40 protein-coding genes (1 of these 40 running past the window's edge) are annotated in these 57,671 nt (G+C 70.1%); 19 read left to right on the top strand and 21 right to left on the bottom strand.

All coding sequences use genetic code 11. The annotated features are described in order from the left end of the window. The 6 genes from DES41_RS15770 to DES41_RS15745 form a co-directional block, all read right to left on the bottom strand. Positions 1–14,160, bottom strand: the 5' portion of a protein-coding gene (locus DES41_RS15770; RefSeq protein ID WP_114468620.1) for a CARDB domain-containing protein. Its footprint begins 7,272 nt before the window's first position; the window shows 14,160 of its 21,432 coding nt (coding positions 1–14,160); its start codon is at positions 14,158–14,160; its stop codon lies off the left edge, out of view. A 56-nt stretch (positions 14,161–14,216) separates the two neighbouring features. Further along, positions 14,217–15,086, bottom strand: coding sequence for an efflux RND transporter periplasmic adaptor subunit (locus DES41_RS15765; protein WP_170168192.1), 870 nt, complete (start codon positions 15,084–15,086; stop codon positions 14,217–14,219). Positions 15,087–15,097: 11 nt separating this feature from the next. Continuing rightward, positions 15,098–17,095 (bottom strand): preprotein translocase subunit SecA, encoded by a 1,998-nt coding sequence (locus DES41_RS15760; RefSeq protein WP_114468618.1) that lies wholly within the window; start codon positions 17,093–17,095, stop codon positions 15,098–15,100. A 17-nt stretch (positions 17,096–17,112) separates the two neighbouring features. Further along, positions 17,113–19,287 carry a peptidase M50 gene (locus tag DES41_RS15755; RefSeq protein WP_114468617.1) on the bottom strand — a complete coding sequence of 725 codons (2,175 nt, stop codon included), beginning with the start codon at positions 19,285–19,287 and terminating at the stop codon, positions 17,113–17,115. A gap of 16 nt (positions 19,288–19,303) precedes the next feature. After that, entirely contained in the window at positions 19,304–21,211 is a 1,908-nt protein-coding gene (locus DES41_RS15750) for an HlyD family efflux transporter periplasmic adaptor subunit (protein WP_147282864.1), read from the bottom strand. A 90-nt stretch (positions 21,212–21,301) separates the two neighbouring features. Beyond that, entirely contained in the window at positions 21,302–21,934 is a 633-nt protein-coding gene (locus tag DES41_RS15745) for a PEP-CTERM sorting domain-containing protein (RefSeq protein ID WP_114468615.1), read from the bottom strand. 219 nt (positions 21,935–22,153) lie between these two features. Here DES41_RS15745 and DES41_RS15740 point away from each other — a divergent pair, with 219 nt between their 5' ends. Then, positions 22,154–23,350 carry a M20 aminoacylase family protein gene (locus tag DES41_RS15740; protein WP_114468614.1) on the top strand — a complete coding sequence of 399 codons (1,197 nt, stop codon included), beginning with the start codon at positions 22,154–22,156 and terminating at the stop codon, positions 23,348–23,350. 128 nt (positions 23,351–23,478) lie between these two features. Further along, complete coding sequence (locus tag DES41_RS15735; protein ID WP_170168191.1) at positions 23,479–24,432, top strand: LysR family transcriptional regulator; 954 nt, start codon at positions 23,479–23,481, stop codon at positions 24,430–24,432. Here the strand turns inward: DES41_RS15735 and DES41_RS15730 are convergent, their stop codons facing one another. The 5 genes from DES41_RS15730 to DES41_RS39560 all read right to left on the bottom strand — a co-directional run bounded on the left by DES41_RS15730 (position 24,433) and on the right by DES41_RS39560 (position 30,417). Continuing rightward, positions 24,433–25,200 (bottom strand): type III pantothenate kinase, encoded by a 768-nt coding sequence (locus DES41_RS15730; RefSeq protein ID WP_114468612.1) that lies wholly within the window; start codon positions 25,198–25,200, stop codon positions 24,433–24,435. A gap of 60 nt (positions 25,201–25,260) precedes the next feature. After that, a complete protein-coding gene (locus DES41_RS15725; protein ID WP_114468611.1) occupies positions 25,261–26,688 on the bottom strand; it encodes an amidase in 1,428 nt (475 codons plus the stop codon). A gap of 28 nt (positions 26,689–26,716) precedes the next feature. After that, positions 26,717–27,691, bottom strand: a complete 975-nt coding sequence (locus tag DES41_RS15720) for an AEC family transporter (protein ID WP_114468610.1) — start codon at positions 27,689–27,691, stop codon at positions 26,717–26,719. 31 nt (positions 27,692–27,722) lie between these two features. After that, positions 27,723–28,718: a Bug family tripartite tricarboxylate transporter substrate binding protein gene (locus tag DES41_RS15715; protein WP_114468609.1), complete on the bottom strand. Its 996-nt coding sequence runs from the start codon at positions 28,716–28,718 to the stop codon at positions 27,723–27,725. Between the two features lie 127 nt (positions 28,719–28,845). Continuing rightward, complete coding sequence (locus DES41_RS39560) at positions 28,846–30,417, bottom strand: methyl-accepting chemotaxis protein (protein WP_114468608.1); 1,572 nt, start codon at positions 30,415–30,417, stop codon at positions 28,846–28,848. A 188-nt stretch (positions 30,418–30,605) separates the two neighbouring features. Between DES41_RS39560 and DES41_RS15705 the strand changes: the two genes are divergently transcribed. From DES41_RS15705 to DES41_RS15695, 3 genes are read left to right on the top strand one after another with little or no spacing between them, the layout of a single operon-like run. Next, a complete protein-coding gene (locus DES41_RS15705; protein ID WP_114468607.1) occupies positions 30,606–32,675 on the top strand; it encodes an ATP-dependent helicase in 2,070 nt (689 codons plus the stop codon). Beyond that, positions 32,672–33,100 carry a hypothetical protein gene (locus tag DES41_RS15700; RefSeq protein ID WP_114468606.1) on the top strand — a complete coding sequence of 143 codons (429 nt, stop codon included), beginning with the start codon at positions 32,672–32,674 and terminating at the stop codon, positions 33,098–33,100. Before DES41_RS15705 ends, DES41_RS15700 begins: the two co-directional genes overlap by 4 nt. 38 nt (positions 33,101–33,138) lie before the next feature. Beyond that, positions 33,139–34,344, top strand: a complete 1,206-nt coding sequence (locus DES41_RS15695) for a phospholipase A (RefSeq protein ID WP_114468605.1) — start codon at positions 33,139–33,141, stop codon at positions 34,342–34,344. A gap of 136 nt (positions 34,345–34,480) precedes the next feature. Here the strand turns inward: DES41_RS15695 and DES41_RS15690 are convergent, their stop codons facing one another. From DES41_RS15690 to DES41_RS15680, 3 genes are all read right to left on the bottom strand, one after another. Then, on the bottom strand, positions 34,481–35,803 hold the full coding sequence (locus DES41_RS15690; protein ID WP_114468604.1) for a hemolysin family protein: 1,323 nt from the start codon (positions 35,801–35,803) through the stop codon (positions 34,481–34,483). A gap of 98 nt (positions 35,804–35,901) precedes the next feature. Next, positions 35,902–36,228 (bottom strand): hypothetical protein, encoded by a 327-nt coding sequence (locus DES41_RS15685; RefSeq protein WP_147282863.1) that lies wholly within the window; start codon positions 36,226–36,228, stop codon positions 35,902–35,904. 51 nt (positions 36,229–36,279) lie between these two features. Beyond that, a complete protein-coding gene (locus DES41_RS15680; RefSeq protein WP_114468602.1) occupies positions 36,280–36,654 on the bottom strand; it encodes a hypothetical protein in 375 nt (124 codons plus the stop codon). A gap of 139 nt (positions 36,655–36,793) precedes the next feature. Between DES41_RS15680 and dbpA the strand changes: the two genes are divergently transcribed. From dbpA to DES41_RS15635, 9 genes are all read left to right on the top strand, one after another. Beyond that, on the top strand, positions 36,794–38,191 hold the full coding sequence (dbpA, locus tag DES41_RS15675; protein ID WP_114469001.1) for an ATP-dependent RNA helicase DbpA: 1,398 nt from the start codon (positions 36,794–36,796) through the stop codon (positions 38,189–38,191). A 25-nt stretch (positions 38,192–38,216) separates the two neighbouring features. Then, the gene (locus DES41_RS15670) at positions 38,217–38,906 is read left to right on the top strand and encodes a TetR/AcrR family transcriptional regulator (RefSeq protein ID WP_114468601.1); all 690 of its coding nucleotides are present in this window, start codon (positions 38,217–38,219) and stop codon (positions 38,904–38,906) included. Between the two features lie 96 nt (positions 38,907–39,002). Continuing rightward, positions 39,003–39,518 (top strand): TRAP transporter small permease, encoded by a 516-nt coding sequence (locus DES41_RS15665; RefSeq protein ID WP_211332990.1) that lies wholly within the window; start codon positions 39,003–39,005, stop codon positions 39,516–39,518. Next, positions 39,515–40,795 carry a TRAP transporter large permease subunit gene (locus DES41_RS15660; RefSeq protein ID WP_114468600.1) on the top strand — a complete coding sequence of 427 codons (1,281 nt, stop codon included), beginning with the start codon at positions 39,515–39,517 and terminating at the stop codon, positions 40,793–40,795. Before DES41_RS15665 ends, DES41_RS15660 begins: the two co-directional genes overlap by 4 nt. 36 nt (positions 40,796–40,831) lie before the next feature. Beyond that, the gene (locus DES41_RS15655; protein ID WP_114468599.1) at positions 40,832–41,839 is read left to right on the top strand and encodes a TRAP transporter substrate-binding protein; all 1,008 of its coding nucleotides are present in this window, start codon (positions 40,832–40,834) and stop codon (positions 41,837–41,839) included. 55 nt (positions 41,840–41,894) lie between these two features. Next, positions 41,895–42,341 (top strand): type II 3-dehydroquinate dehydratase, encoded by a 447-nt coding sequence (gene aroQ, locus DES41_RS15650; protein ID WP_114468598.1) that lies wholly within the window; start codon positions 41,895–41,897, stop codon positions 42,339–42,341. 144 nt (positions 42,342–42,485) lie between these two features. Beyond that, positions 42,486–43,379 carry a DUF4394 domain-containing protein gene (locus tag DES41_RS15645; protein ID WP_114468998.1) on the top strand — a complete coding sequence of 298 codons (894 nt, stop codon included), beginning with the start codon at positions 42,486–42,488 and terminating at the stop codon, positions 43,377–43,379. Between the two features lie 31 nt (positions 43,380–43,410). Next, positions 43,411–44,019 (top strand): methylamine utilization protein, encoded by a 609-nt coding sequence (locus DES41_RS15640; protein ID WP_114468999.1) that lies wholly within the window; start codon positions 43,411–43,413, stop codon positions 44,017–44,019. After that, positions 44,016–46,403, top strand: coding sequence for a putative bifunctional diguanylate cyclase/phosphodiesterase (locus DES41_RS15635; RefSeq protein ID WP_114468597.1), 2,388 nt, complete (start codon positions 44,016–44,018; stop codon positions 46,401–46,403). Before DES41_RS15640 ends, DES41_RS15635 begins: the two co-directional genes overlap by 4 nt. Positions 46,404–46,460: 57 nt before the next feature. Here DES41_RS15635 and DES41_RS15630 read toward each other — a convergent pair whose 3' ends face one another. From DES41_RS15630 to DES41_RS15610, 5 genes are all read right to left on the bottom strand, one after another. Next, positions 46,461–47,006 carry a DUF2867 domain-containing protein gene (locus DES41_RS15630; RefSeq protein ID WP_114468596.1) on the bottom strand — a complete coding sequence of 182 codons (546 nt, stop codon included), beginning with the start codon at positions 47,004–47,006 and terminating at the stop codon, positions 46,461–46,463. A gap of 48 nt (positions 47,007–47,054) precedes the next feature. Then, positions 47,055–47,264, bottom strand: coding sequence for a DUF4287 domain-containing protein (locus tag DES41_RS15625; protein WP_114468595.1), 210 nt, complete (start codon positions 47,262–47,264; stop codon positions 47,055–47,057). Between the two features lie 131 nt (positions 47,265–47,395). Next, complete coding sequence (locus DES41_RS15620; protein ID WP_114468997.1) at positions 47,396–48,301, bottom strand: sugar phosphate isomerase/epimerase family protein; 906 nt, start codon at positions 48,299–48,301, stop codon at positions 47,396–47,398. A gap of 5 nt (positions 48,302–48,306) precedes the next feature. Then, complete coding sequence (locus DES41_RS15615) at positions 48,307–49,215, bottom strand: VOC family protein (RefSeq protein ID WP_114468594.1); 909 nt, start codon at positions 49,213–49,215, stop codon at positions 48,307–48,309. 35 nt (positions 49,216–49,250) lie between these two features. Further along, positions 49,251–50,021 (bottom strand): SDR family oxidoreductase, encoded by a 771-nt coding sequence (locus tag DES41_RS15610; protein ID WP_114468593.1) that lies wholly within the window; start codon positions 50,019–50,021, stop codon positions 49,251–49,253. Between the two features lie 95 nt (positions 50,022–50,116). Between DES41_RS15610 and DES41_RS15605 the strand changes: the two genes are divergently transcribed. Next, positions 50,117–51,190, top strand: coding sequence for an adenylate/guanylate cyclase domain-containing protein (locus DES41_RS15605; protein WP_114468592.1), 1,074 nt, complete (start codon positions 50,117–50,119; stop codon positions 51,188–51,190). A gap of 3 nt (positions 51,191–51,193) precedes the next feature. Here DES41_RS15605 and DES41_RS15600 read toward each other — a convergent pair whose 3' ends face one another. Next, positions 51,194–51,997, bottom strand: coding sequence for an IclR family transcriptional regulator (locus DES41_RS15600; protein WP_114468591.1), 804 nt, complete (start codon positions 51,995–51,997; stop codon positions 51,194–51,196). 277 nt (positions 51,998–52,274) lie between these two features. Here DES41_RS15600 and DES41_RS15595 point away from each other — a divergent pair, with 277 nt between their 5' ends. Next, positions 52,275–54,290: an outer membrane protein assembly factor BamB family protein gene (locus DES41_RS15595; protein ID WP_245965729.1), complete on the top strand. Its 2,016-nt coding sequence runs from the start codon at positions 52,275–52,277 to the stop codon at positions 54,288–54,290. A 70-nt stretch (positions 54,291–54,360) separates the two neighbouring features. Further along, positions 54,361–55,125, top strand: a complete 765-nt coding sequence (locus DES41_RS15590) for a PEP-CTERM sorting domain-containing protein (RefSeq protein WP_114468589.1) — start codon at positions 54,361–54,363, stop codon at positions 55,123–55,125. 77 nt (positions 55,126–55,202) lie between these two features. Here the strand turns inward: DES41_RS15590 and DES41_RS15585 are convergent, their stop codons facing one another. Then, on the bottom strand, positions 55,203–55,730 hold the full coding sequence (locus DES41_RS15585; protein ID WP_245965728.1) for a PEP-CTERM sorting domain-containing protein: 528 nt from the start codon (positions 55,728–55,730) through the stop codon (positions 55,203–55,205). Positions 55,731–56,067: 337 nt separating this feature from the next. Here DES41_RS15585 and DES41_RS15580 point away from each other — a divergent pair, with 337 nt between their 5' ends. Both DES41_RS15580 and DES41_RS15575 read left to right on the top strand, forming a co-directional pair. Beyond that, positions 56,068–57,045 carry a ThuA domain-containing protein gene (locus tag DES41_RS15580; RefSeq protein WP_245965727.1) on the top strand — a complete coding sequence of 326 codons (978 nt, stop codon included), beginning with the start codon at positions 56,068–56,070 and terminating at the stop codon, positions 57,043–57,045. A 44-nt stretch (positions 57,046–57,089) separates the two neighbouring features. Beyond that, the coding region (locus tag DES41_RS15575) for a ThuA domain-containing protein (RefSeq protein WP_147282879.1) at positions 57,090–57,671 on the top strand (582 nt) is incomplete at its 3' end.

Below are 57,671 nucleotides of genomic sequence, written 5' to 3'. Positions count from 1 at the left end.
GTAGGTCCAACCCGAGCCGCTGGCGTAGCCGCCGCCCGGGTACCACCAGCCCCAGCCGCCACCGCCGGACGGGCCGCCCGTCACCGTGCCGCTGCCGCCGCCGATCGGCCCGAGGATCTGGCACAGGCAGGCCAGCAGGTCGTCTAATGCGCCGGCCGCACCGGCCGCCGCGCCCCAGGGGCCGGCCGTGACACCGCCGACGATGGCGCCGCAGGCCGCGTTGATGAAGAACGACAGGCAGTCGTCCGCGTCCAGGCAGGACAGCAGCAGGTCGAGCGCGTCGCAGCCCAGGTCCAGCAGGTTGAAGTCGTCGCCGATGTAGCTCAGCAACTGGCCGGCGGCGGCCTCGTTGAAGTCCATCGCGCACAGCACCGGCTTGATGTCGGTCTTCTCGCTGTACCAGCGACCGTCGGGCCCGCAGCGCAACTTGTAGGCGGTGTCGATGCCCAGGCACTTGACAATGGCCGAACCCCAGCCCTCCGGGCCAATGCCGCCGTTGGACAGTGAAGCCGCGGCCAGCATCTCCGGCGTGACGCCGTCCTTCACGCGGATCGTGATGGGGATCTCCACCGAGCTCTTGGCCGGCAGGATGTCGATCACGCTGGTCAGCGCCACGATCTCGAACAGGTCGTCGTTGGGCACGTTGATGCGCACGTCCTCGGCCTGGATCAGGCCGTGGTTGGAGACCTTGATCGTGATCGTCGAGGTCACGCCCGGCAGCACCACCGGCATCTTGAGTGCGTCCACCGTGATCACGGGCACCGGCACCTCGGTCTCGAAGGTCGATTCGAGCTTGATCTGGTAGCGGTCCTGGATCTCCACGGGCACCACGTTCCACGAGTAGCTGACCAGCTGGCGGTCCAGGAAGATGGTCTGCTCGCTGGTGGTGCCGGCCGTGATCATCTTGGTCGCGCGGTAGCTGCTGTGCTTGTCGGCGTTGACCGTGAGGATGTAGTTGCCCTCGGGCACGCCGGTCAGCAGCACGGTGCCGCTGGCGTCCGTGGTGGCGGTGGCGATCACGTCGAAGGTGTAGGGGTCGGTCAGCGTGACGGTGGCGCCGGCCACGTTCGGCGCGCCCTCGGCGTAGTAGGTCAGCTGGTCTTCGACCGTGACGCGCATCTCGCCCTTGGCCTCGCTCACGGCGCGGAACTGGAAGGGCATGGCCAGCCCGCCCAGGCGCGCGTTCAGCGCGATGTTGCCGTCGTAGCGGATCAGGTCGGCGTTGTCCTCGGTGGGCGTCAGCGCCACCGTCACCGTGGCCTTGCCGCCGGCCGCGATGTTGTCGATCACCGCTGCGCTGACGAGCTTGAGCCACGGGAAATCGGGCAACTGCACGGTGACGGGGCCGGTGTCGGCCGCGCCCTGGTTCGTCACCTCGAACGAGACCAGCGTCTGCCGGCCCATCAGCATGCCCTGGGCCAGGTAGCCGGGCGTGGCGACGAGCTTGGGCGTCTGCGGGATGCAGGCCAGGTCGAGCACCAGGCGCTCGGTCGCGCCTTCGGCCGTGGTCAGCACCAGCATGCCCTTGCTGGCCACGAGCTGGTCGGTCACGCCATGGCCGGTGAAGCGCCAGCTGACCGTGACCGAGCCGTCGCCGGCCAGGTTGGGCGCCAGGTTCACCACCTCGAACTGGAAGTTGCCGGCCAGGCCTTCGATGCTGGCCGACAGGCCCGTGAGCGGCACGTTGCCCATGTTCTCGAGCACGAAGCTGCCCTCCAGCGGCGTCTCGTTCGTGCCCAGCGCGCGGATGTAGGGCACGCTGGCCTCGATGGCGAGCAGCTTGAAGCTGTCCTGCACCGTGAAGTCCTTGTCGCCCGTGAAGCCGGCGCCGATCTCGAAGATGCCGGCCTCGCCGGGCAGCGGCACGAAGTCGACGCTGAACTTGCCGCTCGCGTCGGTGGTGGCGTCCAGCAGCCGCTCGACCGTGCCGACCCGCACCATCACCTTGACGGCGGTGTTGGCCGCGGCCTGGCCGGTGCGCACGTCGGTGGCGGTGCCTGTCATGGGCACCACCGTCTGGCCGGCCTCGCCGCTGACGGCCAGCTGCGTGACGGCGGTCTGCACCGTGGCGGTGATGGGCGCGCGCACATCGAGCGGCAGCGAGGACACGCCCACGTTGTTGCGCTCCGAGCCTTCGTTCACGCTGGAGAGCGCGTCGGTGACCACGATCACGCGGTAGGTGCCGGTCTCCTCGGGCAGCAGGATGGAGGCGGTCTGCGTGTAGCCCTGGCCCTGCGGCACCGGGCTGGTGTGGATCACGGCGGCGACCAGGCGGTCGGCCGAGCTCAGCACATCGTCGCGCGAGAGGTAGACGCGGTCTCGGAAGCCGCCGTTGGCGGTGGCCAGGCCTTGGTTGGTCACGGTCCAGCTCAGGTCGATGCGGGTCTGGGCGTAGCCGCTGGCGGGCTGGCCGATCTCGGTGACGACGAGGTCGGGCAGGTCGCCCTCGGTCACGTTGAAGCCGGCGGCGCCGCTGCTGAAGCCCGTTGCGCTGGCGCGGATGGTCACGGCCTGCGTGCCGTCCACGGTGTTGTCGGCCTGCGGTGCGATGCTGAAGGTGGCGGAGTCCTGGCCCGCCAGGATCGTGACCGTGGCCGGCACGCGGGCCTCGGTGGTGTCGCTGCTCGACAGCGTGACCACCAGGTCGCCCGTGGTGGCCGTGTTGCGCCTGACCGTGCCGGTGATGGCGCCGCGCAGCTCGCTGGCGCTGTCGGCCGAGAGCGTGACGGACAGCGTGGGCCCATCGTCGTCGGTCACGAGGATGGCGTTGGAGGTGGCGTTCTGGCGCAGCTCCACGCCGGCCGGGTTGAGCATGGTGGCGAACACGTTCACGTTGCGGCTGCCGTCGCCCGACAGGGTGTTGTCCACCGGGCTGGCGTTGAAGTGCACCTCGGTCTCGCCCGCCGGGATCACCACACGCGTGGGCACCGTCAGTGCATCGCGGTTGTCGCTGAGCACGTTGAACACCAGGTCGTAGGTGCCGGGGCGGTCGCGCCGCAGCGTCACGCCCACGGCGTTGGCGCCGGCGCCCTCGGCTACCTGGTTGCTGCTGAACGTCATCGTGAGCTCGGGCAGCTCGTCGTCGGCGATGGCGACGTTGACCGAATGGGCCGTGTAGCCGTCGGCGGCGGCGTTCACGCGCACCTCGCGCGTGCCCCAGACCTCCTGGTCGTCCATGATCTGGGCCGCAAAGCTCACGCTGGTGGCGCCGGCCGGGATGGTCACGATGCCGGGCACGCGCAGCGCTGCGGTGTTGGCGCTGTTCAGGCGCACCTGCAGCGCGCCGGCACCGGCGTCGGTGTTGCGGCTCACGGTCATCGTGAGCGTGCCCTGGTTCTCCTGCACCGCCAGCACCGCGCTCAGCGTCAGCGCGGCGCTGTTGCTGTCGGTCACGTTCAGGTTGCGGTTGTCGCCCAGCACGCCGTTGGCCGTCGCAGCGATGTTGACCAACTGCGTGCCGTCGACGATGCCGTCGGCCGGCAGGCTGACCGTGAAGTTGACGAGCGCCTGGCCGGCCGGGATGGTGACCGTGGCCGGCACCGTGGCCTCGCTGGTGTCGCTGGACACCAGGGCCACGGTCAGCGCGCTGCCGAGGTCGCCGTTGCGCTGCAGGCTGGCCGTGAAGCTGCCCGCGGCCTCGGCCACGCTGCCGACCAGGTTCAGCTGCAGCGCGGCGGGCACATTGCTCGCGTTGGCGGCGATGGCGGCGTTGTCCAGTTCGTCGCGCTCGAGCACGCGGTTGGCGCTGTCGGTGCGCACCACGAAGCGCCAGGCGCCGGGCGACAGCGTGGTGGGAAGCAGGACCTCGGCCGAGCGGGCCACCTGGCCATTGGCCGCCAGGCCGCCCGTGAAGCTGGCCGTGCCGACCAGGATGTCGCCGCCGATGGCGTTGTCCGACGACAGGTAGATCTGCGCCGACCAGTCGCCCGTGGCGGGCTCGGCAAGCGTATTGCGCTCGGTCCAGGTCACGGTGGCGGCCTGGCCGGCGCGGATGCTGGCCGGGCCCGCCACGTTGCTCACCGTGAGGTTGGGCAGCGGCGCCTCGGCCACGGCGAAGGCGGCCGAGACCGCCAGGTTGTTGTTCTCGCCGGCCGTCAGCTCGCGCAGTGCCTCGCCCGCATCGCTCTGCACGATGATGCGCCAGCTGCCCGCGGCCAGGTTGGCCGGCAGCTGCGCCTGCACGCTACGCAGCAGCACGCCGTTGGCATCGATGGCGCTGCCCACCGTGGTGGTGGCCAGCAGGATGTCGTTGCCGTCCAGCACGTCGTTGGACGAGAGGAACACGCGCTCCAGCCAGTCGGGCGGCGCGGCGGCGCTGCCGTCGTTGCGGGCGGTCCAGCCGATGGTGCTGGCGCGGCCCGCGGCTGCGCCGGCAGAGACCGTGATGCCGGTGGCGCCCACGTCGGGGTGGGTCACAGCCGTGGTGGCCGCGGCCTGGCCGCTGTTGCCGGTCTCGGCATCGGCCGCGCCGCTCTCGTAGACCTGGTTGTTGACGTCGGTGACCACGATCACGCGCCAGTTGCCGTCGGCCACGTTGGGCATCCAGAACTGGGTGTTGGCCTGGGTGGTGGCGTTGCCGGCCAGCGGGCTCTGGTGCGTGAAGCTGGTCAGGTAGATGGCGCCGGTCAGGCTGCCGTTGGACGAAAGGTAGAGGTGGTCGGTCCAGGGCGCGGCAGCGGCGCCGGCGCCGGCGTTGCGGATCTCCCAGCTCACGGCCTGCTGCTGGCCTGGGCGGGCCGTGGCCGGGCCGGCCACGTTCTGCACGCGCAGGTCCACCGACGGCGCCTCGCTGAGCACGATGCTGGTGGCGGAGACAGCGCTGTTGTTGCCGTTGAAGCGGCTCTCGGCCACCCAGTTGTAGATGTCGGACTCCACCACGAGCTTGAAGCTGCCGCTCACGCCGTTGGGCAGCGTGACCTGCTGCTGCTCGACGCGGCTGGCGCCCGCGGCCAGCGCGCCGGCGCTGCGCGCGAAGTCGCCGAGCTGGATGGCGCCGGAGCCGTCGCCGATGGCGCCCGTGGGCGACAGCCAGAGCCGGTCGTACCACCAGGTGTTGCCGGTGGCGGCGTCGCCCTGGTTGGTGGTGCGCCAGCTGACGGTGACGCTCTGGCCGCCGTTGCCGTTGGCTGGCAGGCTCAGTTCGCTGACCGTGAGGTCGGCGTGGTAGGGCGTCAGCAGCGCGGCGCGCAGCGCGCTCAGGTTGTCGTTCTCGGCGTCGGGCTCGACCACGGTGTTGAACACGTCGGTCACCAGCGCGAAGCGGTAGTTGCCGTCGTAGCCGGCCGGCACGGTGGCCGACCATTCGACGGTGTAGCTGGCACCCGCGGCCAGCGCGCCGTTGCGCGCCACGGTGGCCACGGTCACGTCGTCGGCGTTGCCGATGACGGCGTCGGCCGACAGCACGATGCGGTCGTGCCAGGCCGTGCCCGGCGTGGCGGCGTTGCCGCTGTTGCGCACGGTCCAGGCGAAGGCGGCGGCGTCGCCGCTGCGCTGCGTGGCGGGCGCGGTGAAGTCGGTCACCACGAGGTTGGCGGCCTGACTCAGCACGGCCGCGCGGGTCACCTGGGCCTGGTTGTTGCCTTCGTTGGTCTCGGTCAGGCCGGAGGCGTTGCTGGCGTTCTGGTCGGCCACCACGGTGAAGCGGATGTTGCCCACCGAGGCCTGGCCCTCCGGCAGCCGCAGCTGAAAGTTGCGCGTGGCCGAAGCGCCCACGGCCAGCGCGGTGGTCGGCGTGTAGAACACATCCAGGTTCAGCAGCGTGGCGCCGGTGTCCACGTTGGTTACGACGATGTGGTCGAACCAGCCCGTGGGCGTGGGCGCGTTGCCCTGGTTGCGCACCGTCCATTGCAGGTCGACCAGGCCGCCGGAGACCGGCGTGGTGGTCAGCACCGCGAGGCCGTCGATCGTGAGGTCGGGCGCCGAGGTGAACGAGGTGCTGGCCGCGTTGTTCGCCTCGGCCGTGTCGGTGGCGTTGTACTCGGCCACGGCGCCGTCGGCGTCGGCCGTGACGGTGACCTCGAAGTTGCCGATGCCGTTCACGCCGGCCGGCCAGGTGAACACATACTGCCGCGCCAGCGAACCGCCCGCGGCAATGGCCGCGCTGCCGGCCGGCACGGTGACGCGCTGGTCGAGCACGACGGCGCCGGTGCTGGTGTTGCGCACCACCACGCGGTCGACCCAGCCGTTGGCGGGTGCGGCGTCGCCGCGGTTCTCGTCGCGCCAGCTGACCGTGACCTGGTCGCCTGCCTTCAGGCCAGTGGACGGAGCGATGCCCAGCTGCGCCACGCCCAGGTCGGGGTAGACCAGCAGCGTGGAATTGACCGTGGCCTGCAGCGTGTTGTCGGACTCGCCGGCCGCGCCCTTCTCGAGCACAGCGTTGGTGGTGTCGGTGATGACGGTGATGGTCAGCAGGCCCGCGCCGGCCGCGCCGGGCGGCAGCAGCACCTGGGTGCTGCGCGCCTTGGCCTGGCCGATGCCGATCGCACCAAGCACGGCCGGGTCGTAGGGCAGCAGCACGTTGACCACGGTCTGGCCCTGGGCGTTGGTGACAATCACGCGCTCCTGGAAGGCGGTGTCGAGCGCGCGGTCGCCGCTGTTGGTGGTCTGCCAGGCGATGTTGAGCGTGCCGCCGGAGTGCACGCTGCCGTCCGCGCCGCTGACCTGCAGGTTCTGCACCTGCAGGTTGGGCGCGGGCTGCAGGCCGATGCTGAGCGCCACTGGCGCCTGCGGCAGCACCGGCACGATGTTGAAGCTGTAGCTGGTGTTGAGCGTGTTGGCTTCGTAGCCTTCGATGACCACCGTGTAGCGGCCGGTGTAGGCCAGCTGCGTGACGTCCACGTCCTGCAGGTCGGTGCCGCCCCAGATGCGCTGGCCGTACGGGTCGTACAGGCGCCAGTACATGGTCTGGTTGGTCGTGCGCGAGACCATGTCGAAGAAGAAGCTGTCGCCGGCCTGGGCGTCGAAGGCGTAGAAATCGACCTCGGTGCCGGGCGTCAGCGTTCCGTTCTGCGCGGTGCCGGGCGTCACCAACGTGGCCGTGCCCATGTCCATGAGGCGGAAGCTGTAGGCCCCGGCCGCGGCGACGCTGCCGTCGACCTGCAGCGTGTAGCTGCCCGCCGCCAGCAGGAAGGGGTCGTAGTGGTTGGTGTAGTCGTGGAAATCGCGGTTGCCGAACACCGCCACGCCGTCGCTGTCCAGGACGCGCCAGACGATGTCCGAGCGCTGGCTGAACGAGTCGAACCACAGGCGCTTGGCAGCGCCCAGCGTGAAGCTGTAGTTGGCCACGTCGCCGGGCTGGGCCAGGTTGCCGTTGACGGTGCTGCCCAGCGTCAGGGCCTGCGTGGAGTTGGTGCCCTCGTACAGCGTGAAGCCGTAGCTGGCCTGGCCGGCAGTGTCGAAGTAGCCCTCCAGCGTGAGGATGTAGCTGCCGTCGCGCGGCACGGTGAGGCTGTCGCCCTGGTTGTTGAAGTAGCCCTGCGCCACCGTGCCCAGGGTCTGCGCGTCCAGCAGGCGCCAGTAGGCGTTGCCCGTGTTGGTGGTGGTGGTGGCGTTGAGGAAGTAGCGCGCGCCGGCCTCGCCGTCGAAGCGGAAGAAGGCGGCGCTGTTGGCCTGCGCCAGCGTGCCCGCCACGGCGGTGCCCGGCGTGAGCGTCTGCGCCACGGCGTCGATGTCGATGAGCTTGAAGGCGAACGGCGTGAGCGCCCAGTCGTAGGGCGTGCGCACCGAGAAGGCGTAGTCGCCGGCCGGCAGGTCGTAGTAGCTGCGCTGGTTGGGGCCGTCGGTGTCGTACGCCCAGTGCTCGGCCACCGTGCCGGCCGGGCTGCTCAGGTTCCAGATCTTGTAGTAGGCGTTGTTGGTCGATGGGGTGAGCGTGTCGACATAGATGCGGCGCGGCTGGGCCAGCGTGAAGGTGTAGACGGCCGGCGTGTCGATGGCGGTGCTGGTGCCGTTGACGGTGGCCACGCCGGCCGTGAAGGTCAGCGCGGTGCCGGTGGGCAGGGCCGGCGGCGCCACCGTGCCGGCCAGGTGCACCTGGAAGCTCGGCCGGGTGGTGCCACGCTGGTCGACCTGGCCTTCGATGGCCAGCACATAGGTGCCGGTGCGGGCCAGCGTGAGCGTGGGCGAATCGCTGGTGAAGTAGCTCTCGTGGATCTGGCTGCCGAACGGGTCGTACAACCGCCAGTAGGGCGCGTTGCCGCCGGGCCAGGCCAGCTCGTCGAGCACGATCTGCTGGCCGGCCACGCCGGAGAAGCTGAACAGCCGCGTGGCGTTGGCGGGCTCGGCCAGGTAGGCGATGGTCTGGTCGTAGGCGATGGCTTCGGCGTTGGCCAGATTCAGCAGGCGGAACGCGAAGTCGCCCGTGTTCTCGCCGTCGGCGTCGATCACCAGCGTGTAACTGCGGCCGGCGCGCAGCAGCGTCAGGCTATTGCTGGTGTGCGCGGCATCGGAGTCGCGCAGGCGCCGGTTCTGCAACGCCTCGCCATTGACCTTGGCGACCACGCCGCCGCCCTCGTCCAGCAGCGACCAGGTGAAGTTGCCGTTGGTGGTCAACGTGTCGAACAGCACGCGGGTGTCCTGCGCCACGCTGAGCTGGTAGAGCACGCGCTGGCCGGGCTGGGTGATGCGGCCCTCCACCACGGTGGCCGGCAGGGCGGCATTGACGCTCTGCACGCGCGCCGTGAGGCCGCCGGCCGCGCTGCCTTGCACACCCAGGTTGTTGCCGCTGCCCCCGCTGATCGGCAGCAGCAGCACCAGGCCGGCCTCGTTGCCCGCCAGCGCGGTGGTGCTCTGCGTGGCACCGATCTGGGCCGCCGTGCGCGCGGTGTTCCAGACCCGCACGTCGGCCACGGCGCCGTACAGCGGTGTGCGGTCGGTGAGCTCGGTCGCGCCGACGAACAGCTTGGCATTGGGCTGGCTGCTGGCGGGGCCGTCCTGGTAGTACTGCAGTTGGGCCGAGGCCACCAGGTTGCCATCGACATAGATCGCGGCGGCGCCCGTGCTGCGGTTCACGCTGGCACTGAGCCGGTGCCAGGCGTTCAGCGAGACGGCGCTGGCGGCCGAGCCGATGTTCCAGAACTGGTCGTAGGGGTAGTCCGGGTTGCTGCTGCCGAGCTGGTGGCTGTCCAGGTTGATCTGGCCCTGCGGACCGATCCACAGGCCGTAGGTCTGGTGGTTGTAGTCGCTGCCGCGCGAGACCACCGGCATCCAGCCGTTGCTGTAGCTGTCGAGCCGGACCATGGCTTCGATGGTGAAGTTGCCGGTCAGGTCCAGCGCCGCGCTGGCCGAGACTTCCAGCTCGCGGCCGTCGCCCAGCTGCACGGCGCTGCCGGCGGCCTCGGGGCCGGCCACCCATTGCGGCGCGCGGACCTGGCTGGTGCCCAGCACCAGCGGCACGGCCTGGTCCTGCACGGTGCGCACGGCGAAGCGCACATCGCGCTCGCTGGATGCGCTGCCTGCGGCGGTGTAGTCCTCCAGGATCAGCGTGTAGGTGCCGGTGCGGCTGGCCGCGAAGGTGTCCACGTCGGCGGCCCAGTTCACGCCGAAGACCTGCGCGCCCGTGGGATCGAGCAGGCGCCAGGCCGGCTGGCTGCCCGTATAGGCCAGCATGTCCAGGAACAGGCGCTGGCCGGCGCTGGCCTCGAAGGTGAACAGGCGCGCCATCGCGCCGGGCTCCAGCCGGGTCTGCACCTCGGCATTGAGCGACACCGGCTGCTGCGCGGCGGCCACGTCGACGAGGCGGAACGCGAACTCCCCCACGGCGGCGCCCGCGGCATCGACCGTGAAGGTGTAGGTGCCGGCGGGCAGCTGCAGCAGGTTGTAGCTGTTGCTGCTGTCGGCGCCGTACAGGCTGGTGCCGATGTTCACGGTGGGGCCGGTCAGGCGCCAGTTCAGGTCGCTGCGGTGCGTGAAGTTGTCCAGGTAGACCGCACGCGCGCTGCCCAGCGTGAAGGTGTAGGTGCGCGACTGGCCGGGCGCGTCGATGCGGCCGACCACCAGGCCGGGCAGCTCGTCGGCCAAGCGCACGAGGTGGCCGCCCGCGCCGGCGGCGCCCGTGGCGTCCACCACCGCGGTGCCGCTGGCCTCGTTGAAGCGGTACAGCGCGGCCAGGCCGGCCTCGTTGCCCTGCAGGTTGGCGGCCATGCCGGCCACGACCTGCGCGTTGCTGCGCGCCACGTTCCAGATGCGCAGTTCGTCCACGCTGACGCTGTAGCCTTCCTGCGTGGCAGGGCCTTCGGCAGTGCGGCCCAGGCGCAGCGCGTCGTCGAGCTGCAGCGCGGCCTGCGGCGACAGGTAGCCGCTGACCACCTCGACGCCGTTGAGCAGCAGCCGCTGCTGGCTGTTGGCGCGGTCCAGCACCAGCGCCACGTGCTGCCACTGGCCGTTGGCCACGTTGGGCACCAGGCCGTCCGCGCTGGTGATGCCGTAGCTGCTGTCGTTGAGGTCGGTGGCTTCGGCGTAGATCTGGCCGTTGGCGTTGATCCACACGCCGTACTGCCGCGAGCCGGCCTCGTTGGTCTTGGCGAAGAGCTCGGTCCAGGTGCCGGTGCTGGGCCGGTCGATGCGGAACCAGGCCTCGACCGTCATCTGGCCGGGGAGGTTGGTGGCCGCGCCCTCGATCTCCACGTACTGGGTGCTGCTGATGGCCACTGCGCCACCGCCGTTGCGGCCGGCGGTGCGCAGCGCCTGCTCGTCGAGCGATTGGCCCAGCACGATGGGCTGCGGCGCCGCGGGCGTGACCTTGCGCAGCGAGAAGCTGTAGCCGGACTGGCGGTCGCGCTCGTAGGCGTAGCCGTCGAGCACCAGGGTGTAAGTGCCGGCCAAGGCCAGCGTGGTGTTCTCGCGGTCGGACACGCCGGTCTGCGTGAACACGGCGCGGCCATAGGGGTCGATCAGGCGCCACTGCGCCGCGTTGGCGCCGTCTTGGGCCAGCACGTCGAAGAACACCACCTCGCCGGCCTGTGCGTCGAAGCGGTACAGCTGGGCCGCGTCGCCGGGACGCAATTCGCCCTGCACGGTGGTGTCGTAGGCGATGGTCGTGGCCTGGGCCGCGTCCAGCAGCCGGAACGCGAAGCTGCCGGTGTGCTGGCCCTGGCCGCGCACCGTGATGCGGTACTCGCCCGCTGGCAAGTCGAGCAGGTTGTTGCTGCTGTTGTCGACCCAGCCCAGGTCGGTGCTGTCGAGGCTGGTGTTGGGGCCGCTCAGCGTGACATTGAACTGGCCGGGCAGCGTCAGCGCGTCCAGGAACACGCGCCGCGCCTGTGCCAGGCTCAGCGTGTAGGTGATGCTCTGGCCGGGCACCTCGAGGTTGCCGGCCACCACGCCGGCGATGCCGGCGTAGACGCTGGAAACGGTGGCGTTGCGGCCGTCGCCCGAGGCATCGGCCAGCACCGTGGCGCCGGAGGTGCTGAAGGGCAGCCACAACACCAGGCTGGCGTCGCTGGCGCTGGGCGCCGTGGTCTGCAAGCTGCTGACGTTGGCGGCGGTCAGCGCGCGGCTCCAGACCCGCACCTCGCTGATGCTGCCCTCGAAGCCGGAGGCGCTGGCGTACCAGTTCTCCTGCGCGTTGCCGATGGTCAGCGGGGTGGCGTAGGTGTGGTTGGCCACCGTGGCCGGCGGCAGCGCGGCGGCCGATTCGACGGCCTGCACGCCGTCGATGTAGATGCGCAGCTTGCCGTTAACGCGGTCGACCACGCCGACCACGTCGTACCAGCGGTCGGCCTGGATGCTGGCATCGGCCGTGCGGACGGTGTACTCGCCCCAGTCGGTGCCGATGGACAGGTGCAGGTAGCCGGCGCTGTTGAGCCACATCGAGTAGTTGCGCTGGGCGCCGTCCTGGACCTGGTTGCCCTTGTAGAGCAGCGACTGCCAGGTGGGATCGAGGTTGTCGGCCTTGAAGCGCAACTGAAAGCTCACATCGCCGGAAATGCTCAGGGCCGGATCAGCCGCCACGGTGGCGACCTGGTTGCCGTCGAAGTGCAGCGCAGGGCTGGCGCCGTCCGTGCCCCACTGCACGCCGGGCAGCTGCCCCACGCCGATGTCGTAGGCGATGGTGCGGTCCACCGGCCGCTCCAGCACGAAGCTGTAGGGCTGGGGTGTAGCGATGCTGTTGTGGCCTTCCACCAGCAGCGTGTAGCGGCCAGCGTAGGGCAGCACCACTTCCAGGTTGTCGGTGCCGGGGGTGGCGGTGCCGCCCGTGACCAGCCGGCCCCAGGGGTCGATCAGGCGGCGTTCCAGGTTGGTGAAGCCGGCCGAGCGCCCGTCCAGGAAGATGCGCTCGCCCGCGGTCGCGTCGAAGCTGTAGACAGCCACGCCGCTGCCAGGGTTGAGCGCGCCCTGCGTCACGCTGCCCGACGACAGCGGCGCGGCCGCCGCGGCCAGGTCGAGCAGGCGGAACTGGTAGGCAGCCACGGCCGAGCTGGTGGAGCTGACGGTCAGCGCGTAGTCGCCCGCGGCCAGGTTCCACACCTGGGCGCCATCGGTGCCGTAGCTGTTGCTCCACCCGCCGAAGCGCGTGCTGGCGGCGGTCTCGGTGCCGCGCGGGCCCTGCAGCGCGATGAACATGTCCACCGGCATGCCGCCCGTCAGCGGGTCGAAGTAGACCGTGGTGGCCTGGGCCAGCGTGAAGCGCCAGACCTGGCTGCCGCCGGCGGCGGCGATGGACCCGCTGGTGGCCGCGGTGCCGAGGCCCACGGCGCTGCCGGCCGGCAGGCTGACCGGTGTGTTGCCCAGGCTGACCACCGTGAAGGCGTAGTCGGTGGCCGGCGTGCGGTCGTTGTCGCCGCGCACCACCAGCGTGTAGTCGCCGGACAGGCCCAGCGCGATGTTGTCGACGTCGTACCAGCTGGAGGCCTGGGTGACGCGCCGGCCGTACGGGTCGTACAGCGTCCAGCTCAGCACGCCGGTGTTGCCGACGCCGGCCACTGTGGCGGTGCCGGCATCCAGCCGGATGCTGTCGCCGGCGGTGGCGGCGATGCGGTACACATGGGCCGCACCGCCCGGATTCAGCTGGCCGGCGGTGGATTGGTTGCGCTGGGCCAGCGTGGGGCTGCTGGCATCGACCAGCCGCAGCGCGTAGGCGCCCACGGCGGCGCCGGAGCCGTCGATGCGCAGCGTGTAGTCGCCGGCAGGCAGGTCCAGCACGCCCCAGGACGAGGCGTAGCTGTCGAGGCTGCCCAGGCCCTGGTTGCTGAGAGGGTTGCCGTTGGTGGCGTCGGTCACCACGCCGGCCGGGCCGGTCAGCGTCATGAGCAGGCTGTTGCTGCTGCTGCGTGAGTCGATCAGGATGCGTCGCGATGCGTCCAGCGTGAAGCGCACCACCGCGCTGTCGCCTGGCTCGGCCACGGTGCCGCCGATGGCCGCGCCGGCGGCGGGCAGCGTTCCCAGATTGGTCACGGGCGACGCCAGCGTGCGCAGCTCGAACGCATAGGCCGCGTTCAGCGCAGTGCTGCTGTTGCCGTCCAGGATCAGCGTGTAGCGGCCGTTGTAGGGCAGCAGCGGCAGCTCGGCATCGCTGCTCCAGGTGCCGATGCGGTTGCCGAAGGGGTCGTGCAGGCGCAGGTTGCTGCCGCTGGGCAGCGTGGTGGTGTCCAGCCACAGCGCGTCGCCGGCCTGGGCGTCGAACTGGTAGGCGACCTGTTGCGCGCCGTCGGCGAAGGTCCCGTTGACGGGCTGGCCCAGCGCGAGGTCGTCGGCGCGCGAGAGGTCGAGCAGGCGGAAGCCGTAGTCGCCCGTGGTCTGGCCCACGCCGTCGATGGTGATCCGGTAGTCGCCGGCGGCCAGGCCGAGCGGTGCATAGGCCGCGGCATTGCTCTGGCTGTCCAGCCCCTGGGCGTTGACCACGGTGCCGCTGGGGCCGGTCAAGGTCCAGCGCATGTTGCCGTTGTCGGTCTGGCTGTCGAAGGAGACGGTGGTCGCGTTGTCCAGCGTGAAGGTGTAGACATCGGCCTCGCCCGGGCTGTCGAGCCGGGCACTGATGGCGGCCACGGCCAGCGGGTCGGCGTCCATGAGCACGCGCTGCTCCAGTGTCTCCACGAGCAGCTTGCGCTTGAACGGCGCGGCGGCACGGCCCTTGCGGCGTGGCAGCAGCCGCGCGAGGCGCGACAACGCGCCGGTGGCGGGGGCAGGAACTTCAACAGCGGTGCGGATCGGGTCGCGGTGCATGGTGTCTCTCCTGGTGCGCTTGGCGCGTGTCTCTGGTGTGTGTCCGGGGCGGGCTGTCAGCCCTTGCTGGGGTCGAATCGGCGCTGCTCGCGCCGGGCCGGCGAGGCGGGCACGTCGGGCAGGTCGACGCGGCAGGCGATGCCGGCGGGAATCTCGGTCTGCGGGTTGGGCAGCTCCAGGCGCACGCCGAAGGTGCCGGAGGCCGCGTCCAGCACCTTGTCGACCACGCGCACGGTGGCGGCGGCGTTCACCTTGACGGGCAACTCGGCGCGCACGGTGCCCTGCTGGCCCACGCGCACATGGGCGTAGGCCTCGGCCGGCAGCACGGCCTCCACGTAGAGGGTGGAGATCTCGGCGATGCGCAGCAGCGGCTTGCGCTGCTCGCCCGGGTCGGCCAGCTCGCCCACGTGCACATTGCGGTCGACCACCACGCCGGTGACGGGGCTGCGGATGGTGCGCAGGCGGATCTGCTCCTCGTTGCGGCGCACGTCGAGCTCGGCCAGGCGGCGGTTGTCGCGCGCGTCCTGCAGCTCGCTTTGCGCCAGCCGCATCTCGGTGCGCGATTCGTCGTGGTCCTGCTGCGAGACGTACTTCTGCGAGAGCAGTTCGTCGCGGCGCTGGAACTTCTGCGATGCGAAGGCCAGCCGGCTCTCGCCGGTCTTGACCGCGCCTTCCATGGTGGCGCGGTGGCGGGCGATGTCGAGCGCGGCGCGTTCCAGGCCCGAATCGAGCGACACCAGCACCTGGCCGGCGCGCACCAGCTGGCCGCGCTCGGCGTCGACGCGGTCGACCACGCCGGTGCTGGGGCTGCGCAGCTCGACCACCTTGCGGGGCTCGATCAGGCAGTTGAATTCGGCGGCCAGCACGCAGGGGTGTGCGGCCCAGGCGGCGGCGAGCAGGCCCATCAGATGCAGGTTCCGGGTCATGGCAGATCTCCTCATTCGGAGCGGCCGGCGAAGGCCAGCAGCCGGTCGTTGTCGCGCTCGTGGCTGAGCGTCTGGCGCCGCACGTCGGCGTGGTGGGCCTCGGCGCGCTGCTGGGCCCAGCGGCGCAGCGCCTGCGCGGCCCAGCCGGGCAGGCGGCCCCGCACATCGGGCCGGCAGCGCGCGCCCACCCAGGCCTGCAGCGCCGCGGCATGGGTGGTGAACAGTTCGTCGTCGAGTGCCACCAGGCTCTCGAAGCTGCCGGGGTCGCCCTGGCGGCCCGAGCGGCCGTAGAGCTGGCGGTCGATGCGCGTGGAGTCGTGGAACTCGGTCAGCACCACATGCAGGCCGCCCGCGCTGCGCACCGCGGCATCGAGGTGGATGTCGGTGCCGCGGCCGGCCATGTTGGTGGCCACCGTGATGCGGCCTGGCGCGCCGGCACCGGTGACGATAGTGGCCTCCTCGGCGTCCTGCTTGGCGTTGAGCACCTGGTGCGCCGCACCGGCGGCGGCCAGCAGCGCGCCGATGCGCTCGGACGCGGCGACCGAGCGCGTGCCCACCAACACGGCGCGGCCCCGGGCCGCCTGCGCCAGCGCGGACTGCACCACGGCCGCGTCGCGCTGCGCGCTGTGCGCGAACAGGCGGGTGCCCAGGTCGCGCCGCAGGATGGGCCGGTGCGTGCCGATGCGCAGCACGTCCAGGCCCAGCACCGACTTGAGCTCGCCCGCGGTCTCGGTGACGGTGCCGCTCATGCCGCCCACGCGCAGGTAGCGGCGGAACAGGCGCTGGTAGGTGATGCGCGCCGTGGTGTGCCGGCGCGCGGTGATCTCCAGCGCCTCCTTGCGCTCGACCATCTGGTGCAGGCCGCTCTCCCAGCTGCGGTCGGCCATCACGCGGCCGGTGTATTCGTCGACGATCTGCACCTTGCCGTCGGCCACGATGTAGTGGCGGTCGCGCGTGTAGCAGTGCAGGGCAGAGAGGGCCTGCTCCAGCAGGCGTGTGCGGTCCACATCGGCGCGCGGCAAGGCGTCGTCCTGCAGGGCCAGCACCCAGGCACGGCCGGCCTCGGTCAGCACCACGTGGCGCTCGCGTTCGCGCAGCAGGTAGTGCGCGCCGGCCTGTAGCCGCGCGGCCTGGGCCAGTGCCGCGTCGTATTCGGGGATGCCGGCGCCGCCGGGCCTGGTGGCCGAGATGATGAGTGGCGTGCGGGCCTCGTCGATGAACACGCTGTCGGCCTCGTCGACGATGGCAAACCACAGGCCGCGCATCACGGCGCGCGGGGCGGCGCGGCCGGCCACCAGCGTGGCCACGGCCGCGCGCGCGCCCAGCTGGCCGCGCAGCACCTCGATGCGGTCGCGCAGGTAGTCGAAGGTGAGGTCCTTGTTGACGCAGTAGGTCACGTCGGACAGGTAGGCCTCGCGCCGCTCGGGCGGCTCCTGGTCGGGCAGCACCTTGCCGACCGCCAGGCCGAAGAAGGCGTAGACGGGCGTCATCTCGTCGGCGTCGCGCGCGGCCAGGTACTCGTTGACGGTGACCACGTGCACGGGCACGCCGGCCAGCGCCATGGTCACGGCCGGTAGCAGGGCGGTGAGCGTCTTGCCCTCGCCGGTGGCCATCTCGGCGATCACGCCTTCGAGGATGGCGCGCCCGCCCATCAGCTGCACGGGGAAGTGGCGCTTGCCCAGCTGGCGGCCGCTGACCTCGCGCACGAGGGCGAAGGCGGCGACCACATGGGCCTCGGCCAGCCCATCGGCGCGCAGCGCGGCGCGCAGGGCCTGGGCGCGGGCCTGCAGCTGCTCCAGCGACTCGGCCTGCAGCCGCGTGTCGCTGGCCAGCACATGCCGCGCGAACGCCCGCACGCGCTGGCGCCGCAGCGGACTCACGGCGGCCAGCAGCTTGCCGGCGGCGTGGAGCAGGGCGCGGTCCATGCCGTTCTGGCGCGCCTCGGCGCGTTCGACCCAGGGCGAGGGGGCGAGGGAGGCAGCGGCGGGGGCCAGCGCGGCGCGGAGCATGGCGGGTCTCCTGCGTGCTAGAGCGTGAGCTTGGACAGCAGCAGCTGGCGCAGGCGGCGCCAGCCCTGCAGGCCCAGCGGTTCGTCGTCGAGCACGAAGCGCACATGGGCGCGTTCGCCGATGCGCGCGGCGCCCACGGTCTGCGGCAGCGCCAGATCGAACTGGAACACGCGGTTCAGCGCGCGCGGCTCCTCGCTCTGGCGCGGGTCCACCGCCACGGTGCCGCCATGCTCCAGCGCCAGGGCCATCGAGGGCAGGCTGTTGTCGCCGCCCGGCACCTCGCGCACGAGCTGCGCGGGCACGGTCTGACCCAGGTCGCCGGCCAGGCGCACCTGAATGCGCTCGGGGCCGGCGCGCACGCCGTCGATGTCGTCCTGGGTGACGACCACGCGCACGGTGGGCGCGTCGTCGGTGCGCAGGTGGCCCACGTTCTCGCCCTTGCGCAGCCAGCGGCCGGGCAGGTCGGCGGCCAGCGGCAGCGCCAGCACGCCGTCGCGCTGGGCCACCACGCGCAGGCCGGCCTGCTTGCGCAGCGCATGCTGGTGTTCGTCCTCGGCCTGGTGCAGCGCAGCCGTGGCCACGGCCAGTTCGACACGCGCACCGGCCGCGTCCACGCGCGTGCGGGTGGCGGCCAGCGCGGCCTGCCAGCGCGCGCGGGCCTGGTCCTCGCGTGCCTTGGCGGTTTCGAGGTCGCGTTCGAGCTGGTCGTTGGTCAGCGCCAACACCAGCGCGCCCTCGCCGACCGCCTGGCCCGGCGCGCCGCGCACGGCGGCGACGAAGCCCGATTCCCCGGCCCGCAGCTGCGCCGATTCGGCCGGCCAGACCACGCCCTGGGCATAGCTGCTGCGCGGCGCCGGGATGCCCAGCAGGCCCAGCGCGGCAAGGCCGACGAAGACGGTGGTGACCACCGCGGGCCGCAGCCGGCGGCCCACCAGGTCGGTGCCGGCCCAGAGCCAGCGCAGGCCCTTGAGCAGCGGCCAGACGAACTGCGTCAGCATGCCCCAGATGCCGATGGCCAGGCCCAGGTAGAGGTACTCCTGGCCCAGGAAGATCGCGATACCCAGCGTGATCGACAGCCGGTAAGCCAGCGACAGCGGCGCGTAGGCGGCCAGCCACTTGCCCTCGCCGGCCACCATCTCGGGCTGGCGGGACTGCTCCAGGCCAAAGGCGTGGCGCTTGATGAGCCAGATCCAGAAGGCGTTGCTGCGCTGCGCCAGGTTGGGCACCTCGATGGCGTCGCACAGCACGAAGTAGCCGTCGAAGCGCAGCAGCGGGTTGCCGTTGAACAGCAGCGTGGACAGCCCGCCCAGCACCATCGTGCTGAAGGCCAGCGAGCGCACCAGGCCGGGCTCCACGGCCAGCCAGACCCACAGCGCCAGCGCGGCCAGGAACAGCTCGGCCAGCATGCCGATGCCGGCCACCAGCGCGCGCTGGCTGCGCCGCGGGAAGGCGGCACTGCCCGAGGCATCGACATAAGGCACGGGCGCGAACACCAGGAACATGAGGCCCATGTCGTGCACTTCGGCGCCGTGGCGGCGCGCGGCGTAGGCGTGCGACATCTCATGGATGAACTTCACGCCGGGGTAGACCACGGCCATGGTCAGCAGGCTGGTGGCCGACAGCAGCGCGTCGGAGGCATTGCCGGCGATCTCGCCCCAGTTCTGCCAGGCCAGAACGCCAGCCGGCAGCACCACGGCCAGCCACAGGAGGGCGCCCACCGGGCCGAGCAGCCAGGCCACGGCGGGCAGGGTGCGCGTGAGGAAGCTGTCCGGGTCCCAGAGCCGAAAGCGCAGCGCCATCGGATTCTTGAGGTTGCGCAGCCACTGCTGGCGGCGCTGGCGGTCGCGCCGGCGCAGCTGGTCGTCCATGTCGGGCATGGCGTCGGAGGCCAGTGCATCGGCCTCGTGCAGCTGCGAGAGCAGCTGGATCAGCTCGTCTTGCGGCGGCGCCTTCTCGCCCAGCGCATCGACCGCGGCCTGCCACAGCTGCTCGACTGTGTGGCGCCCGTCCATGCGCGAGACCACGAACCAGGCCTCGGGCGTGAGCCGGTGGGTGCGCTGGTTGAGCGGGTCGAACAGCACGTACCAGGCGGTGCCGCGGATGGTCTGGCGCTGGGCCCGCAGCTCGGGCGCCAGGCGCGGCCGCACCGCGGACACGCGGTACCAATGTGCGGACTGGAATTCCTGGCCCATGGCTGCGCCTGTGCTTTCAGGGCAGGGAGCGCCACAGCGTGACGCGCGCCCAGTCCACCAGGCGCCGCGTGGCGATCCACAGCAGCGTGCGCTCGCCCGCCTCGATCTTGCCCACGCCCTCCATGCCGGGGCGCAGGCGCTCGGGCGTGCCGACCAGGTCGGCCTCGACGCGGAACAGGTTGGCGCCTTCCTCGGCCGTGGCCACCGAGATCTGGCGCACCACGAAGGGCAGGCGCTCGGCCGCCATGCCCGAGAGCACCAGCGCCCCGTGCTGGCCCGGGGCCACGTCGCGCACGTCGCGCTCGTCGACCTTGAGCACCACGCGGTAGCCCGTCAGCGGCGCCAGCGTGAACAGCATCTTGCCCTGCTCGATCGGGCTGCCGATGGCCTGCGACCAGTCGCCGGCCACGAGCACGCCATCGAAGGGCGCCTCCACCCGCGTGCGCTGCATGCGCTGGGTAACCTGTTCGAGCTTGGCCAGGGTCTCGCCGACCTGGGCCGAGACCACGGCGGATTCGGCGCGGTTGTGGGTGGCCATGGCCTCGGCGAGCTTTTGCTCCTGCTGCGCGAGTTCGGCGCGCAGCCGGGCCTGCTCGATGGCGAGGTCGCGGTCGTCAAGCCGGGCCAGCAGTTCGCCGCGCGTCACGCGCTGGCCGGCGCGCACCGGGGCCTCGGCCACGAAGCCTTCGAACGGCGCCGCCAGGACGCGCTGCACCTCGCCTTCGAGCACGGCGCGGGCCGGCACGCGGTAGGCCGTGGGCACCAAGGCCACGGCGGCCAGCGCGGCCAGCAACAGCGCGCCGCCGACCGCGAAGGCCGGGCGGCGCGGGTCGCGCAGCGCGGCCCAGCCCTGGCGCAGCTGCGCCGGCACCGCGCCCGAGAACCAGCGCGAGGCATCCTGCAGGCGCGCCAGCAGCGGGGCCAGCACCACGGCGATACCTTCGATCTGCGCCATGAAGGCCGGCGTGACCTGTGCCGCCGGCAGGTGCCAGACCACGGCGCCGACCGCGCGCGCACCGGCCACGATGGGCACGGTCAGCACGCCGCCGGGCGCGTCGTCCGGGCCAGGCATGGCGGACGCCACGTCGTGCTGGGCGCGGTCTACGCGCTGCGGGTCGCCGTGCACGGGCGGCCAGGACAGGCTGCAGCGCTGCTCCACGGCTTCGGCCATGGCGCGCTCGATGGCGGCGGCCTGCTGGCTCTTGCGGTCGAACCAGGCGGCGTGCGAGAGCGCCACCAGGCGCAGCCTGCCGCCCGGCGCCACCAGGCCGATGGCCACGCGCAGGCCGCCGACGGCGCGGGCGAGTTCGGCAGCGACGGCCAGGCAGGCGTCGTCCACCTGGTCGTACTGGGCGATCAGCGCCACCAGGTCGAGGCCGGCGCGGGCGCGTTGCAGCGCGGCCTGTTCGGCCTCGCGGCCACGGCTGCGCGCCAGTGCGTCAAGCCAGCCGGCGCCCCATTGCAGGTCGGTCACGGCGCGGGCCACCTCGGCTTCGCCACCACGGCGTGTCATGAACACCAGCGCGCCGATCAGGCGCTGGGCGCTGAACAGGGGCGAGGCCACGACCACCTGGTCGCGGGGCGGCTGCACCCGCTTGAGCGCGGCGGTGGCGGGCTCGGCGGGCGGCGCCAGCGGCAGCACCACGTCGCGCCGGCTGTCCACGCAGGCCTGGGCGGCCTGGGCGTAGGGGCTCACATCGGCGATCTGCTCGGGCCACATGGCACCGGGCACCAGAACGCCGGCCTCGTCCTCGACCAGCAGCAACGCGCCGTCGACCTGCGGCAGGCGCGCCACGGCCAGGGCCAGCCACTGGCGCAGGAAGGCGCGCGCATCCGAAGCGTCGCCCAGCATGCGGTGCGTGGCCTCGTTCGCCGCGCCCGATGCGGACGCGGCGGCGCTCGTCGAAGGCGCAGCAAGACCCATCGTGCTTCCCCCTGGCAGGAGCCGTACGTGCCGCTCCGCGCCCGGGGCACGCGGCCGCCAGCGGGAGCGACTAATTTGCTGGAAGAGAACTCAGGCGGCGGGTGCCGCGGAGCGTCGGCGGCGGGTCGTCCAGCCGCCGAGGCCCAGGCCCATGGCCATCAGCGCGAAGCTGGCGGGCTCAGGCACGGTGTTGGCCGCGGCCACGTCGAATGCGGGGGACGCAGCCCCGGCGAATTCGTAACTGGGCCCGCCGTCCAGCCGCAGGGCGAACGGCTCGACCGTGACGGCGCCCGTGCCGCCTGCGCCCGCCTGCACGGTAAAGCTCAGGCTCAGAATCTCGATGTCGGTCCAGCCGGCGGGGATCGCCGCGCTGGGGAATGCGAACAGCGAGATGTCGATGAAAGCCAGCGAGCCGCTTTCCATGGTGGTCGCGCCAATGAGGCTGAAGGTTTCGCCCGGACCGGCCCAACCGGGGAAGAGATCGCCGACCACGGGCTCCTGGATCAGCGCCGTATCGAACTTCACGCGCAGATCCGCAGCGCATATGCCCGCCACGCAGATCGCCGAGGACAGGTCGGTATCGAACAGCCGCACCACCAGTGTGGAACCCGCAGCAAATGGACCTGTTCCGTCGACCCTTACCTCCACCGGCGCAGCCTCGGAGAGGCCCGCGATGGACACCATGCCGGCAACCAGCCAGCGTTTCCAACTGTGCGCAACCATGTGATTCCTCCTCCTACCGCTACCCGCTCGTCGCGCTGCGGCGAACTTGCAAAAATTTGTTCTTGCGGCGCACTATGTCACACGGCGTCACAAAAACAATCCATCGATTTGCTGAAGTCGCGCTTGTTTTGTGTCGTCTGTTTCACCCGCCCGGGTTTCCCCAGGGAGAGGCATCGCCGCTAGACTGCAATGCCCGCCACCCGACATGACGTCAGTCACATGAAGCTCATCGATTCCATCGTTGGCCAGGCCGCCGGCATTGCCGCCATCCGCCGCGACATCCACGCCCATCCCGAGCTGTGTTTCGAGGAGGTCCGCACGGCCGATCTCGTGGCCGCCAGGCTCACGGAATGGGGCATCCCCATCCACCGCGGCATGGGCACGACCGGCGTGGTCGGCATCGTCAAGAGCGGCAGCTCGTCCCGCGCGATCGGCCTGCGCGCCGACATCGACGCACTGCCCATGCAGGAGTTCAACACCTTCGCCCATGCCAGCACCCACCAGGGAAAGATGCACGCCTGCGGCCACGATGGCCACACGGCCATGCTGCTGGCGGCGGCCCAGCACCTGGCGAAGAACCGCAACTTCGACGGCACCGTCTACCTGATCTTCCAGCCGGCCGAGGAGGGCGGCGGCGGAGCGCGCGAGATGATCAAGGACGGCTTGTTCGAACAGTTCCCGGTGGAGGCCGTGTTCGGCATGCACAACTGGCCGGGCCTGCCGGTGGGCAGCTTCGCGCTCAGCGCGGGGCCGGTGATGGCGTCGAGCAACGAATTCAAGATCACCATCCGCGGCAAGGGCAGCCATGCGGCGCTACCGCACATGGGCACCGACCCGGTGCCCATCGCGTGCCAGATGGTGCAGGCCTTCCAGACCATCATCAGCCGCAACAAGAAGCCGGTGGACGCGGGCGTGATCTCGGTCACCATGGTCCATGCCGGCGAGGCCACCAACGTGGTGCCCGACAGCTGCGAACTGCAGGGCACGGTGCGCACCTTCACGCTGGAGGTGCTGGACCTGATCGAGCAGCGCATGCAGGCCATCGCCGAGAACATCTGCGCGGCCTTCGACGCCCAGTGCGAGTTCGAGTTCGTGCGCAACTACCCGCCCACCGTGAACCATCCGGCCGAGACCGCGTTCGCGCGGGACGTCATGGCCGGCATCGTCGGCGCCGACAACGTGCGCCCGCAGGAGCCGACCATGGGCGCCGAAGACTTCGCCTACATGCTGCAAGCCCGGCCAGGCGCCTACTGCTTCATCGGCAACGGCGACGGCGCGCACCGCGAGATCGGCCACGGCGGCGGGCCCTGCACGATCCACAACCCCAGCTACGACTTCAACGACGAGCTGATTCCGCTGGGCGCGAGCTACTGGGTGCGGCTGGCCGAACAGTGGCTGGCGAGGACCGCCGCATGAGCGCCGGGACGAAACGTCAGCCAGGCGTGCCAGGCGATGTTCCAGGCTGTGGACGGGCTGACATGAAACGAAACAAACCGAAACCCGGCTGAGATTCCATGTCGGTTGCTGCAGCGCACCATGCGCCCATGGACCGACTCAAAGCCCTCGAAATCTTCGCCGCCGTCGCCGAGCGCAACAGCTTCACGCGGGCCGCCGCCTCGCTGGACCTGTCCACGCCCGTGGTCACGCGGGCCGTGCAGGAACTGGAGCAGAGCCTGGGCCTGCGTCTGCTGCAGCGCTCCACGCGGCGGGTGGCGCTGACGCGCGAGGGCGAGGCCGCGCTGGCGCGGGCGCGCGGCGTGATCGGCGCCTACGAGGCCCTCATGCAGAGCAGCCGCCAGCACGGTGCCGAGGTGGCGGGCGACATCCGCTTCTCGGCCCCGGCCTCGTTCGGTGCGGCCCGGCTGGCGCCGCTGCTGGCCGACTTCATGGCCCAGCATCCGCAGGTGCGCATCGACCTCGTGCTCGGCGATGCGCTGGAGTCGATGGAGGACGGCGCGGTCGACCTTGCGCTGCGCATCGCCCAGGTGCTGCCCGAGCACCTGGTGGCACGCCGCATCGGCGAGGTGCCGATGGGCATGTACGCCGCGCCGGCTTACCTGCGCGCACGCGGGCTGCCGCGCGAGCCGGGCGAACTGGCCGGCCACGACTGTGTGGTGCACAGCGGCCCCGGCGCCAGCCGCGCCTGGCAGTTCAGCCACCCGGTCACGCAGGAGCGCACCCAGCCGGTGCTGCGCCAAGCCTTGCGCGCCAACCATGTCGAGGCACTGATGGCCGCCGCGCTGCTGGGCCAGGGCCTGGCCATGCTGCCGCGCATGCTGGCCGACCCGGCCGTCGAGCGCGGCGAGCTACAACCCGTGCTGGCGGCCTGGGCCTGCCCGGCGCCGGGCATCTTCCTGGTCTACCGCGAACGCCAGCACCAGCCGCTGCGTGTGCGCAAGCTGATCGAGCACGTCGCCCAGGCGTTCGAAAGCGGCGGTGGATGGCCGCTGCGCCTGCGCGCACCGGAGCGCGTGCAGGCCACGGCGCTGCTGCACTGACTAGCGCCCGAAGCGGGCCTGCCCGAGTTCCAGCAGGCCGTCGAAGATGAGGTTGTCGACGAGCTCGAAGGGCCGCGCCATGTGCGGCGCCATCTTCCAGCCGGCACCGCCCGTCATGATGCAGGCCGGCTCCTCGCCGGCGTGCTGCTGCAGGTGCTGCACCATGCGCTCCACCGCACCGGCGATGGCGTAGGTGCCGCCGCTGGTCAGCGCGTCGCTGGTGTTGGTGGGGAAGTCGCGCACGTCGCCCGTGGGCACATGCAGGCCGGCCGTGCCGGACTCCAGCGCGCGCAGCATGATGCCGTGGCCGGGCAGGATCAGGCCGCCGAGGAAGGTGCCTTCGATGTCCACGGCCTCCACGGTCACGGCCGTGCCCACCATCACCACCACCATGGGGCGCGGCCCGTCGCGGCGCAGCACGCGGTGGCGCGCACCGACCATCGCCACCCAGCGGTCCGTGCCCAGGCGCGTGGGGTGGTCGTAGCCGTTGCGCAGGCCGGCCTCCTCGCTGTTGGAGACCACCCACTGCGGGGTGACGTCCCAGAGCTCCATCTGCTCCTCGGCGCGGCGCTTGAGTGCGTCGCCCGCGACCTGGCAGCCCAGCATGTGCTGCGGCTCGCTCAGCGCGGACCAGGGGCCGTCGCCGAGCTTGTCGATGTTCTCCAGGAATTCCGCGCCGTGCGCCAGAAGCCGGGCGCCCGGGGCCGGGGCGTCGTACTGCGCCCACTTGAGCCGGGTGTTGCCGATGTCGATCGCGAGAAATGTCATTGCCGTCCCCTCCCTTGCCGCGCGCCGTGCGCGTGCACGGGGCGCATTATCAGCGCGTGTCTACAGCAGCGGGTTGAGGTCTGGCCGCGGGATCGGTTGCATGCTCTCGTAGGCGCGTGCGGCGCGCAGCACCATGGCGTCGCCGAACATCGGGCCGACGATCTGCAAGCCGATCGGCAGGCCGTCGCTGGTCAGGCCGCAGGGGATGGAGCAGGCCGGCTGCTGCGTGAGGTTGAACGGGTAGCTGAACGGTGACCAACCCAGCATGCTCTGCGCGTCCATGGGCCGGTGACCGGCCGGCAGCGCGTCGAAGGCGGGGATGGAGACGGCCGGCGTCAGCAGCAGGTCGTAGCCGCCCATGAACTGGCGCATCAGCGCGCCCAGCGCGCCGCGCCGCATGTGCAGGTCCTGCACGTCGAGCACCGACAGGCGCGAACCGAGCTGCGCCTGGGCGGCGAAGTCCGGATCGGTCAGTGCCTGCTGCTCCGGCGTGAGGCCGTTCCAGACCTGCCAGGCACCCAGGAACCACAGGCCGGTGGAGATGTCCAGCGGGTCGGCGAAGCCGGGGTCGACCTGCTCGACCAGCGCGCCCATCTCGACGAAGGCCTCGGCCGCGCGCAGCGTGGCGGCGGCCACCTCGGGGTGCACGTCCTGGGCGAAGCCCAGCGTGGGCGACCAGGCCACGCGCAGGCCGCGCACGCCGTCGTTGAGGCCGACCAGGTAGTCGCGCGGGTCGTAGGGCAGGGAGGTCCAGTCGCGCGCGTCGGGCTGCTTGATCACGTTCATGACCATGGCGGCGTCGAGCACGCTCATGGTGTGCGGGCCCAGGTGCGCGACGGTGCCGAACGGCGACAGCGGCCAGGCCGGCACGCGGCCGAAGCTGGGCTTCAGGCCGAAGTTGCCGCACAGCGCGGCGGGGTTGCGGATCGAGCCCGCGCCGTCGGTGCCGATGGCGATCGGCCCCATGCCGGCGGCCACGGCCGCGGCCGCGCCGCCCGAGGAGCCGCCGGTGGTCTTGGCCGCGTTCCAGGGGTTGCGCGTGAGGCCGGTCAGCGGCGAATTGGTCTCGCACTTGCAGCCGAACTCGGGCGTGGCGGTCTTGCCCACGATCACCGCGCCGGCCGCGCGCAGCCGGGCCGTCACGGGCGCGTCCACCTCCCAGGGCTGGTCGGCGGCGATGGTGGCGCTGCCGCGCCGGGTCGGCATGCCCTTGGTGAGGATCAGGTCCTTGATGGACACCGGCACGCCGTCCAGCGGGCCGATCGGCGTGCCCTGCTGCCAGCGCTGGGTGCTGGCCCGCGCCGCCGTTGCGGCGCCCTCGGGGTCGAGGTGGCAGAAGGCCTTGAGCGTGCCGTCCACGCGGTCCATGCGGCCGAACACGGCACTGGCCACTTCCAGCGGCGAGGCCTGGCCGGTGCGGTAGAGCTGCACCAGCTCGTGGGCTGCGCAGTCGGCGAGGGCGTATTGGTCGGTGCGGTGCGAAGGCATGTGGACTCCAGGTGAAGTGACACGGGGGTCAGCGCAACAGCGCGACCGCCGCCGAGAAGGTGAAGAAGGCTGCGGCCGTGGACCACAGGATGATGCGCGCGATGCGGCCGTTGTTCGCGCCGAAGCGCTCGGCCAGCAGCGAGACGTTGCTGGCGCTGGGCAGGGCCGCCGCCAGCACCATGGCCGACAGCGCAAACGGCGTGATCGGCAGGCCCAGGGCCATGGCGCCCATCCCGGCGCCCCACACCAGCAGCGGGTGCGCGAACAGCTTGAGCACCACCACCGGCAGCACCTCGCGCCAGGGCACGGGGCGGTGTGCGTCGTGGTCGTGGTGGCGAAGGGCCAGCATCTGCGAGCGCGCCAGCACGGCGCCGATGGTGAACAGCGCCACGGGCGAGGCGGCCGCTGCCAGCAGCGCGATGGTGGCGTCCAGTGGCTGCCACAGCCGCACGCCGAAGCCCTGGCACGCCATGCCCAGCACGATGGCCCAGGGCATGGGGTTGCGCGCCACGCCCTGCAGGGCACGCGCCAGCGCCTGGCGCGCGCCGGCGGCACCGGCGGCGTCCAGCCGCGACAGCGCCACGCAGAGGGAAGTGGTCAGCAGCAGGTCGACCACCAGCGTCAGCATCACCGGGCCGGCCGCGCTGGCGCCCAGCAGGGCCACCAGCAGCGGCACGCCCATGAAGCCGCTGTTGGGAAAGGCCGCCACCAGCGCGCCGAAGGCCGCATCGTTCCAGCCCAGGCGGCGCCGGTCGGCCACCACCACGCCGACCACCAGCACCAGCGCGCAGACGGTGTAGACGGCCGCCAGCACCGGGTCCAGCAGCAGCGCCAGCGGCGTGCTGGCACCGAAGCGGAACAGCATGCAGGGCAGGGCGAAGAACAGCACGAAGCCGTTGAGCCCCGGGATCGCGTCCAGCGGCAGCATGCGCCGCCGTGCGGCGACGTAGCCGGCCAGGATCAGCGCGAAGAAGGGGAAGGTGACAGAGAGGATGGCCAGCACGGGGAGCGATTGTCACTGCCCCGTGCCAGCCTCAATCCAGCCGTGCGCCGGAGTCGGCGACCAGCTTTTCCCAGATCGGCAGATCCTTCTTGTAGACCGCCTCGAAGTCGCGTACGCCGTTGGCGGCGGTCTCGAAGCCCATGGCCGTGATGCGCGTGCGGATGTCCTCCAGCTGGCCGATGGCCTGCACCTCGCGTGCCACGCGTTCGACGATCTCGCGCGGCGTGCCCGCCGGTGCGGCCATGCCGATGAAGCCGACGACGCTGTACACGTCATCGCGCATGCCTTGCTCGAGCAGCGTGGGCGCATCGGGCAGCACGCTCATGCGGCGCGTGCCGGTGACGCCGACGATGCGCAGCCGGCCGGTCTCGGCATGCGGCTTCACGCCCAGTGCACTGGCATAGGCCATCTGGACCTGGCCGCCGATCAGGTCCTGCAGCATCGGTGCCTCGCCTTTGTAGGCCACGTGGACCATCTCGGCCTTCTGCACGCGGCTCATGTGCGCCCCGGCCAGGTGGGCGTGCGAGCCCACCCCGTAGGAGCCGTAGGACACCTTGCCCTTGTTGGCCGCGATGTAGGCCAGCAGCTCGGGGCCCGTCTTCACGGGCAGGCTGGGGTGCACGGCCAGCGTGATCGGCGCGGCGGCCAGCTGCGAGACCAGGGCCAGTTCCTTGCGCGGGTCGTAGGGCAGCTTGGCATAGAGGAACTGGTTGGTCAGCATCGAGGTGCTCAGCGACACCAGCAGCGTGTAGCCGTCCGGCGCGGCCTTGGCCACGGTGTCCGTGCCCAGGATGCCGCCGGCGCCACCCTTGTTGTCGATCAGCACGGGCTGGCCCAGCCGCTGCGCGAGCTTCTCGCCGAACACGCGGCCGATCACGTCGGTGGCGCCGCCGGCCTGGTAGGGCACCACCACGCGGATCGGCTTGGCCGGGTAGGCCTGGGCGCGGGCAGAGGGCAGGGCGACGGCACCGGCGGTGCCGGCACACAGGGCGAGCAGTTGGCGGCGGTTGAACGCGGAACGGGGCATGCGGGCGGGTCTCCTGGAGGGTTGGAAGAATGGCTCCGCGGCATTCTTCATGCTCTTCTCCAGCCGCCTATCGGGGTTTGCGGGGACGCCAGTCCCACCGGCGACACCTCCGGCAGACGAAGCCGGTTCAGCCGGGTGCCGGCAGGCGCGGCGCCCCGTCGGACAGCCGGAACACCGCAACCGCATCGACCAGGTGCTGCGCCTGCTGGCTCAAGCTGGCGGCGGCCGCAGCGCTCTCCTCGACCAGGGCGGCGTTCTGTTGCGTCACATGGTCCATCGTGGTGACCGCTTCGCCGATCTGGGACACGCCGGTGCTCTGCTCGTTGCTGGCGCTGCTGATCTCGCCCATGAGGTCGGTCACGCGCTGGATCGCGGACACGATCTCCTGCATGGTCGTGCCGGCGCGATCGACCAGCACGGTGCCCTGCTCCACACGCTGCACGCTGGCGGAGATCAGGGCCTTGATCTCCTTGGCGGCGTCCGCGGAGCGGCCGGCCAGGCTGCGCACTTCACTGGCCACCACCGCGAAGCCGCGGCCCTGCTCGCCGGCCCGTGCAGCTTCGACCGCAGCGTTCAACGCCAGGATGTTGGTCTGGAAGGCGATTCCGTCGATCACGCCGATGATGTCGACGATGCGGCGGGAACTCTCGTTGATGCCCTTCATGGTGTCCACGACCTCCCCCACCACCGTCCCGCCCTCCTGCGCGACTGCGCTGGCGCCTTGCGCCAACGCGTTGGCCCGGCGTGCGTTGTCGGCGTTCTGGCGCACGGTGGCGCTCAGTTGTTCCATCGACGCGGCCGTCGTCTGCAAGGTGCTCGATTGTTCCTCCGTGCGGTGGCTCAGATCGGCGTTGCCCTGCGAGATCTGCACACTCGCACTGGCCACGCTTTGCGCGCTGTTGCGCACGCCAGACACGACACGGCTCAATGCGGTCTGCATGTCGCCGAGCGCCGCCAGCAATGGAGAGAACTCATCGCGGTGCGGATCATGTACTGCCACGCTGAGGTCGCCGTCGCGGACGCGCTCGGCGACCGTGCTGGACAACGCGACGCGACTTCGCAGGACGCGCGAGATGTACCAGGCGAACAGCAGCAGTCCCGCCATGGCGGCTACCACCAGCACCACCAGCACGGACATGGTGTTCCTGGCGTCGTCCCGGATCACCGAGAGGTCGCCGCGCAGCGCTTCCTCCTGAAAGCGCACCGAATCGGCGAGGGCGGCGAGCAGCTGGTTGCGGGCTGGAATGGTTGCGTCCACCAGGTACGCGAAGGCTTCGGCCTTTTGCCCGCTCTGGATCAGCTGCAGGTTCTTCTCGCCAATCTGCCAGAACTTTTCCACGAGCGGAGGAATGGCGGCAAAGCGCGTGCGTCCTTCCGGCGACGTCGCCCTGGCATAGTCTTCCAGCGCCTTGGCGATGGCCTTGCGCTTCTCGCCGATGTCCGTGACCGAGGCGAGTTCTTCCTGCGGTGTGCGGGCCAGGATGGCGTGGCGCAACTGCAACGAAACGCGGGTCACGTTGAGCTCGGTCTGCGCCATCCGCTGCATCTGCGGGACACGCGTGTCCTCGGTGCGCGACGCCGAATCCGAAATCGCACCGAGCTCCACTTTCGCAAACCAGGCCACCCCGATCAACGCCGCCACGAGGAGAAGCACGACCAGGTAGAGACGGTGTGCGATGCCAAAGGAAGATCGGTCCATGTCGTGGGTAGGGTAGGAAGCGACGCCCGCGAATGTATCTATTCGCTTAAATCTTGTATCGAATTATTTGGAACATCCGTTTGCCGAATGGAAGAATGAGGCGCTGGGAGCGGCCGGTATGATCCGCCGGCTTTGCGGCGCCGGCTGCCGGGAAGCCGTTGTTCTCGTCCGCAGTCCCCCAATCGCCCATGTCCGCCGGCCTCAACCTCGCCCAACAGGAAGCTGTCAATTACATGCACGGGCCCTGCCTCGTGCTGGCGGGCGCCGGTTCGGGCAAGACGCGCGTGATCACGGCCAAGATCGGCCGGCTGATCCAGGCTGGCGTGGCGGCCAAGAGCGTGGCCGCCATCACCTTCACCAACAAGGCCGCGGCCGAGATGCGCGAGCGTGCCAAGGGCCTGATCGGCAAGCCCGCCAAGGACGTGGTGATCTGCACCTTCCACGCGCTGGGCGTGCGCCTGGTGCGCGAGGACGGCCACCGTGTGGGGCTGAAGGCGCAGTTCAGCATCCTGGACTCCGACGACGTGACCTCCATCCTCAAGGATGCCGGCGGCACCACCGATGCCAACACCGCGCGCCAGTGGCAGTGGACCATCAGCAAGTGGAAAAACATGGGCCTGTCGGCCGCGCAGGCCGAAGAGCAGGCGGTGGACGACAACGAGCGCATCACCGCGCGCATCATGGCCCGCTACGAAGAGCGGCTCACGGCCTACCAAAGCGTCGACTTCGACGACCTGATCGGCCTGCCGCTGCGCCTGTTGCGCGACCACGCCGAGGTGCGCGAGAAATGGCAGCGCGTGCTCGGCCATGTGCTGGTCGATGAGTACCAGGACACCAACGCCACGCAGTACGAGGTCTTGAAGCTGCTAGTCGGCGAACGCGCCCGGTTCACGGCCGTGGGCGACGACGACCAGTCCATCTACGGCTGGCGGGGCGCCACGCTGGACAACCTGAAGCGCCTGCCGGTCGACTACCCGAACCTCAAGGTCATCAAGCTGGAGCAGAACTACCGCTCCACCAGCGCCATCCTGCGTGCGGCCAACAATGTGATCGGGCCCAACCCCAAGCTGTTTCCCAAGACGCTGTTCTCCGAACTCGGCGAGGGCGAGCCGGTGCGCATCGTCGATGCCGACAGCGAGGAGCACGAGGCCGAGCGCGTGGTGGCGCGCATCCAGTCGCTGCGGGCCAACTCGGTGCACAAGGACTTCCGGCATTTCGCCGTGCTGTACCGCGCCAACCACCAGGCCAAGCCCTTCGAGAAGGCGCTGCGCAAGGCGCAGATCCCCTACAAGGTCTCGGGCGGGCAGAGCTTCTTCGACCGCGCCGAGATCAAGGACCTGTGCTCGTGGTTCCGGCTGTGGATCAACAACAACGACGACCCGGCCTTCCTGCGCGCCGTGACCGTGCCCAAGCGCGGCATCGGCCACCAGACGCTGGGCCAACTGGGCGTGTACGCCACGCAGTACAAGCTCTCGCTGTTCGAGTCGCTGTTCTCGTCCTCGCTGGCCAGCCTGTTGCCGCGCCGCGGCCACGAGAGCCTGACCGAGTTCGGCCGCTACGTGAACGACCTGGAGTACCGCGCGCGCCAGACGCTGGGTGCCGAGGCCGCGCGCGCCTTCATGCTGGAGTGGCTGAAGGAGATCGGCTACGAGCAGCACCTCTACGACAACGAGGAAAGCGAGTCTGCTGCCGCCACGCGCTGGTCCAACGTGATGGACTTCGTCGACTGGATGTCGGGCCGCTGCGGCGGGCAGATCGACGACACGGCCGGCGTCTCCACGCAGGCCGAGATCAAGTCGCTGATGGAGGTCGCGCAGACCATCTCGCTGCTGTCCACCATGAGCGAGCGCCAGCAGGACCAGGACCTGGTCACGCTGTCCACGCTGCACGCCTCCAAGGGCCTAGAGTGGCCGCACGTGGTGCTGGTGGGCGTCAACGAGGGCATGTTGCCGTTCAAGCTCGACGACGACGACGGCCGCCAGCAGGTCGTCAGCGACGAGACCGCCCAGCGCCTGCAGGAAGAGCGCCGGCTGATGTACGTGGGCATCACACGGGCCCAGCGCAGCCTGGCCGTGAGCTGGACGCGCAAGCGCAAGAAGGGCCGCGACCTGGTGCCGGCCAAGCCCAGCCGCTTCATTGCCGAGATGGGGCTGGACCAGAGCACCGCCAAGGAAGATCCGCGTGAGAAGCTGCGCGCACTGCGCGCGGAGTTCGCGGCCAAGAAGGCGGCCGGCGCTGCGCCGGAGAAGAGCGCGTGAGAGTCGCGGCGACAGCCTGTCTCGCGCTGCTGCTGGCCGGATGGGCGCAGGCCCAGGGAGCGGACGCCACGCCCGCCTGCCCCGCGCCGCACGAGCTGCGCGCGCTCCACCTCTATGGCACCTGGCGCGCGCAGTGGCAGGGCGACGCTGCGCCCGGCGCCACGCTGCAGCTGGAACGCCACCCCGAGCTGGGCGACAGCGTGCGCGGCCGCGTCGAGCGCGACGGCATCACGGCGCTGCTGGCCGGCGACGTGGACGACGGCGACCTCACGCTGGAGGAGTCGCGGGACGGCAAGCGCATTTCGGCCACCTGGATCGGCCGCGTCGACCCCGACTCCTGCGGCAAGCTGATCCGCGGCACCTGGACCGATGCCGACACCGAGGCCAAGCGCGGGTTCGAGCTGCGCCGCGCTGCGGGTTGGTGATGAAACCTGTTTTTTCCTTACTTTCCAAAGGACTGCCCATGCCTGGTCTTTCCCCGCTGCTGCGCCCTGCGCCGCTTGCCGCCTTGCTGCTCGGTGCGGGCGTTCTGCCCGCCGCACAGGCCCAGACCGGCCCCGTGCCGAGCTGGCAGACCTGCGCGGCCCACGGCGGCGACGATGCCGCGCGCCTGCGCTGTTTCGATGCGTGGGCGCGCCAGCAGGAGGCCGAGGCCGCGGCCGTCAACGCCAGGGCTGCGACCAACGCGCCCAAGGCCGGCCCCACCATCAACAAGCCAGAGAGCACGGGTGCCACGGCGACCACGGCCGTCGCCAGCAGCGCGGTGCCCACGGCGGCACCCGAGGCGCCCGTGGTGCCCCGCTGCCACGACACGCGTTTCTCCACGCTGTCGCGCATCTGGGAACTGGAGTCCGGAACCGACTGCGGCGAGTTCAGCCTGCGCGGCTACCGGCCCATCACGCTGTCGCTGGCCCAGTCCAGCAGCGTGAACCGCACGCCCGGCACGCCCAACCCCGAGAACCAGGCCACCGGCGTGGACGAGTACCGCCGCACCGAGGCCCGCATCCAGCTGTCGGTGCGGACCAAGGTGGCGCAGGGCCTGCTGACCCCGCGCGAAGGCAGCGCGGTGGACTCGCTGTGGTTCGGCTACTCGCAGCAGTCGTTCTGGCAGGTGTTCACACCGCAGCTGTCGCGCCCGTTCCGCGCCACCGACCACGAGCCCGAGATGGTCTACGTGTACCCCAGCTATGCCGAGCTCGGCAGCTGGCGGCTGCGCTACACCGGGCTGGGCATCGTGCACCAGTCCAATGGCCAGAGCCTGCCGCTGTCGCGCAGCTGGAACCGCGTGTACCTGATGGCCGGCATGGAGAGCAAGGACGAGCGCTTCCGCCTCACGGGCCGTGTGTGGCACCGCTTGCACGAGAAGGCCGAGAGCGACGACAACCCCGACATCACCGACTACATCGGCCGCGGCGAGATCACGGGCGGCTGGACGCTGTCCAGCCGCGACAGCCTCGCGCTCACGGTGCGCCACCCGTTCAAGTCCAACGGCAAGGGCTCGGCGCGCTTCGAGTGGTCCCACGCGTTGGGCCCGCAGGGCGAGGGCGGCTGGCTGCGCAGCGGCCTGCGCCTGCACACCCAGGTCTTCCACGGCTACGGCGACAGCCTGATCGACTACAACGTGCGCAAGACCGTGTTCAGCGTGGGTCTGAGCCTGATGGACTTCTGAAGCCTGCGGCGCGGCGCTGCTGCCGTTGCAGCAGCGGCCGATCGAGCGGCAGCGCCGGGTCTTCGGTCGGCCAGCCGCCGCAGCGGCAGCGGCGGGCGGCGCTCAGGCGGTGGCCAGCACACCGCGAGGCCTGGCCTCAAGCGTGGGTCTCCTCGTTGCCGTCCGGCTCCACCGGCTCCGGCACGCGCTGGGCCAGCACCTTGTCGATGGTGCGCCCGTCCATGTCGACGATCTCCAGCTTCCAGCCTTCCCACTCGGCCGTGTCGGCCACGTTCGGCAGCCGGCCCGACAGCAGCATCAACATGCCGGCCAGCGTGTGGTAGCGGCCACGCTCTTCCTCGGGCACGCTGGACAGGCCCAGCCGGTCCTTGAGTTCGGGCACGGGGATGTGGCCGTCCAGCAGCCAGCTGCCGTCCTCGCGCTGCACGGCCCAGGAGGTCTGCGGGTCGCGCGGCTGGAATTCGCCGGTGATGGCCTCGATCAGGTCCTGCAGCGTGACGATGCCCTGCACCTCGCCGTACTCGTCGATGACGAAGGCCATCTGCATGTCGCTGGAGCGGAAGTTGTCCAGCAGCTCCATGCCGGTCAGCGTCTCGGGCACGTACAGCGGCTGCGTGAGCGTCTGCGTGGCCAGGTCGCGCTGGTCTTCGCGCAGCGCGCGCGACAGCCACTGGCGTGCATTCAGGATGCCCATGACGTTGTCGAGTCCGCCGCGCACCACCGGGAAGCGCGCATGGTCGCTCTCCTCGATGCGCTGGAGGTTTTCCTCGAACGGCAGGTCGGCGTCCAGCGTGACGACGTCGCTGCGCGGCACCATCAGCGAGACGATCTGGCGGTCGTCCAGCCGGAACACGTTGCGCACCATGTCGTGTTCGTGCGACTCGATCACGCCGGCGGTCGTGCCCTCGGCCAGCATGGCATGGATCTCTTCGGCCGTGATCGGGTTCGGGTTGCCGTCCTTCACGCCCAGCACGCGCAGCAGGAAATGCGTGGAGATCGTCAGCAGCTTGACGAAGGGCTTGGTGGCCGTGGCCAGCCAGTTGATGGGGCGGGCCACCAGGCGGGCCAGGGCCTCCGGATGCGTCTGGCCCAGGCGCTTGGGCACCAGTTCGCCGGCGACGATGGAGACGTAGGTGATCAGCACCACCACCAGCGCGGTGGCGGCGTAGCCGCTGGAGGAGGCCGGCACGCCCATTTCGGTCAGCCGGTCGGCCAGCGGCGCGGCCAGCGCGGCTTCGCCGACGATGCCGTTCAGCACGCCGATCGAGGTGATGCCGATCTGGATGGTGGACAGGAAGCGCGTCGGATCTTCGCCGAGCTTGATGGCCGCGCCGGCCCCCAGATCGCCTTCATCGACCAGCTTTTGCAGGCGCGCGCGGCGCGCCGTGACGAGCGCGATCTCCGACATCGCGAACAGGCCGTTGAGCAGGACCAAGGCCAGTAAAACAAATATTTCCACAGAGCACCCAAAGGGTAATGCGAGAGGTTGGCACCGCCGCGATCGCGACGGGCTTGGCCAGGCTGGCCGGTAGATGGGACGGACGAGGCGCCGCGGCGCTAGCCGCGCGCAATCGGCGGGCGCTGCAGGCGGGCCAGGTGCGGCGCGAGCCAGCCGCTGGGCACCGGCGCATCGGGCCGCACGGCCAGGCCGGCCACGGCGACGGCCTCGCCCGGCCCCAGCAGGCCGAGCAGGTCGGCCAGCAGCTGGAACGGCAGGTTGTCGAGGTGGTGGTCGTCGAGCGAGCCGCCCGCGGCGTCTGCCGGCGCGGCCAGGAACTGCCCGCTGAGGGCATCGGAGCAGACCTCGGCGGCCTGCTCCTGGGCTGAGAAACCCATCCATGCCATGACCACGGCAAGGAAGAAGGCGAGGGCCCGGGAACGCATGATGGGCCGGATTTTACGGGGCCGCCGCCGGGCCCCCGGGGGAGGGCGGCGTCAGGCGCGTGCGCGTGCAGCGCCGAACTTGCCGTGCGGCAGGCTGGCCAGGCGCGAGAACATGCGCCGGCAGTAGCCCGCGACCGACAGGCACTTGTTGATCTCTTCCACCGGCAGCGGGCCGGAGACGACCACGATGTCGTTGGCGCTGTCCTGCGCGCCGGCCGCGCGCAGCCGGCGCCGCGCGCCATTGGCCCAGGAATGGATGCGCGCCGGGTTGCCGTGCTGGTGCAGGTGGCCGGTGCTGGCGTCGAAGGCGATGGCCACCGTGTCGGTCTTCAGCTTGAGCTTGTGCTCCCCCGTGGCCAGGCTCGGCGGAGTGGCCAGGTCGTACAGGTAGTAGCTGCCGGCTTTCAACTGGTACTGCAGATCCATACGGTGTCCTTTTTGGGGGCATTCTGGTGGGCGGTCAGGCCAGCCGAACGCCGGTGCAACAAGGGGAATCGGTGCCAGTTCGCGATTTTGCGCTGCAATCTGCGCAATTCCTGGCTTGACGAGCGCCGACAATCGCGACATGTCTGAAACGAATTTGGCGGACCTCGCGTTCGCACGCCTCCCGCTGGCCCCGGCCCAGCTGGACAACCTGGCCAGCCTGGGCTTCACGCAGATGACGCCCATCCAGGCCGCCAGCTTGCCGCTGGCCCTGGCGGGCCGCGACCTGATCGCTCAAGCCGAGACCGGCAGCGGCAAGACCGCCGCGTTCGGCCTGGCGCTGCTGGCGGCGCTGAACCCGCGCTTCTTCGGCGTGCAGGCGCTGGTGCTGTGCCCCACGCGCGAACTGGCCGACCAGGTGGCGCAGGAGCTGCGCCGCCTGGCCCGTGCGCAGGACAACATCAAGACGGTGGTGCTGTGCGGCGGCGTGCCGCTGCGCAACCAGACCGCCAGCCTGGAGCATGGCGCGCACATCGTCGTCGGCACGCCGGGCCGCGTGCTCGATCACCTGGAGCGCGGCCACCTGGTGCTGGACGGCCTGCGCACGCTGGTGCTGGACGAGGCCGACCGCATGCTGGACATGGGCTTCATGGACGACATCGCCGCCGTGGCCCGGCGCTGCCCGGCGGACCGCCAGACGCTGCTGTTCTCGGCCACCTACCCCGAGGGCATCGCGCAACTGGCGCGCCAGTTCCTGCGCGACCCGCAGCAGATCACGGTCGACAAGCGCCAGGACGTGAGCCACATCACCCAGCACTGGTATGAGGTGGCCGAGGGCGCGCGGCTCGATGCCGTGGTGCGCCTGCTGCGCCACCACCGGCCGGAGAACGCGCTGGTCTTTTGCAACACCAAGCAGCAGTGCCGCGACCTGTTGGCCGTGCTGCGCGGCCATGGCTTTGCGGCGCTGGCGCTGTACGGCGAGCTCGAACAGGTCGAGCGCGACCAGGTGCTGGTGCGCTTTGCCAACCGCAGCGCCAATGTGCTGGTGGCCACCGACGTGGCCGCGCGCGGGCTGGACATCGCGCGCCTGGGCGCCGTCGTCAACGTGGACGTGACGCCCGACCCCGAGGTGCATGTGCACCGCATCGGCCGCACCGGCCGCGCTGGCGAGAAGGGCCTGGCCCTGAACCTGGCGAGCATGGACGAGATGGGCCGCGTGGGCCGCATCGAGCAGCTGCAGGGCCGGCCCACGCAGTTCGAGCCGCTGGCCGCGTTGCGCGACGAAGGCATGCCCCCGCCCCCGCCCATGGCCACGCTGCAGATCCAGGGCGGACGCAAGGAGAAGATCCGCGCGGGCGACGTGCTGGGCGCGCTGACCGGCGAGGCCGGCTTCACGCGCGAGCAGATCGGCAAGATCGACGTGAACGAGTTCTCGACCTATGTGGCGGTGGCGCGGGACATCGCGCCGCAGGCCGCCAGCCGGCTCGACCGCGGCCGCATCAAGGGCAAGAGCGTGCGCGTGCGGCTGCTGGACGACTGATCGGCGCGCTTCCTATACTGCGGGAATGAACCAGACGGTACATTCCCGGCGCCGTGCTGCCGGCGCGCGGCCCGTGGCCAAGCGCGCCAAGGAGACAAGCCGCACGAACGACCCCGCGCGCACCATGGCCGACATCCTGGACGTGGCGCTGACGGAGTTCGCCGAGAAGGGCCTGGACGGCGCGCGCATCGACCAGATCGCCGCGGCCACGCAGACCTCCAAGCGGATGATCTACTACTACTTCGGCAGCAAGGAGGGCCTGTACCTGGCCGTGCTGGAGGAGAGCTACCGTGCCATGCGCGCCACCGAGGCCGACCTGCATCTGGACGACATGCCGCCCGAGGCCGCGCTGCGCCGGCTGGTGGAATTCACCTTCGACCACCACCTGGACACCGAGCCCTACATCCGCGTGGTGATGGCTGAGAACATGCAGCGCGGCCATTACATGGCGCAGAGCCAGAGCATCCAGCAGCTCAACGTGCCGGCGATCTCGGCCATCGAGGGCCTCTACGCGCGCGGCCTGGCCGCAGGCGTGTTCCGGCCCGGCCTGGACGCCATCGACCTGCACGCGACGATCTCCGCCCTGTCGTTCTTCAACGTGGCCAACCGGCACACGTTCGGGCTGATCTTCAAGCGCGACTACACCGCGCCGGAGGTGGTGGCGGCGCGGCGCGAGTCGGTGGTGCAGACGGTGCTGCGGTTCGTCACGGCGTAGCTGCCTGCGCCTGGATGTGGTGATGCACTAGGGTATTCACCGAGCGGACTAGAACTAACCAGTTCGTACATTACGGGGTTATTCAGGAGACGCCCCGTGGTCGAGAAATTCATCAACACGTACTGCCGGCTGCTCGGCTGGCTGATGGTCGCCAGCCTGGCGCTGATGGTGGTCATGGTGTTCGGCAACGTGGTCATGCGCTATGTCTTCAACTCGGGGCTGACGCTGTCCGAAGAGCTGTCGCGCTGGCTCTTCGTCTGGATGACCTTCCTGGGCGCCGTGGTGGCGCTGCACGAGCGCGGGCACCTGGGCACCGATTCGCTGATCGTGCGGCTGCCGCGCGGCGGCCAGAAGGCCTGCCTGTTCCTGAGCCTGGTGCTGATGTGCTGGATCTGCTGGCTGATCTTCGATGGCGCCTGGCAGCAGGTGAAGATCAACTGGGATTCGACCAGCGCGGTCATGGAAGCCTCCATGGGCTACTTCTACGCCAGCGGCATGGTGTTCGCGGTTCTCGCGGCGCCGGTGCTGGTGCTCAACCTGGTGCGCCTGCTGGCGGGCCGCATGTCCGACAACGAACTGATCGGCGTGCGCGAGAACGAGGACCAAGCATGACCATCACGATCTTCCTGGGCTCCCTGCTGCTGGCCATGGCCATTGGCGTGCCGATCTCGTTCGCGCTGCTCGCCAGCGGCGCGGCGCTGATGGTGCAGATGGACATGTTCGACGCGCAGATCCTGGCGCAGAACCTGATTGAAGGCGCCAACAGCTTCCCGCTGCTGGCCGTGCCCTTCTTCATGCTGGCCGGCGAGATCATGAACGCCGGTGGACTGTCGCGCCGCATCGTGCAGTTCGCGATGGCGCTGGTCGGCCACGTGCGCGGCGGCCTGGGCTACGTGGCCATCGGCGCGGCCGTGATGATGGCGGCGCTGTCGGGCTCGGCCGTGGCCGACGCGGCCGCGCTGTCCGCCCTGCTGCTGCCGATGATGGTGGCCGCCGGCCACGACAAGGCACGCTCGGCCGGCCTGCTGGCATCGGCCAGCATCATCGCGCCCGTGATCCCGCCGTCCATCGGCTTCGTGATCTTCGGCGTGGCCGCCAACGTGTCGATCTCCAAGCTGTTCCTGGCCGGCATCGTGCCGGGCGTGCTGCTCGGCGCGGCCCTGTGCTTCACCTGGTGGTGGCTCGGCCGGCGCGAGAACGTCGCGCCGCAGCCGCGCCGCAACAAGGCCGAGATCGCCGCCGCGTTCAAGGACGCACTGTTCGCGCTGGGCCTGCCCATCATCGTGATCGTGGGCCTGAAATTCGGCGTGTTCACGCCCACCGAGGCGGCCGTGGTGGCGGCGGTCTACGCCCTGGTGATCTCGGTCTTCGTCTACCGCGAGCTCAAGTTCAACCAGCTGTTCGGCCTGTTCCTGGCCGCGGCCAAGACCACCGCCGTGATCATGTTCCTGGTGGCCGGCGCCATGGTCAGCGCCTGGCTGATCACCGTGGCGCAGCTGCCCGACCAGATCGTCAGCCTGCTGCAGCCGCTGATGGACAACCCGCGTGTGCTGATGGCCGCCATCATGGTGCTGGTGATGGTGGTGGGCACCGCCATGGACATGACGCCCACCATCCTGATCCTGACGCCGGTGCTGATGCCCATCGTCAAGGCCGCCGGCATCGACCCGGTCTACTTCGGCGTGCTGTTCATCATGAACAATGCCATCGGCCTGATCACGCCGCCGGTGGGCACCGTGCTCAACACCGTGGCCGGCGTCGGCAAGATCAGCATGGACCAGGTGACCAAGGGCGTGTGGCCGTTCATGATCGCGCAGTTCTTGCTGATGTTCCTGATGGTCATGTTCCCCGCCATCGTCACCGTGCCGGCGCGCTGGCTGGCGGGCTGAGCCTTGCCCCATCCTTTTTCTTCACTGGAGACACCCATGAAACGCCTCATGCTCAAGACCCTGGTGGCTGCCGCCGTGACCACCGTGATGGCCGCGTCCGGTGCCCATGCGCAGGACACCCGCACCATCAAGTTCGCCACGCAGAACCCCAAGGGGCATCCGCTGGTGATGGGGATGGAGAAGTTCGCCGAGATCGTGGCGGCCAAGTCGGGCGGCAAGCTCAAGGTCAACCTGTTCCCCGGCGGCACGCTGGGCAGCGACCAGGCCAACGTCTCGGCCATCCAGGGCGGCACGCTGGAGATGGCGACCATGAACTCCGGCATCCTCGCCAGCCAGGTGAAGGAGTTCGCGGTCTATGACTTTCCGTTCATGTTCGGCAGCAACGCCGAGGCCGAGGCCATCGTCGATGGCCCCTTCGGCAAGAAGCTGCACGACAAGCTGAAGGACAAGGGCCTGATCGGCCTGTCCTACTTCGAGCTGGGATTTCGCGACATCACCAACAGCAAGCGCCCGATCACCAAGGTCGAAGACCTGGCCGGCCTCAAGCTGCGCGTGATCCCCAACCCCATCAACGTGGACTGGGTCAAGGCGCTGGACGCCAACCCCACGCCGCTGCCCTTCCCCGAGGTCTATGCCGCGCTGGAGCAAAAGGCCATCGACGGCCAGGAGAACCCGGTCACGGTGATCAACGCCAACAAGTTCTACGAGGTGCAGAAGCACGTGGTGCTGAGCCACCACCAGTACAACCCGCAGTCGGTACTGATCAGCAAGAAGTTCTGGGACAGCCTGCAGCCTGCGCAGCAGAAGATCGTGGCCGACGCGGCCGTCGAAGCCACGAAGTACCAGCGCCAGCAGGCGCGCGAACAGGTCGCCATCGCGCTGGACAACATGAAGAAGAACGGCATGCAGGTCACCGAGCTGCCGCCCGCCGAACTGGCCAAGCTGCGCGACAAGATGCGCCCGGTGACGGCCAAGCACGCCGTGACCGTGGGCCAGGACGTGGTGGCCGAGCTGCAGGCCGAGCTCGCCAAGGTGCGCAAGTAAGCTTGCAGCCCGGGGGGGGCGCCAGTCCCCCGTACCCACTCCCCAAGGACACCGCATGAAGATCCTCACGCTGCACGGCATCAACCTCAACATGTTCGGCAAGCGCGACCCCAAGACCTACGGCACCACGACGCTGGCCGAGATCGACGCGCAGCTCGTGGCGCTGGGCCAGGAACTCGGCACCGAGGTCGCGTGTTTCCAGAGCAATTTCGAAGGCGCGATGGTCGAGCGCATCCATGCCGCGCACACCGAGGGCGTGGACGCCATCGTCATCAACGCCGGCGCGTGGACGCACTACAGCTATGGCATCCGCGATGCGCTGGCCATCCTCCAGTGCCCCATCGTCGAGGTGCACATGTCCAACGTGCATGCCCGCGAGGCCTTCCGCCACCACTCGGTGCTGGCCGAGATCGCCCAGGGCCAGATCGCCGGGTTCGGCGTGGACAGCTACCTGCTGGGCCTGCGCACGGCTGTGACGCACGCCAAGGCGCGGCAGGCCTGACCCGCCGGCAGCCACTGCTGCGCGCACGCGACGGTGCGTGCAATACCGGGACGGCGCCTGCGGGTGCTGCCAAATTGTTGCGCCGTTCTGCCTATATCTTGAGAATAATCCGGTCAAGATAGAGACAAATCATTGGAGCGCGCCATGTCCTTCCCGTTTCCCTGCCTTCGCCTGGGCCTTGCCGCCGCGGGGGCGACCGTCCTGATGGGCTGCGCCAGCATGCCGGAGCCGGTTGGTGCGTTGCGCAAGGAGAACGTGTTCGCCGTCACCGCGGGCAACGAACTCATCAGCTTCAACGCCGGCCAGCCGCAGCGTGTGCTGAGCCGCAAGCCGGTCACCGGCGTGGCCGCCGGCGATGCGCTGGTCGGCATCGACTACCGCGTCTCGCGCGGCGTGCTGTTCGCGCTGTCGCGCCAGGGCCGGCTGTACACCCTGAACACCAGCACCGGCGCGCTGGCGCAGGTCGGCGCGTCGCCGGCGGTGCTGCCGCTGGCCGGCCCGCTGTTCGGTTTCGACTTCAATCCGTCTGCGGACCGCATCCGTGTGGTGGGCGAGGGCGGCCAGAACCTGCGCCTGCACCCGGAGACCGGTGCCGTGGTCGACGGCAACCCCAACCTGGACGGCGTGCAACCCGACGGCACCCTCGCCTACGTGGCCGGCGACGTGAACGCGGGAAAGGCACCGGCCCTCGTGGCGGCCGGCTACACCTACAACAAGCAGGACGAGAAGATCACCACCAACTACGCCATCGACCGCCGCCTGGGCGTGCTGGTGATGCAGGGCTCCAAGGAAGGCACGACGCCGGTGGTCTCGCCCAACACCGGCCAGCTGCGCACCGTGGGTCCGCTGGGGCTGGGTGAGCTGGCCGACGCCACGCTGGACATCGCCGACGTGTCGAACGCCGCCTTCGCGGCGCTGCGTACGCCCAGCGACACCAAGACCAAGCTCTACCAGGTCGACCTGGACACCGGGCGTGCGCGCTTCGTCGGCACGGTGGCCGATGGCGGCCCGCTGCTGGGCATGGCCATCGAGCCCTGAGCTGCGCGCGCTCGGGGTGTTCATGCGCACGATGCGTTCGGTACCTGGTTGGCTGGCTGGCCTGGCGGCCGCCACCTTGGCCTGCGGTGCGGCGGCCGGCACCGTCCAGGTCACGGTGCAGGACACGGCGGGCAAGCCGCTTGCCGACGCCGTGGTCTTCCTTGAATCGCGCGAGGCGCGTGCGCAGGCCAAGCCGGTGGCCGGCGCCGAGATCGCGCAGCGCGCCAAGCGCTTCGAGCCCGCGGTGACGGTGGTGACGGTGGGCAGTTCCGTCACGTTCCCCAACCAGGACACGGTGCGCCACCAGGTCTACTCGTTCTCTCCCGTCAAGACCTTCGAGCTCAAGCTGTACATCGGCACGCCGGCCAGTCCGGTGGTGTTCGACAAGCCCGGCATCGCGGTGCTGGGCTGCAACATCCACGACCAGATGGCCGCGTGGGTGGTGATCGTCGAGACCCCTCACTTCGGCCGCAGCGCCGCCGGCGGCCAGGTGTCGCTGGCCAACGTGCCGGCCGGCAGCTACCGCCTGCGCGTGTGGCACCCCGGCCTGGCCGTGGGCGCGCCGGCGGCCGACCAGGCTTTCACCGTCAACCCGAACGACCAGGCCACCGTGTTCAAGCTCGCCGGCGTGACACCATGAACTGGCGGGCCTGGTCGCTGCCGGGCGGCTTGTCGTCCCGCATCGTGCTGCTGTCGCTGGTGCTCCTGCTGGTGGTCCAGGCGGCGGTGTTCAGCGTGGTGCGCATCGCCATCGACCAGAGCGCGCGCCGCCAGGTCGCGCAGGAATTGCGCGTGGGCGAGCGCGTGTGGCTGCGCCTGCTGGAGCAGAACGCGCAGAAGCTCAACCAGGGCGCCTCGCTGCTGGCCGCCGACTACGGCTTTCGGGCCGCCGTCGGCAGCGCCGACCTGGACACCATCGCCTCGGCACTGGAGAACCACGGCGCGCGCATCGGGGCCACCGCCACCGCGCTGCTGGACACGCAGCTGCAGCTGCGGGCCGTCGCGGAAGGCCAGAACGCCGCCGCGCTGCATTCGGTGCTGGCCAGCCCCCTGCGCGCGCTGGCCGAGGACCCGAACGCCTACCGCATCGCACTGGTGGGCGGCGAGGCCTTCCAGTTCGTGCTGGTGCCCATGCGCGCGCCGCTCGTCGTGGGCTGGGTGCTGATGGGTTTCCCGCTGAACCAGAGCCTTCTGGAAGACATGCGTGCGCTGTCGGACGTGCAGCTGGCCCTGTTCGGCCGCTCGCCCGGCCAGCCGCCCCGCGTGCTGGCCACCACGCTGGCGCCGCGCGCGTTGCAGGCCCTGCAGCAAGCCGGCGGCCAGCCTGCCGAGCTGCCGGTGGACGACGACATGCTGCTGGCGCGCGGGGTTGCGCTCGACACCAGCGCCGACACCGCCGTCTACACCGTTCTGCTGCGCTCGGTGAACGAGGTGGTGGCGCCCTTCCGCCAGGCCCAGGTGGCGCTGGCCTGGATCACGGCGCTGGGCGTGCTGCTGTTCGGCGCTGGCAGCGTGGTGACCGCACGCCGCGTGACCACGCCGCTGCGCGCGCTGGTGTCGGCCGCGGGCGAACTCGGCCGGGGCCGCTACGACCAGCCGCTGCAGCACACCGAGCGCGCCGACGAGATTGGCGGCCTGGCGCGTGCCTTCGACACCATGCGCGTGGACATCGCCGCCCAGCAGGCCGAGATCCGCCACCTGGCGTACTGGGACCGGCTGACCGGCCTGCCCAACCGCGCGCGCTTTCGCGAGGCGGTGGAAGAGGAGATCGCGCGCCGCCGCGGCGAGACCCCGCCGCGCAGCCTCTCCGTGCTGATGCTGGACCTGGACCGCTTCAAGCATGTCAACGACGTGATGGGTTACGCCTTGGGCGACCAGCTGCTCAAGGCCGTGGCGACGCGCCTGACCGAGCAGGGCCTGCGCAGCAGCGACATGGTGGCGCGCCTGGGGGGTGACGAATTCGCCGTGCTGCTGGCCGACAGCGGCGCGGCCATCGCGCAGCAGGTGGCCCAGCGCATTGCCAAGGGCTTCGAGCAGCCGCTGGCGCTGGGCGAGCAGACGGTGGACATCTCCGCCGGCCTGGGCATCGCCTGCTGGCCCGAGCATGCCGCCGACACCGACACGCTGCTCTCGCGCGCCGAGGTCGCCATGTACGCGGCCAAGTCCAAGACCACCACCGTGCAGCTCTACGACGCCGGGCTGGACGCCGGCAGCGTGCAGACCCTGTCGCTGCTCAGCGAGTTGCGCCGCGCCGTCGAACGCAACGAACTGCGCCTGTTCATGCAGCCCAAGCTGCGGCTGGCGGATTCCGCCGTGGTCGCGGCCGAGGCCCTGGTGCGCTGGCAGCATCCCGAGCGCGGACTGGTGCCGCCGCTGGACTTCATCCCGTTCGCGGAGCAGACCGGCTTCGTGAGCCAACTCACGCTGTGGGTGTTCGATGCTGCCGCCGGCCTGCTGGCGCAGATCGGCGCAGGCACGCTGCGCATTGCCGTGAACCTCTCCACGCGCGACCTGCTCGACCTGGAGTTCCCGGCGCGGCTGGACGCCATCCTCGATCGCCACGGCGTGCCGGCCACCGGCTTCTGCCTGGAGATCACCGAGAGCGCCATCATGGACGACCCGCAGCGCGCCCAGGCCGTGCTGCAGCGCCTGTCCGACCGTGGCTTCAAGCTCTCCATCGACGACTTCGGCACCGGCTATTCGTCGCTGGCCTACCTCAAGCGCCTGCCGGTGGACGAACTGAAGATCGACAAGTCCTTCGTCATGAACATGGAGAAGGACGAGGACGACGCCAAGATCGTGCGGTCGACCGTGGACCTGGCCCACAACCTGGGCTTGACGGTGGTGGCCGAAGGCGTGGAGAACGCGCTCATCTGGCGCCAGCTGCGTGCACTGAACTGCGACGAGGGGCAGGGCTACTTCATGAGCAAGCCGATGCCGTCCGCGGACTTCCTGCACTGGGCCCAGCGCTGGCACCAGGGCGAGGTGCTGACGCACACGGCGCACGGGTCGCTGCTGAGCTAGTGGGCAGCTCGGGCCGGCCACGCCGTCGGCGCCGGTGGCAGCGACAGCCAAGCCGTTTCACGCGCCCGTGGCCTGCGGCCATCCCTTGCGTGCCGCGCTGCGCAGGCTGGACCGGACGACCTGCCGGTGGAACGGCGCGATCAAAAGAATGTAGGCCCGGCCCAGACGGTCGTGGCAATGCACCACGGTGGAAACGACGAGCTGACGCCCGCCTTCCGATGCCGGCTCGCCCGTGCACAGCACCGACACCCTGAAGTCCAGGTGCTGGTCGTCCTCTCCCAGCACGATTTCCGATGCACTGGTGCTGTACACCTTGAAGATGCCCACCCGGCTCCGGCTGGCGCTGCCGCCCAGCGCAGCGAGATGTTTGCCCGTCTTGAGGCCGAAGCCCGCCACCAGCGCGTCTCGCACCCGCATGAGACGGCCCACCCAGGGTGCCTGGTGCGAGAAGATGAAGCGGGCCAACACCTCAGGGTCGCCGGATGCGTTCGGAGGCAGCCGGATCGAGAACGCATCGGCCAGGTTGACCGACGCATAGGCGTTGGCGATGCGCGACTGCGCAGGGAGCGCCACGGCCGTGACGGGCGTGAATTCAGGGGGCATGTGTGGGCGGATGGTGCGGCATGGCCATGGGACCAGGCATGGTGCTGGCTATTGCCTGGCGAGATACCAGGCGACCAGGGCATTGGCATGGCCGTGCCCCAGCTGGTATTCGGTCTTGAGCCGGTTGACCAGCTCCATGTGCTTGAGGGCGCCCGCCTGCTGGATGACCTGCATCCAGTGGGCGATGGGCTTGCCGTACTTCTTCTCGATGGAAGGGAAGTAGGAGGCCGGGCCTTGTGTTGCTTCCGGGGCTGCCATGTCGAATCCTTTCGGTCGTTTCTGCGCTGCGGGTAGAGGCGCGCGGATGAGAGCGCCGTTCTGACGACGATCGAGAGGAGCGATTTCGACAAACGAATGCGTTGTGCGCGCCGGTCACCGACGCGCGTGCGTCACCCCACCATCGCCTTCAAGCGCATCTGCCCCGGCAGCGGCACCGAGCGCTTGAGCACATCCTCGGCCAGCCACAGCGCCGACTTGCGCGCCCGTTCCGCCACCGTGGGTAGCGGCAGGTTGAGGAAGTCGTCGTTGAAGACCTCGAAACTGTAGTCGCCGCGGTAGCCCAGCTTGTCCAGCCGCAGCACGAGTTCGACGACCTGCTCGCTGTGCACGCCTTCGCCAGGGAACACGCGCATGGTGCGCGCCGTGGCCATGCGTTCCTCGAAGGTCGGCGTGTCCTGCCACAGGAAATCGGCCAGTTGCACGAGGAAGATCTTGCTCGGGTCGAGGTAGTCGATCTCCGAAAGCGGGGTCTTGGCCGCCAGCACGTGGAAGGAGTCGATGCCCACGCCCAGGTTGGGGCAGTCGGCGCGGCAGACCACGTCCCAGGCGGTCGTGAACTCGTTGACCGTGTGGCCCCACGACAGGCCTTCGTAGGCGATCCTGATGCCCAGCGGCACGGCCAGCATGGCCAGCTTGCGCAGGTCGCGCGCGATCGCATCCAGATCCTGCGTGGCGTGGCGCGAGGTCGACGAGCAGGCCAGCAGCACCGTGCAGCCCAGCGCGGCGCACATCTCCAGCATGCTCTTGGCGATGTCCACCTTGTAGTGGTGCAGGTGGCCCGACAGGCCCTCGAAATCGCGCAGCACCTGGAAGCCCGTGCCGCGCAGGCCGCTGTCCTTCACTGCCTGGACGGCAGCGTCGAGCCCGCCCGGGTGGCCGACCAGGTCGTTGGCCTTGAGCATGACCTGCGTGAAGCCGGCGCCGCGCATGGCGGCCAGCTTGGCCTCCAGCGGCCCGGCCAGCGTGATCGTGTCCATGCCGAAGCCTTCGAAGTTGCCCTCGGTGTGCAGCCGCATGCTGGTCACTCCCCGCCGCTGTGGACGAGTTCGAACACCACCGAACCCAGGTAGGTCTTGGTGATGGCCCCCCGCCGTTCGGTGTGGGCGGCTGCCGTCTCGACGAACTCCACGCCCAGCGCACGCAGCGCCTGCACGGCGGCCAGCACGTCGGGCACGCCCAGGCCGATGCGCTGCAGCTTCTCGCCGGTGTCCAGCACATGCGGCTCGGGCTCGACCAGCTGCAGCATGAAGCGCTGCGTCGCGTCCAGCGCCGGCGTGCGCAGCAAGGTGCCCTTGGGCATGATGCCGAAGCGCAGGTCGTCGGGGATCAGCTCGGTGCCGAACAGCTCGCGGTAGAACTCGATCCAGTCGTTGCTGCGGCCCGGGCCGATGTACTGCACCACGCCGAAGAAGTGGATGCCGGCCGTCGGTGCCGGCTGCTGCTCGACAGAGGGGATCGGCACGAAGTCCACGTCGTAGATCGAGAACTCCTTGTAGCGGTCGACGAAGTAGATGCGGCTGCCGCCCGCGCCGTGGATGGCCGGGATGTTCAGCTCCATGACCTCGGCGTGCGTGGGCACGGCCCAGGCACCGCGCTCCAGCACGTAGCGGTACGCGGCCCGCGCATCGCGCGCGCGCAGCGCGACGGCGGAGATCGTCGGCACCTCCTGGCTGGCCCCGGGCGCGTCGGCAGCGTGCGCGTTGACGACGATGTTGAGCCCGCCCTGGCGGTACAGCAGGATCTCGCGCGAACGGTGCCGCGCGATGGGGCGGAAACCCATCATCTCCAGCACCTGGCCCAGCGCCTGGGGCTTGGAGGTGGCGTACTCGATGAACTCGATGCCGTCCAGGCCCAGCGGGTTGGCGGCGTCGCTGAACGAAGCCTGCAGGGGCTCGCGCGGATCGGGGGTATTCAGCAGCAGATCACTCATGCGCACATTCTGCGCCAGCCAGCCCCAAATTCTGTTCAGCGCACGAGCAGCACGCCGCCATCCACGGTGAGTGTGGTGCCGACCACATAGTCGCCTGCGCGCGAGGCCAGGTAGATGGCAGCGGCCGCCATGTCCTCGGGCTGGCCGATGCGCTTGGCCGGGATGCGCCGGGCCACTTCCTCGCCCTGGTCGCGCGCGGCGCGGTTCATCTCCGAGGCGAAGGCGCCCGGGGCGATGGCGCTGACGACGATGTTGTCCTCGATCAGCCGCAAGGCCATGCGCTTGGTGAGGTGGATGAGGCCGGCCTTGCTGGCGGCGTAGGAGTACGTCTCCAGCGGGTTCACGCCCTGGCCGTCGATGGAGGCGATGTTGATGACCTTGGCCGGCCGGCTCTGGGCCGCCAGCCGCAGCGGCGCGGCCAGGGCCTGGGTCAGGAAGAAGGGCGCCTTGAGGTTGAGGTTGACGACCTTGTCCCAGCCGGCCTCGGGAAAATCGTCGAAGGGCTCGCCCCAGGCCGCGCCGGCGTTGTTGACGAGGATGTCCAGCCGCGGCTCCAGCGCCACGAAGGCATCGGCCAGCGCGCGCGCGCCTGCCACGCTGGACACGTCGGCCGGCAGCGCGATGCAGTGGCCCAGCGCGGCCATCTCGTGCGCGGCCTGGGTGCAGGCCTCGCCCTTGCGCGCCGAGATGTAGACGCGCGCGCCCTGCGCGAGGAAGCCCTCGGCGATCATGCGGCCGATGCCGCGCGAGCCGCCAGTGACGAGGGCGGTGCGGCCGGCCAGGGAGAACAGGTCTTGGGTCTGCATGGAATGTCTCGCTCGGTGTAGGGGAAAGCGCTGCAGCTTAGCGAGCCTACACTCGCCCGTCGCCACTTTGGCGACACCGCCACACCCCCTCCAGCATGAAACAGATCCACCGCCAGCAGCTTGCCGAGCGCCTGCTGGCCCTGGCCGAGACAGGTGCCCTGCAGCAGCCGGACGCACACGCGCGCATCGCCGACGTGATCGACAGCGTGGAGCATGCCGATGCCGCGGCCGACCTGCGGCGCGTGACCATCCTGCTGTCCGACCTGCGCGGCTTCACGGCGCTGGCGGAGCAGCATTCCGCGCTGGCCATGGTCGAGGCGCTGAACCGCTATCTCGCGCGCATGACCGACATCATCCTGCGCTGGGGCGGGTCCATCGACAAGTTCATGGGCGACGCGATCATGGTGCTGTTCGGCGCGCCCGAGGCGCTGGAGGAAGACATCGTCTCGGCCATCGCCTGCGCCATCGAGATGCAGATCGCGATGGACGAGATCAACGCCGACAACCGCGCCCGCGGCATGGCGCCCTGGTTCATGGGCATCGGCATCAACACCGGCGAAGTCGTGGCCGGGCAGCTCGGCTCGCGCCTGCACAGCGAGTACACGGTCATCGGCGACCAGGTCAACCTGGCCTCGCGCATCGAGGCGCACAGCCTGCGCGGGCAGATCCTGCTGTCCGAGGCCACCTGGCAACAGGCGCAGGGCTTCATCGAGACGGGCGATGTCAACGAGGTCAGCGTCAAGGGCAAGCGCGAGACCGTGCGCATGTACGAGCTGCAGGCCACGCAGCGCCCGCACCGGCTGGTGGCGCCCAAGCGCGAGATCCGCAACAGCCCGCGGGTGGAGGTCGACATGCCGCTCGTGTTCCGCCGGCTCAAGGGCAAGGCGGTGGGAACGCGCACGCTCGACGGCCGCATCACCGACCTCAGCTACGGCGGCATGTTCGTGCGCAGCGCTGTGGCACTGCAGGCCTTCGACGACATCTGCTTCGCGCTCTCGCTGTCGATGATGGGCCGCGAGCTGACCGAGATCTACGCCAAGGTGCTGCGCGTGGTGCCGCAGGCCGACGGGCAGTACGGCTACCCGGTGGAGTTCACGGCCATCGAGGTCAAGGCCCAGCAGTCGATCAAGGAGTTCGTCGACGGCATCGTAGAACTCGGCCGGCCCTAGGGTTCAGGCCGGCGCCTGGCGCGCGGCGGCCTGCCGCACGAAGATCGGCGAGGCGGTGCTGGCCATGGCCAGCTCGCCAGCCGCCTGGTTCAGGGGCGCGCCCAATTCCTGCATGCGCGCCGCGGTGAGCCGGATCGCCGGGCCGGCGATGGTGATCACGCCGATGGTGTCCTCGCCGCGCCGCTGCACCGGCGCTCCCATGGCGTTCATGCCGGGCGCGTAGACCTCTTCGATCAGCGAGAAGCCGCGCGCGCGGTCTTCCTGCAGCACCTGCTCCAGCGCCTTCCAGGTGGTGGGGGCGCGCGGGCCGTAGGCCGCCGGCTCGCCGAAGCCCTGCCTGACGACGAGCTCCAGCGCGCGCTCCTCGGAGAGCGTCATGAGCCAGGCATGGCCGCCGGCGCTGCACGACAGGCGCAGGTCGATGCCCATGTCCGGGTCGTAGCGCAGGCCGAATCGCGCGCCCTGCGCCTTGGCCACGAAGGTCAGCCGGTCGCCATCGACGATGGCCAGGCGCACCAGTTCGCCCGACACGTCGGCCAGCCGGTCGATGATGGGCTGGGCGATGTCGACGATGCCCGAGCCGCCGAGATAGGACAAGCCCAGGGCGGCCAGCTTGGTGGTGAGCGCGTAGTCGCCGTGGTCGCGCATCTGGCGCACATAGCCGCAGCGCACCAGCTCGGTCAGCACCCGGTGGCAGGCCGACAGCGGCAGTTCCAGGTCCTGCGCGACGGCCGACAAGGCCTTGCCTTCCGGGCGCGCGGCCAGGTACTCAAGGACGGACAGGGAACGTTCCAGGGGGCTGCTCATGGCCGGGATTGTCACCCGAAGCCGGACCGGCTCCCGCCGTCAAGCCCCACGTCCACCCGCGCATTCGGCCGATCTGCGTACAGGTTTACCCCAGGTGGCAAAGCCAGGGTGGCACGTAATATGGAAATCTATTCCACATGGAAATAGTTTCTGAATCTGGGTCGGTGCTCTCGCGCGACCCAGAGCCGGTGCCCCCTTTGCAGGGGCGCCGCCGCTGCCGCCATTTTCACAACCACCGGAGACCTGCATGCGCCTTGCGCTCTTACCTTCCCTGATGATGACGCTCGGCGTCCTGGCCGCCGCGCCGCCGGCCCTGGCCCAGCCCGCAAGCCAGTCCCCCGGCTGCTGCACGGCCACCACGCGCGACGTGGAGAAGGTCGGCGGCAACCTGGGCAACCAGAACTACTCGGCGCTGCGCCAGATCAACAAGGCCAACGTCAAGCAGCTCGGCGCCATCTGGCTCAACGAGATCGAAGGCGGCATCACCACCGGCACCAACCAGAGCACGACCATCGTCAAGGACGGCGTGATCTACATCGAATCGGCGCTGGGCAAGCTGCATGCGGTCGACGGCGTGACCGGCCAGACCAAGTGGGTCTACCCGGGCAAGGGCACCATCACGCGGCGCGGCCCGGCCATCGGCCAGGGCATGGTCTACACCATCGCCACCGGCAACACCGTGGTGGCGCTGAACAAGGACACCGGCCAGGTGGTCTGGGAAAAGGTCATCAACGGCTACGGCAACGTGGCCAAGGTCGGCGTGGTCTACCACGACGGCATGCTCTACCTGGGCACGAACGACGGCACCCGCGGTGCCGCGCTGGCCGTCGATGCCGGCACCGGCGAGCTCAAGTGGTACTTCTTCGGCATCCCCGGCCCCGGCGAGTTCGGCTACGACACCTGGGGCGGCGGCCCGCAGAGCGGCGCCACGCCGTGGATCCACCCGGCCGTGGACCCCGAGCTCAACCTCGTCTACTGGACCTTCGGCAACGCGCGCGGCGGCTCCTCGCAGGACGGCTCGCAGCGCCCGGGCCAGAACCTGTTCGCCAATTCCATCGTCGCCACCGACGCCAAGACCGGCGCCTACAAGTGGCACTTCCAGTCCGTGCACCACGACATCTGGGACATGGACAACGTCAACGCGCCCGTGTTGGCGGACGTGACCGTCAAGGGCAAGCCGCGCAAGGCCGTGATCTACGGCAGCAAGACGGCCATGTGGTACATCCTGGACCGCACCGACGGCACGCCGCTCGTGGGCATCGACGAGAAGCCCGTGCCGCAGGACGCGCGCCAGAACACCTGGCCCACGCAGCCCTATCCGCGCGGCGACGCCTGGACGCCGCTGTGCGTGACCGACAGCGGCCCGGCGCGCGCCGTGCCCAACTTCAAGCGCGGCTGCCTCTACTCTGCGCACTGGGACGAACCGGTCCTGTCCATCCCCGGCCAGGGCGGCGGCGGCGACTGGAGCCATGTGTCCTTCAGCCACAGCACCAAGCTGGTCTACACCGGCTTCGGCTACGTGAGTTCGGCGCACTCGCTGACCGAGTCCAGCAACGGCCTGCGCCCGCTGGGCACCGAGATGACGGGCGGCATCGTCGCCATCGATCCGGCGAGCAACAAGATCCGCTGGAAGAAGGACATGCCGTATTCGCTGGCCCACGGCAACGGCATCCTGACCACCGCCTCCGACCTGCTGTTCATCGGCCAGCCCGACGGCAACCTCCTCGGCATGGACGCGCTCAACGGCCGCGAGCTGTGGCGCTTCCAGACCGGTGCGGCGATCAGCGCCAGCCCGATCACCTACGAGGTCAACGGCGAGCAGTACATGGCCATCTACGCCGGCGGCACCGGCATCCCCTACGGCGACTCGGCCCAGCGCGGCGACCACCTGTGGGCCTTCAAGGTGGGCGGCACCGTGCCGCAGGCGGCCGAGCCGACCAAGCCCGTCATCCGCCGGCCGATCAACGCGGCGGCGGTCGAAGGCAGCACGGTCAACAACACCGTCAACCTGGCGCGGCAGTGGACCGGTGGCCAGGTCGGTGGGGCGGAAGCCGGTGGCGTGAACGCGATGGCGCCGCAGCACCTGCGCGTGCCGGTGGGCACCACGGTGACCTTCCACAACCCGGCCACCAATGCCAAGCAGCACTGCGCCACGCAGTTCTTCGAAGGCCTGTTCAATGCCGGCCCGCTGGCACCGGGCCAGTCGTTCCAGTACACGTTCAGCGAACGCGGCGAGTACTTCTACAACGACTGCACCGACCCGCGCTCGACCGGCAAGGTCGTCGTCTACTGAGCGCCACCCGCCCCGCTGCGCCGCCCGGGGGCGGCGCAGTCTTCTCTTTCGAAACCACCGGAGACATGACTTGACCCACCGCATCACCTCGCTCGGCCTGGCCCTGGCCCTCACGCTCGGCGCCACCGCCAGCCAGGCCGCCGTCGCCCGTTTCGACACCACCAGCTTCGGCTACAGCGTCTCCAGCGGCGCGCTGAACTGGGCCACGGGCGAGCAGTACCAACGGCTGGACACCGAAGCCGCGTCCGGCGGCGGCACGCTGGGCTACGACAGCGCTTCCAACGACTGGAGCAACTGGGCCAGCCGGGCCCTAGCGGCGACCACGTCCTACGCCAGCGCCTCGGCCGCCACCGGCGGCCAGACGCCGCAGGGCAGCGCGGAGGCCACGCGCACCGACCTGCAACCGGCCGACCTGCCTTCCCACGCCAGCCGCGCCTACGCCAACCAGGCCGGCGTGTTCAGCCTGACCGAAGACGGCACCGTCACCTTCACCATCGGCTGGCGCATCGAGGTGCAGGGCGACGCGGCCGATCCGCTGGCCGATTACGGCCATGCCCTGATGGCGCTGATGGCCGGGGCTTACGACGGCAGCTCCGCCACCTCGCTGAACGAGGAGCTGTTCTCGTTCGACGCCGTGAGCGGCACCTCAGTGGCCAGCGGCACCTGGGTCTTCGACGTCGCGCTGCTGGCCGGCCAGCTCGGCTACTACGACCTGACCGGCACGGCCAGCGCCGAAGCCAGCGCCCAGGCCGCCGAAGTGCCCGAGCCGGGCAGCCTGGCCCTGTTCGGTGCCGGCCTGGCGACGCTGCTGGGCCTGCGCCGCCGACGCGCCTGAAGGCGCAACGGCCCCCGCGCCTGCGGGCGCGGGGGCCGTTTCCAGCACCAGGCCCGGCAGCGCCGGGCCTTGCTATTTCAGGCCTGCGGGCGGCGTGCGCGGCGCGACCATCCCAGCCCGGCCAGGCCCGCCAGCAGCAGGGCGGCGCTGGCCGGTTCGGGCACATCGTTCACCACGGTCAGCACCAGGCTCCCCAGGTTCACGTAGCCGTCGTACTCCTTGCTGACGGACAGGTTCAGTGCGCCATCCTGCAGCAGCGCCAGTTCGGCGCCCGTGAAGGTGTAGCTCCAGGCGGTGGGCGGGCTGACCTCGCTGTTGGTCGCGCAGTCGTCCCACAGCGAGCAATAGGCCACCTGCACGCCGTCGCCGTAGACCAGCACCTCGGTCGTCGTGCTCGAGAAACCGTTGCCGAAGGTGCCGCTCAGCGTGGCCGACAGGATATTGCCGGCCGTCGAGAAACTGAATTGCCCGGCATTCAGGCTCAATGGCCAGGAGCCCCAGACATCGTCACCGGTACTGAAATCGCCAAGGGTGCTGGTGACCACCCCCGCCTGTGCCATGACGGCACATGCCGCGAGCAATCCCGCCACGGCGGACTTTTTCATTCTGGAAAAGCGCATAAACACTCCAAGTCGTTGGATCTACAAAGCCCCCTTCGTCCCAACCCGTTGTCAAGACACAAAAAATTGGTGGCACGCGAGTCTAGCGAGTCATGCTGGAAGATGTTTCCATGCTTCCCCTCTTGACGATCCAAGTCTTTTACAACAGGATTGGAAAAGTATTCCACATGCCTTGATTCGATGAAATCAGGCGAATAACGAAAGGGGGAGGCATATTCGTCCAGTCCAGATGCGCGGTACCTGAGCGGTCAGCCGGGTGCTGAAGATTCGCCTATCGACAGGCGCAGCTTCGTTTTCTCAAATTCTCTGAAGGATTATTTCCATGCATCGAAGAATCGATGGCAGTGGCGGCCGCCGCATGCTTGCCTGCGCCGTGGCGCTGGCCGGCGCGGGCCTGTCGTCCGCGGCCCTGGCCCAGATGGGGGCGCCCGCGCCGGGCAGCCTCGACACCCAATACAACGCCTGCCGTGGCACCAACCCCAATTGCTACAACGACTGGGGTGCGTTCGCCAACACGCCCAACAAGGTGTTGATCTACTCGCGCACGGCTGGCCCGCGCCATGCCAACCTGGGGCCGGCGCTGGCCGCCGGCCTGAATCCGCCGCTGGTGGCGGCCAACGCCGTGCAGAACGGCCTGATCCGCCTGCTGGCGGCCGAAGGCATCCAGGCCGACTGGACCGAGGACGTGGCCCGCATGACCAGCCTGAACGGCTACAAGGCCATCATCTTCGCGAGCCCCACGCGCGACGCTCTCTGGGACCACGCCAAGACTGCGGCGGGCGGCACCCAGCTCGATGCGGCACGCCATGCGCTGCGCCAGTACATGCGCCGCGGCGGCGGCTTCGTGGGCATCCACAACGCGTTCGGCACCGAATACAACTGGCCCTACTACGAAGGCCTGCTGGGCAATGCCAACTTCTACGACCACGGCGCCAACCAGAACGGCACCGTGCGCATCGTCAACAAGAACGACAGCTCGACCTCGATGCTGCCGGCCAGCTTCGCGTTCAAGGACGAGTGGTACACGCTGATGCCGTACCCGACCAACGTGAAGTTCCTGGCCGTGGTGGACACCAACTCGCTGGCCACCAAGCGCAGCACGCACCCGGGCCACGGAAAGATGCATCCCGTGTCCTGGTGCCAGTACTACGACGGCGGCCGTTCCTGGGTGACCACGCTGGGCCACGACGCCGGCGCCTTCGCGCAGGACACCTCGACCTTCCCGGGCGCCGCCGAATTCCAGAAGCACGTCGTCGCCGGCATCAAGTCGGCCATGGGCCTGGTGCCCTTCTGCAAATGAGCGCGCCCCGTCCGGCTTCCACCTCTTCGTTCCAAGGAAACACCATGTCCCGTACCACCCGCGCCCTCGGCGCCGCCGCCGCCTTGTTCCTGGCCGGCACCGCCCAGGCCCAGACCGGCGCTCCCGCACCGGGCAGCCTCGACCCCTACTACAAGGTCTGCCGCGGCACCGACCCCAAGTGCTACAACGACTGGGGCGCATTCGCCAGCACGCCCAACAAGGTGCTGATCTACTCGCGCACGGCCGGTCCGCGCCATGCCAACCTGGGCCCGGCCCTGGGCCCCGGCCTGAACCCGGCCCTGGCCCCGGCCAACGCCGTGCAGAACGGCCTGATCCGCCTGCTGGCGGCCGAAGGCATCCAGGCCGACTGGACCGAGGACGTGGCCCGCATGACCAGCCTGAACGGCTACAAGGCCATCATCTTCGCGAGCCCCACGCGCGACGCTCTCTGGGACCACGCCAAGACTGCCGCGGGCGGCACCCAGCTCGATGCGGCGCGCCATGCGCTGCGCCAGTACATGCGCCGCGGCGGCGGCTTCGTGGGCATCCACAACGCGTTCGGCACCGAATACAACTGGCCCTACTACGAAGGCCTGCTGGGCAATGCCAACTTCTACGACCACGGT

Source organism: Pseudorhodoferax soli (assembly GCF_003337555.1).
In the GTDB taxonomy this organism is placed as follows: domain Bacteria; phylum Pseudomonadota; class Gammaproteobacteria; order Burkholderiales; family Burkholderiaceae_C; genus Pseudorhodoferax; species Pseudorhodoferax soli.
Note: the sequence above shows the minus strand (reverse complement) of the source record. Positions and strands in the feature narration are given on the sequence as shown.

Coding starts and splice junctions, on each gene's coding strand:
- DES41_RS15615 (WP_114468594.1), bottom strand. CDS start 49,215: ATGAGTGATCTGCTGCTGAATACCCCCGATCCGCGCGAGCCCCTGCAG.
- DES41_RS15730 (WP_114468612.1), bottom strand. CDS start 25,200: ATGACATTTCTCGCGATCGACATCGGCAACACCCGGCTCAAGTGGGCG.
- DES41_RS15600 (WP_114468591.1), bottom strand. CDS start 51,997: ATGAGCAGCCCCCTGGAACGTTCCCTGTCCGTCCTTGAGTACCTGGCC.
- DES41_RS15595 (WP_245965729.1), top strand. CDS start 52,275: ATGACGCTCGGCGTCCTGGCCGCCGCGCCGCCGGCCCTGGCCCAGCCC.
- DES41_RS15715 (WP_114468609.1), bottom strand. CDS start 28,718: ATGCCCCGTTCCGCGTTCAACCGCCGCCAACTGCTCGCCCTGTGTGCC.
- DES41_RS15755 (WP_114468617.1), bottom strand. CDS start 19,287: ATGGGCCAGGAATTCCAGTCCGCACATTGGTACCGCGTGTCCGCGGTG.
- aroQ (WP_114468598.1), top strand. CDS start 41,895: ATGAAGATCCTCACGCTGCACGGCATCAACCTCAACATGTTCGGCAAG.
- DES41_RS15625 (WP_114468595.1), bottom strand. CDS start 47,264: ATGGCAGCCCCGGAAGCAACACAAGGCCCGGCCTCCTACTTCCCTTCC.
- DES41_RS15685 (WP_147282863.1), bottom strand. CDS start 36,228: ATGCGTTCCCGGGCCCTCGCCTTCTTCCTTGCCGTGGTCATGGCATGG.
- dbpA (WP_114469001.1), top strand. CDS start 36,794: ATGTCTGAAACGAATTTGGCGGACCTCGCGTTCGCACGCCTCCCGCTG.
- DES41_RS15630 (WP_114468596.1), bottom strand. CDS start 47,006: ATGCCCCCTGAATTCACGCCCGTCACGGCCGTGGCGCTCCCTGCGCAG.
- DES41_RS15740 (WP_114468614.1), top strand. CDS start 22,154: ATGAAGCTCATCGATTCCATCGTTGGCCAGGCCGCCGGCATTGCCGCC.
- DES41_RS15725 (WP_114468611.1), bottom strand. CDS start 26,688: ATGCCTTCGCACCGCACCGACCAATACGCCCTCGCCGACTGCGCAGCC.
- DES41_RS15610 (WP_114468593.1), bottom strand. CDS start 50,021: ATGCAGACCCAAGACCTGTTCTCCCTGGCCGGCCGCACCGCCCTCGTC.
- DES41_RS15695 (WP_114468605.1), top strand. CDS start 33,139: ATGCCTGGTCTTTCCCCGCTGCTGCGCCCTGCGCCGCTTGCCGCCTTG.
- DES41_RS15680 (WP_114468602.1), bottom strand. CDS start 36,654: ATGGATCTGCAGTACCAGTTGAAAGCCGGCAGCTACTACCTGTACGAC.
- DES41_RS15655 (WP_114468599.1), top strand. CDS start 40,832: ATGAAACGCCTCATGCTCAAGACCCTGGTGGCTGCCGCCGTGACCACC.
- DES41_RS15765 (WP_170168192.1), bottom strand. CDS start 15,086: ATGACCCGGAACCTGCATCTGATGGGCCTGCTCGCCGCCGCCTGGGCC.
- DES41_RS15705 (WP_114468607.1), top strand. CDS start 30,606: ATGTCCGCCGGCCTCAACCTCGCCCAACAGGAAGCTGTCAATTACATG.
- DES41_RS15640 (WP_114468999.1), top strand. CDS start 43,411: ATGCGTTCGGTACCTGGTTGGCTGGCTGGCCTGGCGGCCGCCACCTTG.
- DES41_RS15660 (WP_114468600.1), top strand. CDS start 39,515: ATGACCATCACGATCTTCCTGGGCTCCCTGCTGCTGGCCATGGCCATT.
- DES41_RS15645 (WP_114468998.1), top strand. CDS start 42,486: ATGTCCTTCCCGTTTCCCTGCCTTCGCCTGGGCCTTGCCGCCGCGGGG.
- DES41_RS15745 (WP_114468615.1), bottom strand. CDS start 21,934: ATGGTTGCGCACAGTTGGAAACGCTGGCTGGTTGCCGGCATGGTGTCC.
- DES41_RS15635 (WP_114468597.1), top strand. CDS start 44,016: ATGAACTGGCGGGCCTGGTCGCTGCCGGGCGGCTTGTCGTCCCGCATC.
- DES41_RS15620 (WP_114468997.1), bottom strand. CDS start 48,301: ATGCGGCTGCACACCGAGGGCAACTTCGAAGGCTTCGGCATGGACACG.
- DES41_RS15750 (WP_147282864.1), bottom strand. CDS start 21,211: ATGGGTCTTGCTGCGCCTTCGACGAGCGCCGCCGCGTCCGCATCGGGC.
- DES41_RS15670 (WP_114468601.1), top strand. CDS start 38,217: ATGAACCAGACGGTACATTCCCGGCGCCGTGCTGCCGGCGCGCGGCCC.
- DES41_RS39560 (WP_114468608.1), bottom strand. CDS start 30,417: ATGGACCGATCTTCCTTTGGCATCGCACACCGTCTCTACCTGGTCGTG.
- DES41_RS15580 (WP_245965727.1), top strand. CDS start 56,068: ATGCATCGAAGAATCGATGGCAGTGGCGGCCGCCGCATGCTTGCCTGC.
- DES41_RS15760 (WP_114468618.1), bottom strand. CDS start 17,095: ATGCTCCGCGCCGCGCTGGCCCCCGCCGCTGCCTCCCTCGCCCCCTCG.
- DES41_RS15585 (WP_245965728.1), bottom strand. CDS start 55,730: ATGAAAAAGTCCGCCGTGGCGGGATTGCTCGCGGCATGTGCCGTCATG.
- DES41_RS15735 (WP_170168191.1), top strand. CDS start 23,479: ATGGACCGACTCAAAGCCCTCGAAATCTTCGCCGCCGTCGCCGAGCGC.
- DES41_RS15605 (WP_114468592.1), top strand. CDS start 50,117: ATGAAACAGATCCACCGCCAGCAGCTTGCCGAGCGCCTGCTGGCCCTG.